Source organism: Amycolatopsis speibonae (genome assembly GCF_042647925.1).
Taxonomy (GTDB): Bacteria; Actinomycetota; Actinomycetes; order Mycobacteriales; family Pseudonocardiaceae; genus Amycolatopsis; species Amycolatopsis speibonae.
This window is the reverse complement of record NZ_JBHRWK010000046.1, coordinates 1-46,873: the sequence shown is the minus strand read 5'-3', so window position 1 is coordinate 46,873 and position 46,873 is coordinate 1. Positions and strand designations below refer to the sequence as shown.

General features: G+C 68.0%; 37 protein-coding genes and 1 tRNA gene. 12 read left to right on the top strand and 26 right to left on the bottom strand.

Translation table 11 applies throughout. The features are described 5' to 3' along the window. The 8 genes from ACFOSH_RS27710 to ACFOSH_RS27675 all read right to left on the bottom strand — a co-directional run. On the bottom strand, positions 1-1,346 hold a 1,346-nt coding region (locus ACFOSH_RS27710; RefSeq protein ID WP_378241998.1), incomplete at its 3' end, for a solute symporter family protein. After that, positions 1,343-1,687 (bottom strand): DUF485 domain-containing protein, encoded by a 345-nt coding sequence (locus ACFOSH_RS27705; RefSeq protein WP_378241997.1) that lies wholly within the window; start codon positions 1,685-1,687, stop codon positions 1,343-1,345. The genes ACFOSH_RS27710 and ACFOSH_RS27705, both read right to left, overlap by 4 nt. A gap of 140 nt (positions 1,688-1,827) precedes the next feature. Then, positions 1,828-3,618 carry a sodium/solute symporter gene (locus ACFOSH_RS27700; RefSeq protein ID WP_378241996.1) on the bottom strand — a complete coding sequence of 597 codons (1,791 nt, stop codon included), beginning with the start codon at positions 3,616-3,618 and terminating at the stop codon, positions 1,828-1,830. Positions 3,619-3,649: 31 nt separating this feature from the next. Continuing rightward, the gene (locus ACFOSH_RS27695) at positions 3,650-4,174 is read right to left on the bottom strand and encodes a hypothetical protein (RefSeq protein WP_378241995.1); all 525 of its coding nucleotides are present in this window, start codon (positions 4,172-4,174) and stop codon (positions 3,650-3,652) included. Between the two features lie 9 nt (positions 4,175-4,183). Further along, positions 4,184-5,020, bottom strand: coding sequence for a LytR/AlgR family response regulator transcription factor (locus ACFOSH_RS27690; RefSeq protein ID WP_378241999.1), 837 nt, complete (start codon positions 5,018-5,020; stop codon positions 4,184-4,186). Between the two features lie 151 nt (positions 5,021-5,171). Continuing rightward, the gene (locus tag ACFOSH_RS27685; RefSeq protein ID WP_378241994.1) at positions 5,172-6,119 is read right to left on the bottom strand and encodes a glycoside hydrolase family 16 protein; all 948 of its coding nucleotides are present in this window, start codon (positions 6,117-6,119) and stop codon (positions 5,172-5,174) included. Between the two features lie 185 nt (positions 6,120-6,304). Next, positions 6,305-7,150 (bottom strand): S49 family peptidase, encoded by an 846-nt coding sequence (locus ACFOSH_RS27680; protein WP_378241993.1) that lies wholly within the window; start codon positions 7,148-7,150, stop codon positions 6,305-6,307. Positions 7,151-7,169: 19 nt separating this feature from the next. Beyond that, positions 7,170-8,465: a histidine kinase gene (locus tag ACFOSH_RS27675; protein ID WP_076163972.1), complete on the bottom strand. Its 1,296-nt coding sequence runs from the start codon at positions 8,463-8,465 to the stop codon at positions 7,170-7,172. A gap of 169 nt (positions 8,466-8,634) precedes the next feature. Between ACFOSH_RS27675 and ACFOSH_RS27670 the strand changes: the two genes are divergently transcribed. Then, the gene (locus ACFOSH_RS27670) at positions 8,635-9,765 is read left to right on the top strand and encodes a serine hydrolase domain-containing protein (RefSeq protein ID WP_378241992.1); all 1,131 of its coding nucleotides are present in this window, start codon (positions 8,635-8,637) and stop codon (positions 9,763-9,765) included. Between the two features lie 15 nt (positions 9,766-9,780). Here ACFOSH_RS27670 and ACFOSH_RS27665 read toward each other — a convergent pair whose 3' ends face one another. The 3 genes from ACFOSH_RS27665 to ACFOSH_RS27655 all read right to left on the bottom strand — a co-directional run bounded on the left by ACFOSH_RS27665 (position 9,781) and on the right by ACFOSH_RS27655 (position 12,770). Further along, on the bottom strand, positions 9,781-10,644 hold the full coding sequence (locus ACFOSH_RS27665; protein WP_378241991.1) for an Fpg/Nei family DNA glycosylase: 864 nt from the start codon (positions 10,642-10,644) through the stop codon (positions 9,781-9,783). 32 nt (positions 10,645-10,676) lie between these two features. Further along, positions 10,677-11,117: a DUF983 domain-containing protein gene (locus tag ACFOSH_RS27660; protein WP_076163969.1), complete on the bottom strand. Its 441-nt coding sequence runs from the start codon at positions 11,115-11,117 to the stop codon at positions 10,677-10,679. Positions 11,118-11,222: 105 nt separating this feature from the next. Further along, on the bottom strand, positions 11,223-12,770 hold the full coding sequence (locus ACFOSH_RS27655) for a sigma-70 family RNA polymerase sigma factor (RefSeq protein ID WP_378241990.1): 1,548 nt from the start codon (positions 12,768-12,770) through the stop codon (positions 11,223-11,225). Between the two features lie 197 nt (positions 12,771-12,967). On the opposite strand from ACFOSH_RS27655, the gene ACFOSH_RS27650 reads away from it, so the two are divergent. Together ACFOSH_RS27650 and ACFOSH_RS27645 are read left to right on the top strand one after the other, a co-directional pair. After that, positions 12,968-13,040 (top strand) — tRNA-Gly (locus ACFOSH_RS27650). 314 nt (positions 13,041-13,354) lie between these two features. Beyond that, on the top strand, positions 13,355-15,109 hold the full coding sequence (locus ACFOSH_RS27645; RefSeq protein ID WP_378241989.1) for a hypothetical protein: 1,755 nt from the start codon (positions 13,355-13,357) through the stop codon (positions 15,107-15,109). On the opposite strand, the gene ACFOSH_RS27640 is transcribed toward ACFOSH_RS27645, so the two are convergent. The 9 genes from ACFOSH_RS27640 to ACFOSH_RS27600 all read right to left on the bottom strand — a co-directional run bounded on the left by ACFOSH_RS27640 (position 15,106) and on the right by ACFOSH_RS27600 (position 29,883). Further along, on the bottom strand, positions 15,106-15,399 hold the full coding sequence (locus ACFOSH_RS27640; RefSeq protein WP_378241988.1) for a YiaA/YiaB family inner membrane protein: 294 nt from the start codon (positions 15,397-15,399) through the stop codon (positions 15,106-15,108). The two genes, ACFOSH_RS27645 and ACFOSH_RS27640, sit on opposite strands and share 4 nt — an antisense overlap. A gap of 138 nt (positions 15,400-15,537) precedes the next feature. After that, positions 15,538-15,990, bottom strand: a complete 453-nt coding sequence (locus ACFOSH_RS27635; protein WP_378241987.1) for a DUF4240 domain-containing protein — start codon at positions 15,988-15,990, stop codon at positions 15,538-15,540. A gap of 17 nt (positions 15,991-16,007) precedes the next feature. Next, positions 16,008-22,850, bottom strand: coding sequence for an RHS repeat-associated core domain-containing protein (locus tag ACFOSH_RS27630; protein WP_378241986.1), 6,843 nt, complete (start codon positions 22,848-22,850; stop codon positions 16,008-16,010). 54 nt (positions 22,851-22,904) lie between these two features. Next, positions 22,905-26,981, bottom strand: a complete 4,077-nt coding sequence (locus tag ACFOSH_RS27625; protein WP_378241985.1) for a LamG domain-containing protein — start codon at positions 26,979-26,981, stop codon at positions 22,905-22,907. 252 nt (positions 26,982-27,233) lie between these two features. Continuing rightward, a complete protein-coding gene (locus tag ACFOSH_RS27620; RefSeq protein WP_378241984.1) occupies positions 27,234-27,635 on the bottom strand; it encodes an immunity 7 family protein in 402 nt (133 codons plus the stop codon). 38 nt (positions 27,636-27,673) lie between these two features. Further along, the gene (locus ACFOSH_RS27615; RefSeq protein ID WP_378241983.1) at positions 27,674-28,213 is read right to left on the bottom strand and encodes a DUF2716 domain-containing protein; all 540 of its coding nucleotides are present in this window, start codon (positions 28,211-28,213) and stop codon (positions 27,674-27,676) included. A 188-nt stretch (positions 28,214-28,401) separates the two neighbouring features. Then, positions 28,402-29,010, bottom strand: a complete 609-nt coding sequence (locus ACFOSH_RS27610; RefSeq protein WP_378241982.1) for a hypothetical protein — start codon at positions 29,008-29,010, stop codon at positions 28,402-28,404. Positions 29,011-29,085: 75 nt separating this feature from the next. Beyond that, on the bottom strand, positions 29,086-29,592 hold the full coding sequence (locus ACFOSH_RS27605) for a hypothetical protein (protein ID WP_378241981.1): 507 nt from the start codon (positions 29,590-29,592) through the stop codon (positions 29,086-29,088). 69 nt (positions 29,593-29,661) lie between these two features. Beyond that, positions 29,662-29,883, bottom strand: a complete 222-nt coding sequence (locus tag ACFOSH_RS27600) for a helix-turn-helix domain-containing protein (RefSeq protein WP_378241980.1) — start codon at positions 29,881-29,883, stop codon at positions 29,662-29,664. 222 nt (positions 29,884-30,105) lie between these two features. Between ACFOSH_RS27600 and ACFOSH_RS27595 the strand changes: the two genes are divergently transcribed. The 6 genes from ACFOSH_RS27595 (at position 30,106) to ACFOSH_RS27570 (ending at position 38,325) form a co-directional block, all read left to right on the top strand. After that, positions 30,106-31,299, top strand: a complete 1,194-nt coding sequence (locus ACFOSH_RS27595) for a hypothetical protein (RefSeq protein WP_378241979.1) — start codon at positions 30,106-30,108, stop codon at positions 31,297-31,299. 142 nt (positions 31,300-31,441) lie between these two features. Then, positions 31,442-32,782, top strand: a complete 1,341-nt coding sequence (locus ACFOSH_RS27590) for a flagellar basal body-associated FliL family protein (protein WP_378241978.1) — start codon at positions 31,442-31,444, stop codon at positions 32,780-32,782. Positions 32,783-32,785: 3 nt separating this feature from the next. Continuing rightward, positions 32,786-34,129 carry a methyltransferase gene (locus ACFOSH_RS27585; protein ID WP_378241977.1) on the top strand — a complete coding sequence of 448 codons (1,344 nt, stop codon included), beginning with the start codon at positions 32,786-32,788 and terminating at the stop codon, positions 34,127-34,129. Beyond that, a complete protein-coding gene (locus tag ACFOSH_RS27580; protein ID WP_378241976.1) occupies positions 34,126-36,027 on the top strand; it encodes a glycosyltransferase family 4 protein in 1,902 nt (633 codons plus the stop codon). The genes ACFOSH_RS27585 and ACFOSH_RS27580 overlap by 4 nt, the downstream gene beginning before the upstream one ends. Continuing rightward, positions 36,020-36,559 (top strand): hypothetical protein, encoded by a 540-nt coding sequence (locus ACFOSH_RS27575; RefSeq protein ID WP_378241975.1) that lies wholly within the window; start codon positions 36,020-36,022, stop codon positions 36,557-36,559. The genes ACFOSH_RS27580 and ACFOSH_RS27575 overlap by 8 nt, the downstream gene beginning before the upstream one ends. Continuing rightward, the gene (locus tag ACFOSH_RS27570) at positions 36,556-38,325 is read left to right on the top strand and encodes a glycosyltransferase family protein (protein WP_378241974.1); all 1,770 of its coding nucleotides are present in this window, start codon (positions 36,556-36,558) and stop codon (positions 38,323-38,325) included. Before ACFOSH_RS27575 ends, ACFOSH_RS27570 begins: the two co-directional genes overlap by 4 nt. 349 nt (positions 38,326-38,674) lie before the next feature. Here the strand turns inward: ACFOSH_RS27570 and ACFOSH_RS27565 are convergent, their stop codons facing one another. The 6 genes from ACFOSH_RS27565 to ACFOSH_RS27540 form a co-directional block, all read right to left on the bottom strand. Beyond that, positions 38,675-39,412 (bottom strand): Crp/Fnr family transcriptional regulator, encoded by a 738-nt coding sequence (locus ACFOSH_RS27565; RefSeq protein ID WP_378241973.1) that lies wholly within the window; start codon positions 39,410-39,412, stop codon positions 38,675-38,677. Further along, a complete protein-coding gene (locus tag ACFOSH_RS27560) occupies positions 39,412-39,582 on the bottom strand; it encodes a hypothetical protein (protein WP_378241972.1) in 171 nt (56 codons plus the stop codon). Before ACFOSH_RS27560 ends, ACFOSH_RS27565 begins: the two co-directional genes overlap by 1 nt. A gap of 586 nt (positions 39,583-40,168) precedes the next feature. Next, entirely contained in the window at positions 40,169-40,837 is a 669-nt protein-coding gene (locus tag ACFOSH_RS27555; RefSeq protein ID WP_378241971.1) for a response regulator, read from the bottom strand. Further along, positions 40,834-41,958 carry a sensor histidine kinase gene (locus ACFOSH_RS27550; protein ID WP_378241970.1) on the bottom strand — a complete coding sequence of 375 codons (1,125 nt, stop codon included), beginning with the start codon at positions 41,956-41,958 and terminating at the stop codon, positions 40,834-40,836. Before ACFOSH_RS27550 ends, ACFOSH_RS27555 begins: the two co-directional genes overlap by 4 nt. Positions 41,959-42,016: 58 nt before the next feature. Next, a complete protein-coding gene (locus ACFOSH_RS27545; protein ID WP_378241969.1) occupies positions 42,017-42,865 on the bottom strand; it encodes a hypothetical protein in 849 nt (282 codons plus the stop codon). A 63-nt stretch (positions 42,866-42,928) separates the two neighbouring features. Further along, positions 42,929-43,762: a helix-turn-helix transcriptional regulator gene (locus ACFOSH_RS27540; protein WP_378241968.1), complete on the bottom strand. Its 834-nt coding sequence runs from the start codon at positions 43,760-43,762 to the stop codon at positions 42,929-42,931. Positions 43,763-43,870: 108 nt separating this feature from the next. Here ACFOSH_RS27540 and ACFOSH_RS27535 point away from each other — a divergent pair, with 108 nt between their 5' ends. Genes ACFOSH_RS27535 through ACFOSH_RS27525 form a run of 3 tightly spaced genes read left to right on the top strand, consistent with a single transcriptional unit; the run spans position 43,871 to position 46,741 of the window. Next, on the top strand, positions 43,871-45,301 hold the full coding sequence (locus ACFOSH_RS27535; RefSeq protein ID WP_378241967.1) for an MFS transporter: 1,431 nt from the start codon (positions 43,871-43,873) through the stop codon (positions 45,299-45,301). A gap of 53 nt (positions 45,302-45,354) precedes the next feature. Beyond that, positions 45,355-45,873 (top strand): RNA polymerase sigma factor, encoded by a 519-nt coding sequence (locus ACFOSH_RS27530; RefSeq protein WP_378241966.1) that lies wholly within the window; start codon positions 45,355-45,357, stop codon positions 45,871-45,873. Next, entirely contained in the window at positions 45,866-46,741 is an 876-nt protein-coding gene (locus ACFOSH_RS27525) for a VOC family protein (protein WP_378241965.1), read from the top strand. Before ACFOSH_RS27530 ends, ACFOSH_RS27525 begins: the two co-directional genes overlap by 8 nt. Positions 46,742-46,873 lie beyond the last annotated feature (132 nt).

Below are 46,873 nucleotides of genomic sequence, written 5' to 3'. Positions count from 1 at the left end.
CACAACGCGCCCTGGGTGTTGAACCGCTTCCAGAACAGCGAGTACAGGATCGTCGGCAGGTTCGCCGACGCCGCCACCGCGAACGCCAGCGCCACCAGGAACGCCACGTTCTGGTTCTTCGCGAGGATGCCGCCGACGATCGCGACGGCCCCGATCACCAGCGCGGTGATCCGCGCGACGCGGACCTCGCTGTCGGGGTCGGTCTTGCCCTTCTTGATCACGTTGGCGTAGACGTCGTGCGCGAACGACGCCGACGCCGTGATCGTCAGTCCCGCGACCACCGCGAGGATCGTCGCGAACGCCACCGCCGCGATGAAGCCGAGCAGAACCGGGCCGCCCAGTTCGAGTGCCAGCAGTGGCGCCGCCGAGTTGGTCGTCCCCGGTGCCTTCGCGATCACGTCCGGGCCGACGAGCGCACCCGCGCCGTAGCCGAGCACCAGCGTGAACAGGTAGAAGATGCCGATCAGCGCGATCGCCCACACCACCGAACGGCGCGCGTCCTTCGCCGTCGGCACCGTGTAGAAGCGCATGAGCACGTGCGGCAGGCCCGCGGTCCCGAGGACCAGCGCGATGCCGAGCGACAGGAAGTCGAGTTTCGTCGTGCCGGTCTTGCCGTACTGCTTGCCCGGTCCGAGCAGCGCTTCCCCGGCCTTGCCGCCCTTGTCGACGGCGGCCTGGAACAGGTTGGAGAGGTTGAAGCCGTACTTCCCGAGCACCCACAGCGTCATCGCGAAAGCGCCCGCGATGAGCAGGACGGCCTTGATGATCTGGACCCAGGTGGTGCCCTTCATCCCGCCGATCAGCACGTACAGGATCATGATCACGCCGACGACGGCGATCACCAGGTCCTGGCCGAGGTTCCCCTCGATGCCGAGCAGCAGGTTCACCAGGCCGCCCGCCCCCGCCATCTGCGCGAGCAGGTAGAAGAACGAGACGGCCAGCGTGGAGATCGCGGCCGCGGCCCGCACCGGGCGCTGTTTCATCCGGAACGCCAGGACGTCGCCCATGGTGAACTTGCCGGTGTTGCGCAGCAGTTCCGCGACCAGCAGCAACGCCACCAGCCAGGCGACGAGGAACCCGATCGAATAGAGGAATCCGTCGTACCCGTTGATCGCGATCGCCCCGGCGATACCCAGGAACGACGCCGCGGAAAGGTAGTCGCCCGAGATCGCGATCCCGTTCTGCGGACCGGTGAAAGCGCGCCCCGCGGCGTAGTAGTCGGACGCGGTCTTCGTATTCCGGCTCGCCCGGAAAACGATCACCAGTGTGATCGCCACGAACACCGCGAAAATGGTGATGTTGAGCGCCGGATTGCTGCCCTGGACGCCCGCTGCCAGCGTTTTCACCGTTCGATCCCTTCGACCTCGTGCCGGATCTTGTCGGCGAGCGGATCTAGTTTCCGGTTCGCGTACCGGACATAAAGCCCGGTGATGACGAAGGTGGACACGAACTGCAGCAAGCCGAAGACCAGGCCGACGGTGATGTTGCCGAAGAGCTTGGTGCCCATGAACGCGGTCGCGTAGTCGGCGAGGAGCACGTAAAGCAGATACCAGAGCAGGAACAGGGCCGAGACCGGGAAAACGAATACCCGTAGCCGTCGTCGCAGCTCGGTGAATTCCGGGCTCGCCTGCACCTTTTCCCAGTCGGATTCCGGATCGGACCCGAGGCCTTGCTCGGTATCACTCACTTCGGACCTCCCATCTACCTCAACCATTCGGTGATTTCGATGTCACGGAAGATCATGCCCCTCTTGGGGCGCGAGAGGGGCAATCCATTTGAGTGAACGGTGCGACTCTGCGTAGAGCGTCACGACTCGAAAGAGTGAGTTTACTTGCGGTGGCGTCCCTTGCCGGCGGTCCGCGTCTTCTCTTCGGCCTGCCCGAACCGGGCGACCGCGCGATCGCGCATGAACCCGAGCGGATCGGGCGCGTGCAGCCGCAGCATCACGCCGTGGACGTCGTCCGGCCGCCCGTAGCCGGTCGCGCGGCTCACCACGTAGGTGGTCAGGAACGCCGCCGGCACGGTGATCAGCGCGGGCTGGTTCGAGAACCACGGCGCCCAGCCGCCGGTGTACTTGCTGACGATGTTGACCACCAGCGCGGTCAGCACCAGGCCGCCGCCGACGAGCATCCCGGCCAGCGCGCCGGGCCAGCTGAGCTTGCGCCACCAGACCCCGAGCAGCAGCAGCGGGCTGAACGTCGAAGCGGCCAGCGCGAACGACATCCCGACCGACAGCGAGAGGTCCTCCGACGGCAGCAGGATCGCCAGCGCGAACGGGATCAGCGCCACGATCGCCGTCGCCACCCGGAAATCGCGGACCCGGCCGGGCAGCACGTCGGTGGACACGACCCCGGCCACGCTCACCAGCAGCCCGGACGAACTCGACAGGAACGCCGCGAAGGCGCCGGCCGCGGTCACCGCGCCCAGGATCTGCCCCCAGAGACCGGGCAGGACCGCGGACGGCAGCAGCAGGACGGCGGCGTCGGTCTTCCCGGTCACCAGCAGTTCCGGGACGTACATCCGCGACAGCGCGCCCAGCAGCGTCGGGAACAGGTAGAACAGCCCGAGCAGCAGGAGAACGTGCACCGTCGTGCGGCGCGCGGCCTTGCCGTCGGGGTTGGTGTAGAAGCGGACCCGGACGTGCGGCAGCCCCATGGTGCCGAGAAAAGTCGCGAGGATCAGCGAATAGACCTGCAGCAGATCGGTGAGACTGCCCGAGCTCGGCCGCAGCCAGTCGCCGTTCGACGGGGGCGCGTCGCTGACCACCGGGACCGGGGTGCCCGCGGTGAACTTCAACGTCGTGCCCTTGGCGACCTTGTGCCCGGCCTCCGGCGTCCACACCGCGAAACCGTTGGCGCGCGCGCCTTCCACCTGCCCGTACGCCTCGAGCACGGTCACCGAGGTGACCTTCAGCGTGACGTCGGTCTGCACCGAGACCGTGGTGTTCTCGGGGAACGTCGGCGGGGCGGGCTGCCCGAGAGGGCGCGCGCTGCCCGGCGGGCCGGCGCCGAGGAACACGATGCACAGGATGAACGTCGGCACCGCGATGGCGAACAGTTTCAGCCAGTACTGGAAGGCCTGGACGACGGTGATGGCGCGCATCCCGCCCGCGATCACGTTGAACATGACCACACCGCTGACCAGGAGCGCGCCCGCCCAGGCGGGGACGGGCAGGATCGTCGCCAGCGTCAGGCCGGCGCCCTGGAGCTGCGGGACCATGTAGAGGATCCCGATGAACACCACGAACGCCGTCGAAACCCGGCGCAGCATCGTCGAACCCAGCCGCATCTCGACGAAGTCCGGCAGCGTGTACGCGCCGGACCGCCGCAGCGGCGCGGCGACGAAGAGCATCAGCGCGAGATAGCCCGCGGTGAAGCCGATCGGGAACCACAGCGCGTCGGCGCCGTCCTTGAGCACGATGCCGGCGACGCCCATGAACGACGCGGCGGACAGGTACTCACCGGAGATCGCGGCGGCGTTGCGGCGGGAGCGCACGGTGCGCCGGGCGACGAGGAAGTCGTGCGTGCTGACCGCCGACCTCGAGGAGCGATGCCCCAGGTAGAAGGTCAGGACCGCCACCAGCACTATGCCGGCCATGGCCCACGGATTCAGCTGCACAGCAGCGATCCTCGCACGTGCGGCTCCGCAATCAGTTCTCGATCATGTCAACGAAGTCGCGTTCATGACGTTCGGCCAGCCGGTTGTACCAGAGCCCGATGCCGAACAGGAAGGGAAAAGGTGCCACGCCGAGGATCAACCAGGGCAGCGGAATGCCCACGACGATCACCCGCCCGAATGACGGGATCAGGTAGAAGAGCACCGGAAGTGAACACAGCGTGACCATAACCAGCAACGCCAGCAGGGATGCCGTCCGCAGCTGGATCTTCACCAGGTCCCGGACCAGGAGTTTTCCCCAGCTGGTCTGTTCTTCGAGTTCGACCCGGGCCCGCAGGGTGCTCGTGGCCTGCCGCGGATCGGCGAGGATCACCCGCTGCCGCTTGGGTTTCGCGTGGTGCTCGGGTTTGCCCTGCTCGTGCTTCGGACCGGCGGGCGCGCCGGGCACCGGCTCGACGGCGGCCCCCTCGGGCGGCGCCGGTTTCCTGTTCCTGCCCTTGCCGAGGGTCGGGTCCGGTTCGCGAACCCCGTTGACCCTGCGGTAGAAGTCGTCGGTCATGTGCCGCCGCTACGTCGACCGGTTGGCGCCGACCAGCCGGTCCTTGAGCGCGCGCGTGTGGCGGCGGCTCACCGGCAGCACCTTCTCCTCGTTGCCGATGACGACCTGGTAGCCGCCCTGGCCCATGCGCAGCTCGGTGATCAGCGGCAGCGAGACCAGGAACGACCGGTGGATCCGGACGAAACCCGCCTTCTCCCAGCGTTCTTCGAGCTGCGCGAGCGGAATGCGGACCAGGTGGCTGCCGTCGGTGGTGAACAACCGGGCGTAGTCACCCTGCGCTTCGACCCAGCGGACCGAAGACCGCGGGATCAGCTTGGTGGTGCCCGCGAGCTCGACCGGGATGACCTCGTCGTCGTTCTTGACCAGCCCCGGACCGCCTTCCGGGCCGTACTGCGGGGCGGCGTTGGCGGCGAGTTTGTCGATCACGCGGGTGATCGCGCGGTCGAGCCGATCCTGCTGGTACGGCTTCAGCACGTAGTCGAGCGCGCCGAGGTCGAAGGCGTTGACCGCCTCTTCCGCGTGCCCGGTCACGAACACCAGGGCGGGCGACGGGCGCAGCGCGGCGAACACGCGCGACATCTCCATCCCGGACAGGCCGGGCATGTCGATGTCGGCGAACACCGCGTCCACGATGGGCAGGCCCCGTGCCTTGCGGTCGGCCAGCCTCGGATCGTCGGCGGACAGCAGGCGCAGCGCCTCCGAAGCGTCTATCGCCGGATAGACGAGGGCGACGTGCGGGCTGTTCCGGAGACAGTGGACAAGTTCGTCTAGCCCTTTGGGCTCATCGTCCACCGCCAGGACAATGAGCTTCCGGGTGTCATCGTGAGCACTCACAGTGAGACGCATCCTGCCCATTGCCGGGTTCCTTGTCCAGCCCGCTTCACGAAAGTCGAACGAAAAGGACGGCACCGGCACCCCCGCGCCCGGGGTGGCCGGTGCCGTCATCTTTTTCCGGTGACACGAACCGCCCAGCCGTGCCACATCTGGAGGTCGATGCTCAGGCGCCGCGGGTCAGGACCGTGACGTAGTCGACGAGCATCGGGTGTCCCGGCACGATCCCCGGTCCGGGGGTCGTGGTGCCGGAGTTGTTGTTCGGGAACGCGCCGCCGATCGCGAGGTTGAGCAGCACGAAGTAGCCCGCGTGGTTGGTCATGTTCGCCCAGGTGGTCGCGTCGACCTGGTTCTGCGCGACCGAATGGAACTGCTGACCGTCCACCAGCCAGCGGAACACGTTGGGGCTGACGCTCGTGTCCCATTCGAAGGCGTAGGTGTGGAACGCGCTCTGGCAGCTCGCGCCGGGGCAGGCCCGGCTGCCGACGAGGCCGGTGGTCTCGTCGCACGGGCCGCCGGGGTTGACGCCGCAGTGCAGGACGCCCCAGACCGAGTCGATCCCGTTGACGTTCTCCATGATGTCGAATTCGCCGACGGCGGGCCAGTTCCAGAAGTTGCCGCGATACGGCGAACCCAGCGCCCAGAAAGCGGGCCAGTAACCGAGCGCGGCGGCGCCGGTGACGTTCGGCATCTGGATGCGGCCTTCGATCCGCAGCGCGCCACCCTGCGGCGGCTTGAAGTTCGTGCGCTGTGTCTCGATCCGCGCCGACGTCCAGTTGCCCGCGCCGTCACGCAGCGGCGTGATCCGCAGGTTGCCGGAACCGTCCTGGGCGAGGTTGGCGGGGTCGGCCGTGTAGTTCTGGATCTCGCCGGTGCCCCAGTCCCCCGGGCCGCCGGGATACGCGTGGCCGGTGTCGACGATCCAGTTCTCGTTCGACGGGAGCGAACCCGCGGCGCCGGTGAAGTCGTCGGCGAACACGGTGGTCCAGCCGGACGGCGGGGGCGGGACGGCGGCGGACGCCGGGAAAGCCAGGGGGACGACCAGCAGAGCCGCGCCGAGCGCCGAACCGAGCGCGGTCTTCCAGCGACTCCGACGGGAAGAAATAACGGACATCGGGCCTCCTCGTCAACGTTGTCGAGGTTTGTTGCCGTTCACAACAAAGCGGTATGTCCGATATGAGACCTGGTCTGAACCACTTACGCCTACCACCGTTCGGGTGAATCGCGCTCGGCCCGGACGCAATGAAAGGTCCTTTCCTTGCGAAATTTGCAAGGAAAGGACCTTTCATCTCACGCGGGTCAGAGGCCGAAGCGGCTCCAGGCGGCCTTGTGCTGGACGGCGTCGAGCAGCGCGCTCGCCGCGGCGGGAGCTCCGATGCCGAGCCGGGCCAGCAGCGGCTTCTTCGGTTCGGCGATCGCGATCTCGGCGTCCGGGTAGCGCTCGGTGAGCACCTGGCGGAGGCTGCCGACGCCGTCGATGAGGCCGAGTTCGATCGCGCGGGCGCCCAACCAGACGTCACCGTTGAACAGGTCGTCGGAGCCGGACAGCCGGTCTCCGCGGCGCTCGGTGACCCAGTCGACGAACAGCTCGTGGAGCTGGCCGTGCATCTTCTTCAGCCACTCGACGTCTTCCGGCTTCTCCGGGCTGAACGGGTCGAGCCGGGACTTGTTCGTCCCCGCGGTGTGCAGCCGCCGCTCGATGCCGAACCGCTCCAGCAGGCCGGTGAACCCGAACCCGCCGCTGATCACGCCGATCGACCCGACCATCGACGTCCGGTGCGCGTAGATCTCGTCGGCCGCGCAGGCCAGCCAATACCCGCCGGACGCGGCGACGTCTTCGGCGAAGGCCAGGACGGGCACGTTCTTCTCGTCGGCGAGCTGGCGGATCCGTTCGGCGACCAGGCCCGACTGCGTCGGCGCGCCGCCCGGCGAGTTGATCTGCAGCGCGACGGCCTTCAACCGGTCGTGCGCGAACGCGCGGGTCAGCGCGGACTCGACGGCGGCCAGGTTGATCGACCCTCTGGCCAAGGGTGACGGGGTCGGCGTGATCACCCCGTGCAGCTTGACCACGGCGACGACGTCCTTGCGCTCACCCCGGTCGCCGATCATCGGGAGACGGGAGGCCAGCTTGTCCGCAACGCTCATACCGCCAGGTTACCGACGTTCAGGACGGCAGCACGCCGCTGCGCGAACCGGTCACCCCGCTGGCTTCGTTCGGACCACCCTGCGGCGGGACGGCGGCGCTGTCGGCGGAGAAGTCCGGCAGGTTCGGCCGCACGCCGGGCATGAACTTCGGGACCCGCAAGGTCACCTTCATGCCGGCGCCGGGCGCCGTCTCGACCATGAGCGCGTAGTCGCGGCCGAACACCTGCTGCATCCGCTGGTTGATGTTGCCGAGGCCGACGTGCGCGCCCGTGCGGTGCTGGCTGCGGAGGTCGGCGAGCTTGGCGGGCTCCATGCCGATGCCGTCGTCCTCGACGCTGATCAGCGCCTCGGCGCCGTAGTCCTCGGCGATCACCGTGACGCAGCCGCCCGAGGGCTTCGACGCGAGGCCGTGTTTGACGGCGTTCTCCACCAGCGGCTGGATGATCAGGAACGGGACGACCACCGAAAGCACCTCGGGCGCGATCTTCATCCGCACTTCGAGGCGTCCGCCGAAGCGGGCGTTCTCGATGGTCAGGTACCGGTCGATGTTGCGCAGTTCCTCGGCGAGCGAGGTGAACATGCCCGACGTCCGGAATGAGTAGCGCGTGAAGTCCGCGAAGTCCTGAAGCAGCTCTCGCGCTTCCTCCGGGTCCGTCCGGATCAGCGACGAGATAGTGTTGAGCGCGTTGTAGACGAAGTGCGGCGAGATCTGCGCGCGCAGCGCCTTGATCTCCGCCTGCTGGAGCTGGTTCTTCGATTCGTCCAGGCGCGCCAGCTCGAACTGGGTGCAGACGAACTGCGCGACCGCGTCGGCCATCTGCACCAGCCGCCCGCGCGTGCGCCCGACGACCAGCAGCGCCGCCTCGGTCTCGCCCTCGACGATCAGCGGCACGATCACCGCGGTCCGCATCCGGCAGGTGCCGCGGTGGTTGCACGGCATCTTGTCGTGCGCGACGACCTCGCGGCGGTGCTTGCGGATCGCGTTGCCGATGGCGTCGACGAGGTCGACATAGTGGTCGTTGGCCTCGCCGTCCCAGGACAGCAGCGTGCCTTCGCTGTCGGTGATGCCGACGGCGACGCAGTCGAGCATCTCCAGCAGCTGGCTGGTGATCTTGTCGGCGACCTGCTCGTCGAGCCCCTCGCGGAGGTCCGGTGTCGCCTTCGACATCCGGTGGACGGCCTGCAGCACCGCGTTCTCCACGATGCTCGCGGGGCGCCTCAGCTTGATCAGCAGGACGACGACGAGGATCGCGAGCAGCAGCGCCACACCCCAAGGGATGATCTGCGCGATCTCGAGCCCGGACACGGCGTCCATGCTCTGCGCTCGACCAACCGGGTGCAAGGCTTACTCCCCACTTTCCGTTGAGTTGTGACAACCGAGGGTGGGGTCGACCCTACCCAAGACGGGGGTGTTCCCCCCATGGTCACTCCCCGGGGCACGGGAAAGACTGTCCGCAGGCAATCGCTTCCGGGAGAGGAACACAATGCGCGGATCGGGGAAACTCGCGGCGGGTGTGCTGGCAGGGGTCCTGCTGGCGAGCGCGTCGGCGGGGACGGCGGCCGCGACCGGGGATCCGGTGCGCGCGGCCGTCGGGCACCTGGTCGCCGAAGGGGGTTTCCCGGGCGCGGTCGCCTGGATCCGGAACGGTGAGGCGGTCTCGCGCTTCGGCGCCGGGTACGCGAACCCGGTCACGCGGGAGCCCGCGGGGCCGCACCACCGTTTCCGGATCGCCAGCAACACCAAGGCGTTCGTCGCCACGGTGGTGCTGCGGCTGGCGGGCGAAGGCGCGCTTTCCCTCGACGATCCGGTGGAGCGGCGACTGCCCGGTGTCGTCCGCGGACCGGGCTACGAGCCGGAAAAGATCACCTTGCGCATGCTGCTGAACCACACGAGCGGCGTGCACGATCCGCTGGATCCGCACTTCTTCGACCCGTACCTCGTCGAGGGGAACCGGGCGCACGTCTATCCGCCGTCGGAGGTGATCCGGCGGTCGCTCGTCGACCCGCCGACGTTCACGCCCGGCGCGAAGACGGAGTACTCGAACACGGGATATCTGTTGCTGGGCAAGGTGATCGAGAAGGTCACCCGCCACGACGTCCGCGAGGAGATCCAGCGGCGGATCCTCGACCCGCTCGGCCTCGGGCAGACGTATTTCCCGCTCCGGTCGCCGTTCCTGCGCGGACCGCATCTGCGCGGATACGACCTGAGCGAACCGGCGAAGGACATGACCGTGTTCAGCCCGTCGTACGACTGGACCGCGGGCGCGATGGTCTCGACCGTCGACGATCTCGCGACGTTCCATCGCGCGCTGCTGGCGGGGCGGTTGCTGAAGCCCGCGCAACAGGCCGAACTCGAGAAGCTGGTGCCGTACGGCGAGTTCGGTGCGTACGGCGCCGGCGTCGAAACGCTCAACCTGCCCTGTCCTGGCGGGACGAAGACGGTCTGGGGCAACACGGGGGCCGGGCCGGGGTTCTACAGCGTCTCGATGAGCACCGAGGACGGCTCGAAGCAGATCGTGCTGGCGCTGAACGTGTACGACCTGGCCAAGGACGTGGCACACGAGGCTCCGCTGCCGAGCAGCCCTCTTCCGGCGGTCGCCGCAGCGCTGTGTTGATCAACTGCAGGCTGATCACTTCAGCAGACGCGACATCCGCCGGTCCGCGAGGGGCTTCCCGCCGGTCTGGCAGGTCGGGCAGTACTGGAACGACTTGTCCGCGAACGAGATCTCGCGGATCGTGTCGCCGCAGACCGGACACGGCAGCCCGGTCCGCGCGTGCACGCGCAACCCGGACCGCTTCTCGCCCTTGAGCCGGGCCGCGGACTGGCCGACAGAGCGCGTCACGGCGCTGGTCAGCACTTCGCGGATGGCCTCCGAAAGCCCGTCGAGCGCTCCTTCGGACAGCTTTCCGGTTGTGGCGTAAGGAGAAAGCTTCGCCCTGTGCATGATCTCGTCGGAGTAGGCGTTGCCGATCCCGGCGAGCAGCGACTGATCGGTCAGCGCCGTCTTCAACCGCTCGGTGCGCCCCGCGAACAGCTTCTCGAGCCCCGCGCGGTCCAGCGAAAGCGCGTCCGGCCCGAGCCGCGCGATACTGGCGACCTCCTTCTCCGGATCACGCACGATCCAGACGGCCAGCCCCTTCTTCGTGCCGGCCTCGGTGAGGTCGAAACCCGGCCCGGCGGCCGCGTCGAGGTGGACGCGCAGCGAGATCGGGCCCTTGCCGGGTTTGAGGGGCGTCGGCGACAACGCGTCGGACCAGCGCAGCCAGCCCGCCCTCGCCAGGTGGACGACCAGATGGAGATCCCCGGCGACGAGATCCAGGTGTTTGCCGAAGCGGCCGGCCCCGGTGACCTCCCGGCCGTGCAACTCGGTCCACGCCGGTGTCGCCGTCTTCAGCACGCTGAGGGACGACACGTCGACACGGAAGACCTTCTTGCCCACCGCGTGTTCACGCAGGTGGTGAGCGAGCGCTTCGACCTCGGGTAACTCGGGCATGGCCCCAGTCTCGCGCGTTCAGGCCGCCGCGACTACTCCACCGGATGCAACGGGCCGTCGAAATCCGGCAGCGAGTGCTTCTGGATGGTCTTGGTGATCTTCGAGACCTCGCCGCGCACGGTGAACATGCCGCGGATGGTGCCCACCCAGCGCTCGGACGGCCTGTCCCCCGCCAGATCGCCCTCGGTCTCGGCGACCACGGTCCACGGGCGGCGCAGGATCCACCGCAGCGGGAAGAACAACGCGATCAGCAAGAGCGCCAGCGGGACCCAGGACGGGATCATCACGTCGGCGGGTGTCCACATGATGAGCACGATCGCGAGCAGCGCCGTCACGACGATCATCGCGATACCCGGGCCGTAGCTGCCCGCCACATCGTGCTCGAAGTCGTCCGCTGTCGCGGGAGCACGCCATTCCATCTGGGCTCGGACCACCCAGTCACGGCCGTCCTCGCCGTGCACCAGCCGGTTCATTCAGTCGCCTCCCGCGCGGCCGCACGCTCGTCGTGAGCGAGTTCCACCGTACCGTGATGGCGGCCGGATTCGCGAGAGTTCGGAGGCGATATGCCCGCTCGGGCGTTATGGGCACGTCGGGTAGTCGACACCTGGTTCCGGATAGTGAGAAGTCGGCTTGACCGGGCTCGGTTCGTTTTCCGAAGGTTCACCGGACGGCGTTCCGGTCGTGCTTTCGGGAGTCCCTGTCACCGGCGAAGAAGACCCTTCCGGGTCAGTCGTCGACTTCGGCGTGTTCGACTCCGAAGGCTCTGTCGCGTCCCGTGACGTCGTCGTGGTCGGGCTCAGCGACTCCTCGGTGGGGCTGAGCGATTCCCCCGGCGGGATGTCGTCCCGCTTCGAGGTGGTCTGGTTCGTGCCGGTCTCCGGGACCTCGTTCCGTGGCGAGGTCTCCTGCAACGGCTTCCCCTCGGACGGTGGCAGCACGACGTCACCGCCGCCCAGCTCCTTCCGCGACGTGCCCGCCCCCGGCAGGCTCGGCACATCGGCCACGCCGAGCTCGGCGCTCGGCCCGCGGCCGGTCACGACCGGCTCGGAACCTTTGCCGTGCAGCCGGTCCTCGGCGATCCGCTGCGGCGGGATCTGCACCGGCTGGTCGTTGGCGGGCGGGGCGACCTGCGCCGGCAGCAGTGCCAGCTCCGGCAGCCCGCCCCCGGACAGCCCGACGGTGTGTGTGACGTCGGTACCGAACACGGCCGGACCGGCGACGATGCCGACAGCGCCCGCGGCGGCCGTCGATGCCACCGCCAAACCGACCTTCACCTTCGACCCGAGCAGAAGTCCCTTGACCGACGCGGCGAGCCCCGACAACGCCCCGCTCGCGTGGGCACCGGCGGCCGCCGGCACCAGCAGCGCCACCACACCGGCGTGCGCCCGCAGCGAGGAACAGACATCCCGCAGCTCGTCGTGCGTCGCCCGGCAGGACTGGCACCCGATCAGGTGGGTCTTGATCCGGCGCGCCTCGGCCCCGGTGACACTGCCCGCGGTGAACCCGCCCAGCTTCTCCACCACCGCCCGGCACGAATCCGGCCCGCGGTTCACCGACAGATGCGCCTGCAGATACGCCGCCCGCAGCCCCTGCCGCGCCCGTCGTGCCAACGCCGCCGTCGCGTTCGCGCTCAACCCGAAATGCGGCGCGACCATCGCGGGCTGCTCGCCCTCGACCTCGGTCTGCCACAGCACCGAACGCCAGCGCTCGGGCAAACTCGTGAAGGCGGTCGTGATCAGCGAATGCTCGGCCGTGCGGGCGTGCGTGTCCGCCCCCGCCCCGGCCCGGAAGGTCAGCTCGTCGTCGCTCACCGGCACGTCACGACGCGCCCCGTGCCACTCCCACGAGACCCGGCGAGCCACCGTCAGCAGATAGGCCCGCACGTAGTCCCGCGGCCCGGCACCCCGGCGCAACGCCTGAAGCACCCGGAAGAAGGTCTCGGCCGTGATGTCCTCCGCCTCCGACCGATCGGAGGCGAGACTGCGCGCCAGCCGCCGCACCGCCGCGGCGTGAAGTTCGAAAAGCTCCCCGAAGGCGGCGTCCTCCCCATGACGGAGCCGCTGGAGCAATGCCTGCTCGTCGGATTCCGAGGCCGCCTGAAGCGGCACCGTGCCCTGCTCGGTCATCCGGCCAGGCACCTCCTCCCCGAAGGACTCACCATTCGGTCGAATGGGGACACCATACGGAGGTATGCAGCCGTCGTCACCCCTTGTACGCCAGCTGTGACGCCGAAGCACCTGTAGGGGTGGGTCAAAATAGCTACAGACGGTCGGTGTATGGTTTCCCCACTGCTTCAAACGAGTGTTGAAGCAGTGGAACACATGCGGATGTAGCGCAGCTGGTAGCGCATCACCTTGCCAAGGTGAGGGTCGCGGGTTCGAATCCCGTCATCCGCTCGCAAGTGGGCATGTCATGTCCAGGGAACGCCTGGACCATGGCTTGCTCACCATAATTCCCGGGGCCCGAGCCCCGGACCCCCACGTCGCTTGTCGCTCGCGTTGGCGAGTCGGCTATAGGGCACGTCGATCTTCTTGGTTCTCCTTTCGGTTTGTTCTCTGATCTTGATGGTTACTACGTGCTACAGGTTCGGTGAGCGGAGTCACACGACCGTAGTAATTCGGATTTGTGCATATGTCGCCCCTGCTGGCGGCAGCCGCCACCTGGGCGTTCGGTACTTTGTGGACCGGATCTTCGAGGTGGGGAAAGACGGATGAGCGAGAGCGCGCGCGACGGCAGACCCGTCGCGACCATGGAAGCCGAGCAGGCACCTGAGCCCGGCAAGCCCGCGAAGCGAGCCCTGCTCGACAGGCTCCCCCTCTGGGCCCTCTGGGCACTGACAGCGGTACCGATCGTTCTGTCGATCACCGAGGTCCTCCGCGCCCCCAAGATCAACCACGCGGATTACTGGGTCGTCCTCGGCCTGACCGCCGACACGAACGGCAACCTGGACGTCGCCCAGCTGTTCCACCTCTATCACGAACACCCGATCGTGCTGGTCGGCCTCGTCTTCTGGCTCGACGCGAAACTGTTCGCCGGCACCCAGCCCCCGCTCGGCTTCCTCAGCGTCATCCTCGCGGGGGGCATGTTCGCCGCGATGTGGAGCATGCTGCCCCGAACCCTCACCGGCCTGCGCCGCGCCGGCGTCGTCGCCGGGCTCTCCGGCCTGGTGTTCTCCGCGGGCACGGTCGAATACTTCGGCGACGGCATGATGGGCGTCCAGTGGCTCCTCGGCCTCGCCCCCGCCGTCATCGCGATCGCCTTCGCGCACCACGGCAAGCTCGTCCCCGCGTTCCTCTTCGCCTTCATGGGCAGCCTGGGGCACGGAGTGGCGTTCCCGGTCTGGATCGTCCTCGCACTCGTCCTCTGGCTTCGCGGCGAGAGCCGGATCAAGACCGCCCTGCCGCTCGGCCTCGGTCTAGTCGTCTTCGTCCTCTGGCGCATCGCGCCGTGGCCGCCGAGCTACCAGAAGCCGAACGTCGTCGGCGTCGACACCTACCTCGGTGCGATGACCAGCACCATCGGTCAGTCCTGGTCCACCAAATCAGCCGATCTCGCGTTCCTCGCGGGCGCGCTGACCGTCGGTCTCTTCGGCATCTTCATCGCGACAGCCGTGAAGCAGCGGCTCACGGCCAAGACCGAGGACTTCATCGGCGGCCCCGACGGCCCGGCGCCGGTCGCGGCCGTCGCGGGCTGGTTCGGGCTGGCCGCCCAGGTGATCCTGAACGGCGCGATGATCGGTATCAGCCGAGGCGGCTACAACGCCACCGAAGGCCTGTCACCCCGCTACGTCGGGATCGGGCTCCTCGGTGTCTGCGCGGTGCTCGTGCTGTTGGTGACCCGCGGCCCGCGGGCGGTTCGGCTCAAGGCGATCCCGCTGGCGCTGGTCATGGCGCTGTGCGTCTACGCGATCGGGAACACCGCCGCGGGCGCGACCCGCTACCGGTACGCGTATCAGCCCGTTCTCGCGGTGGCGATGCACGTCAACGCGGGCGGGGTGATGGCCAAGATGTTCGCCTACAGCGACTTCCTCGACCAGGAACGGGCCATGGGCATCTACCCGTTCACGCCTGATTTCACCCTGGGCTGCGGCGCGGGCGGGCCGGAACTCGGAACGACCGTCGACCTCGCCAAGGCCGTCGAACTCAAGGGCCCCGGCTACGGCACCAAGGACACCGCCGGCGCCGTCGACACCGCACCCGTCACCGGTGACAAGCAGATCAACGGCTGGGCGCTCATCGGCGGACAGCAGGCCCAATGCATCCTCATCACGAACGGCGGGGGCAAGGTAGTCGGCGGCGGCACGGTCGGGCTTCCTCGCGACGACATCTCGCAGTTCATGAACGGAACCGGCCGCTCGGGCTGGCAGGCTGTCGCGGCGCCGGAGGTCAAGGACGTGGTCGTCCTCGCCTATCGCGACGGCGTCTACCACCGCATCACCACGATCAAGGACGCGGGGAAGGGCTAGAGCGCGGGCGCTTTGTACGGGTCGTGCTCGGCGAGAAGCTTGTCGACGCGGGCCTGGTCGACTCTGCTGACGACGGAGTTCTCGTCCTGCCGATCACGGATGCACTTGGCGAGCGTGAACGCCGACGTCGTCAGGAAGAGCATGCCGAGGGCGAGGAAGCCGCGGACCCAGCCGTCGACCGGCAGGTACCAGATGCCGACGACGACCGCGATCAGCGCCAAGCCGAACGAGAGGGCGGCCTGGACGAAGAACGCGACGGTGGTGGGAGGCGCTGCGGAAGTTTTCGTCATGCTTACCAAGGTCGCGCTGAGGACCGCGCAGTGTCTTGAGTACAGCTACTCAAGAAGTGTTGCGATTCAGATCCCGAAGCCCGTCCGTCCAGCACGATCGTCACGACTGGCCTGCCTCGTCTCCAACCCGGCTGACGATCAGTCGGACCACCCTTGCACGTTCGACATCGAATCGACCGGGAAGAAGCTCTGAGAATTCAAGCGCTCACCGGTCTTTCTCTCATATGTTTCCGACGCAAGGTAGAGCAGGCCTTCGGCCCCCTGCGTAGCCGGTGCGATGAACAGTCCGAATCCAACCCCGGACTCGAGAACCTCGCCATAGACCTTCTCACCTGCCAGTATGCACGCACAGCGCGCATACTGGAAATGGTCGCTTGTCTGCTCGAATTCCAAACCGGATAAATATACCGGAATTTCCGCGAGCTCTCTCCGGTCAATCCGAAAAAGAGCTTCGTGCAGAAACTCGGCGAACCGCTCCAAAGTGTTGGGCGTCATCACATCGAGTCGCGAGGAGATCCGCTCCAGGGCAGCATCAACGTCGTCGGCGTCGCGTACCGGATTCGATCCGATAACGCTCCAGAAATCAGACACAGACAACACCTTTACCACTACCAGAGCTTGAGTTGCTCAAACTTACGTCCTTCCGTCAAGATTTTCTTACCCGGTGAAGCGTTTTTATTTGACAAGGCAACTCCCTTGTCGCCCAATTCCTTCATCCGAAGATGCTCAGCAACAAAGAGGTCATTGTCCGAGCCGCAGACGTGGGTGCATGTCGCGTCACCTCGACTCTTCAAACGTCCGCTATCGATGTGGTCCTGCAGGCGGTTGTTGAAGTTCTTGGTCTTTCCGACATACGTCTTCCCAGGGTTGAGCTGATCCTTGAACTCGTAGATTCCTTGATTTTTGTTGCAGTTGTGGACGAGGACCGGACTGAGCCCCGCAAGCACAGAGTACGTGTGGTCGGTGTCGATGGTGAGGTTGTGGACGCGGGCGGACGTGTCCCAGGTCCGAGTAGCGGTTACCTGTACCCAGGTGCCACTGCTGGTCTGCAGCCAGCTTCCGACCGTCAGCGCGTCGGCCGGGACCCACTTCCGCAGGTCGGGTGCCCAGAACGGATGACCATCAGTGGCCACGATCGGCGCCCCGCCGTCGATGCCGATCTCGACCAGCTGCTTCTGCCCTTCGCCGATGATCGTGGCGACGACCTTCCGAGCCGTGATCTCACCGGTCTCGGGGTCTGTGGCCTGCACCTGATCGTCAAGCTTCACTTCCTCGATCGGCTTCGTCGTGCCGTCCGCCATCAGGACCTGCGTACCGGGAACGAAGCTGTTGCAGCCCGAGTTGCTCGCTGCTGCACCGCCCATGGCCGCGGCGGCCGCACCGACGACGCCCTCTCCCTCGCTGACGGCGACCACCACTTGCACCGCGTTCGCCGCCATCTCGGCGTCGGCCAGGATCCGCTCGGTGTCGGCGATGACCTTCTGGGCCTTCTCCACCTCACGGCCGAAGGTTGCCAGTGCCCGCGCGCCCTTCCAGAAGCTGGCGACGATCTCGCCGACCTTCAGGATCTTGCCCCAGGGAATGAAGTTGAGGAGGGTGCTGATACACGAGCCGACCGAGCCCTCGATGCAGCCCATGATGTCGTCCCAGCCGATGAGGCTCTTGATCAGCTCACCGGCCGCGTCTATGAAGACGTCCCATTTGGATTTCTTCACGACGGCTTGCGCTTCTTTGTAGGACTTCTCGTTGTAGCCCCGCTTGGCCTTCTCCCGCTGCTCGGCCGCGTATTTCTTGCCCTGCGGCGACGACGGGGAGCTGGCCATCACCGTGCAACTACCCGTGCACTTGGCCGCCTGTTCGGTGCCTTCGTGGCAGAACAGGCCGTCCTCGCCCATGTGGAAGCAGGCCGACATGCCAGACGGATCCGTCATGGTCGCCGGCGAGTTGTTCGCGTAGGAGTACGGGTTCCACAGCTGCGGGACTCCCGGATCCAGCACCGGGTCGGTCTTGGTGAACCTGCCCAGCGAAGGGTCGTACTCGCGTGCGCCGAGGTGGGTCAGGCCGGTCGTGTCCTGGTAGCCACCGACGAAACCGTGCTTGTCCGGCCAGGTGGACGGAGCAGGGCCGCGCGGGTTGCCGAAGGGATCCATGTAGCGCTGGGTGGGCGTGAGCGTCCCCGCGGAGATCGCCAGGCCGTTCGTGCCGTGAAGATCGCCGAGCATCCACTTGAGGCCGGATCCGCCGACTCGGACCGCGACCTGGGCTCCGCCGTGCTGGTAGAAACGGGTCGCCGAAACACCGGTCGTGCCGGTGGTGATGACCAGCTCGAGGTCGCCGATCGTCAGCGTGGCGCCTGTCGGTGCGCGGGTGACGAGCCGGTTGCCGCTGGCGTCGTAGATGTACTTGCTCTCACCGGTCGGCGATGTGACGCCTTCGGTTCTTCCTTCATGGTCGTAGGTGAACGTCTGGGTGTCGCCGCCGACGTTCCGCGTCAGCATCGAGCCGGCTTGGTCGTAGGTGTAGCCGCTCGTCGAGGTCCCGTTCGGGCCGCTCGTGTCCACCTTCTGCAGGGCATGCGGCTTGACGGCGGTCGGCCCGGCCGCCGGGTAGGTCGACGTGCTCGTGACATCACCGGTCGACTTGTGGTCGACCTCCTTCGTGCGGTTCCCGGTCTTGTCGAAGGAGTACGACTTCCAGTACGGCGCGGCCCCGCCGAGTGCGGAAGCCGACTTGGCCGTCGCGCAGTCACTCGAAGACGGAGTCCACGCTTCGGTCATCCGCCGCTGGTAGTCGTATTCGAAACACTGGGTGTCGGCCGGCGCACCCGACGGGGTGTCCGAGATCTTCGTGACGTTGCCGGCCGGGTCGTAGCCGTAGGTCCGGTTGGTCAGCTGCGAACCGACCTGGGTCGCGCGGTTGACGGTGGTCGTCTGCGGACGCCGGGTGATCTCGTCGTAGGTCTGGGTCACGCCGACGTTCACGGTGGACTTCTCACCGTCGAACTGCATGCGGGACATCTCGTTGAACGAGGTGTAATCGGTCTTCGAGACCAGATTCGTGGTCGTGCCCGAAGAGTCGATCGCATACGACGTAGACGGCAGCCCGAGCTCGTTGTACGTGTGCCGTACGTGTTCGAGCGGCAGGTTTCCGGCCTTCGGGCTCACCGTGGACGCGACAGCGCCCGTCGCCGTGTAGGTGGTGCCGAACTCATAGGTCCCGGCCAAGCCCTTTTCGACGGCCGGCACATCGACGGCGTTCTTGGTCGGCCTGCCGTACTTGTCGTAGGCCACGACACGGGTGACATACGCGTCCGTGCCCACCCAGCGTGTCGACGAGGCGGGAAGGCCGATCCCGTTGGGGAGGGTGTCGTAGGTCCAGCCCGCCAGCTTGGTGCCAGTGGTCGAGTCCGCGTTGGTCTGCGTCTTCCGTCCGAGTTTGTCGTAGGTATAGAAAGTGGCCTTGCCGCGGGAATCGGTGGACGACGTCACCTGCCCGCCGTCGTCGTAGGCAAAGGTCGACTCTCCCGCGTCCGGGTCGGTCTGCCGAATCTTGCGGCCGCGCAGGTCGTAGCCGGTCGACCAGACGTTGCCTGCCGCGTCGGACATCGACGTCATGGCGCCCGCGGCGTTGTACGTGTAGTTCGTGACGTCGGCCGGATTGGCCGCTCCCGGCGTGTACCCGTCCGTGTAGAGCAGCCGCTGGACGGTCTGCCCGTGCACGTCGGTCACCACGGTTTGCGGCGACGCTCCCCGCGGCGGAATGGTCGTGACCCGGTCGCCGCCGTAGATGGTCGACGTCTGCCACTGCTTGACGCCCTTCGACATCAAGATCGATGCTGTCGCGCGGGCGCGACTGTCGTACTCCGTCACGGTCTGGTTGAACACCGTGTTGTCCGCGACGGTCACCAGCTTCGCGGCCGGCCCGGAAGCGTCATTGAAGTAACCGTTGTTGGACTTGAACGGAAGCCCACGAGAGTCGTAGACAGTGTCGCTGATGATCCGTCCGCCACCGGACGCCACGGACTGTGCTTGTCTCGTCCGCCCGAGGCCGTCGTAGATCGCGTACGACGTCGTGTACTCGCCGTTGTCCTGCAACGCTTTCGTCGCCACCGTCGTGGGGACGGCTGTCGGTGAAGTCGCCGCATCGGTGTAGGCGAAGGTCGCTGTCGCCTTGTCACCGTCGAGCTTGCTGCGCCCCGGATTCCAGACCGCTGTCTTACGCCCCAGCGCGTCGTAAGTGATGTCCGTGCGGACCTTGTTCACGTCGACCGAGAACACCGGGTTTCCCCGAGCGGGTTCCTTGGTGGTCGTCGAGACCCAGCCGAGGGGGTTCGTCACGGTGACTTCGGTGACCTGTCCGCCGGCACTGTGCACATACCCGGTCTTCGTCACCGCACCGGCCACATCGGTCGACAACACTTCACGGCCGTAGGCGTCGTATTCGTTCGTCGCGGTCGTCAGGAATTTCTTGCCTGTGCCATCCCAACCGCTGAGCGTGTCGGTACGCGTGATGTTGCCCGTCGTCGGCGGAACACCGAAGGCCTGCTTGTCATAGGAGACCTGAGCGTTGGTGATGACCGTGGACGCCGTCGCCGTACCCGAACAAGTCCCGGCGAACATCACGACTTCGCTCGACTTGTCGAACATTCCCGTGGTGTTCGGGACGTAGGTCGTCTTGGTGCAGGTGTCGTCCGTGGCGACGCCGGTGTCGCCGAGGTCTTCCTGCTCGATGACGAGGCCGTTGTCGTTGAACTTCTTGTTCACCTGGTTACGGCGATAGGTCTTGCCGTCGGACAGCAGGGTGCGGCCCCGCACGGTGGCGATGTCCACCGAATGCGCCTTGAGCAGGCCGTCCGCGCTCGTCGCCGTCGGACCACGGAGCCAGGGGTCGTTGATGGTCGCGTTGTCGACCGTCGTCGTACCGGGGAGGTACGTCCTGGACTCTCGGAGGAAGCCCTGCAAGGGATCCTGGTCGACGATCGTTCCCTTTTCGGAGTCCTCGACGGAGGCCGGGCGTTTGCCGCCGTTCGGCAAGTGGTCGCCGTCCATCCCGCGCAGGTACACGGATTCCGTCACCGTCTGGGTGGCGGACGGATGGCCGATGGACGTCCGCACCACGCCGTAGCCACGCCATTGGCTCCAGGTCTTCCGCGCCTTCGGCGTGAACTGGCCTTCGTCGTAGTGCCACGCGGCGTCGCCGAGGTACTCGTAGTGCGTCTTGACCGCGACCCCGCCCGCGGTCAGGTCTTCTTCGGAAATGTCCGTGACGACGTACTTGTGGAACCAGTCGAGGACCGGGTCCTTCGCCGCCGGCGGGCTCCAGAACGACGCGTAGCAGCGCATCGTGTCGGTCTCGGGTGACGCGGGCATGCGGGACCCCGCCACGCAATCAGGGCCGGAGTAGGCGACACCGATCCGCCCGCCGGTCTCGGTCCTGATCTCGTTGACCCGGTAGCGGGTGATCGGGTTGTACTTGTCGCCGACCGTGTCGACCCGGTTCGCGAACATGAATCCGCCGAACGTGGTGGCAGGCAGGGTGATGCTCCCGCCACCGCCCTTCCCGGTGTGGGTGACCGAGGACAGCCACAGCGCGGACGGGGAGGCATCACCTGTGCCGGGGAACGTGTGGGCCAGGTTCCAGACGTCGACATCGGTCTGCGTGCCCGCGTTGTTGTACTGCGTCCGGACCGTGGTCAGCCGTTTGCGGGTGAAGAACGCCGGCGAACCGTAGTCGCAGGGTTTGTCCTTCGCGCAGATCTGTTCGGACGGGACGTCCGGCCAGGACGAGGCGGTCGTGGAGTTCAGTTGCGAGGGGTCGCAGGTGATCGCCCCGGACGGGAGGCAGCGCTCCGCGGTTTCGAAGACGACCTGGTTCGTGGGCGCGGAACCGTAGACGCTGCCGTCCTTCAGCCGCAGGCCGTACTCGATCCGCAGGGGATATCCACCGGCGGTGTACTCGGTTCCGGCGGTCGTGACGTTCTGGTTCAGCCCGTAGTAGTTGATCTCCGGCTGGTAGTAGTACGTGCTGGCGTTCCCGTGCGGGTCCACCACGTAGTCCAGGTTCCAGCGCCAGGGTTGGCGGCACGACGAGCCTGCGAAGTTGTTCGGCTTGTAGCAGGCTTCGCCGTCGTTGTTGCCGAACACCGGGACCGTCCAGGTGGACTGGGTCTCGGCTTTGCCGGACGACCAGCCGGGCGGGCGGTTGAGTCCCAGGAAATACTGGGTTCCGTCGCCGGTGGTGACTTTCCAGTGTTGCCCGTCCTGGGCGTTGTTCGCGGCGCCGCCGAGCAGTTCGATCTTGGAACCGTCGTCGTTCTTTGGTCGCCATTGGTTCGTCCCGGCGAGTTTGATCAGCTCCGTCGACTTGCCGCCGAGGACGAGGGTCGCGTTGTCGATCCCCCAGCACTGGTCACCGGTCTTGGTCTGCCCGTTGTTGCCGCCGAGGTCCTCGCTGCACGGCAGGTAGTTGCGGACCACGTAACCGCCCGGCGTGAAGTCCCATCCGTCGCCGACCCAGGACGCCTGGTTGTTGGTCGCGGAGGTCAGCCCATCGACGCCGCTGGAGGAGTACGAAAGCGCGAGGCTCGGCGTCGCTCCACTCGGCGCGGAAGGAGCCGCGAACGGGTAGCTGTAGGAGAAACTCCCGGAAGACCCGCCGCTGGACCACGATCCGGCCGCGGACAACGGCTGGGCGGACACGTTTCCGGCGGAGCCGCTCGCCGCGGCCGTCACGGCGAAGACCCGAGGCGCGGCGCTCCCGAGCGCTACGTCCGCTGAGACTTGCCGTGTCTTGCCGTTGTTCACCGTCCCGGGAACCGGGGTTTTCGTCCGGCACTCGGCCTTCGACGGCGTCACCAACGCGCAGCCCGGCAATTCCACCAGTTGCAGCCGATCCGCCCAGCCACCGCCGTAGGCGCTCCCGAACGCCCGATAGTCGACCGCGACATTCACCGGTTCCGCACCGGCGCCCGTATCGGTCACGGCGAGCACCACGCCGCGGAGTCCGAGCGCGTCGCTGGCTTTCTGGTCGGCGACACGAACGCGAACCTTCGGCGCGGGCCCCGCCTTCTTGGCGGCGGCCGTGTCCTTCGCCCGTGCCCAGCCGACCTTCACCGGGGTGCCGTTCGCGGCGTTCTGAACGCCGAGCCCCTGCGGCTGACGACCATCGCGCGCTCCGGCGAGCACTTCGACCTCGGTTTCCGCCACTCCTGGCCAAACCGGCGGAGTCACCTTCGCATCGGGTAACACCGGCGGCGGCGAGGGCGGAGCGACGAGTGACGTGACCGGGACGCTCTTGTCCTTCTGGCCCGGCCCGAGCGACCAGCCCGGCGCACTCCCCCTGCTTTCGAGTGCGATCGCCGCGCCACCGGACGCGAGCATGATCGCGGTCACGGCCAACGCGGTGACGCGGGAAAACCGGCCGATGCGGGTCCAGCGGGTGTCTCTACGCATGACGAAGCCTGCCCAAGGTTCAGATGGAGCGTCTGCCGAGCCGGAGAAGAAGGATCAGGGGTGGTCGAGGATCATGTCCGCGGCGACACGTTGCGCGTCCAGCACACCGGTGTAGACGCGAACTCCACGGATGTCGCCGTACCAGAAATCGGATTTGTAGCCGGTCCACGCACCCCTGCCGATAAGCAGGCCTTCGAGCGGGCTGGCACCGTTCCACCCGGTCACATTGGTCAGGCAAACCGGGGAGTACTGCAGTTCGTCCGTGGAGGCGGACAGGCACGAGGTACCGGTTGTCGCGTCGTACGTGCCGGTCAAATGGGTCCACACGCCGTCAGACGCGTTGCTGTCGGAAACCGCGAACCACGCGAACGGATTCGTCGAGGTGGCGGTCGACGAACCCATCATCCAGCTCCACCGGCCTTGCCACTTGCCGTCCTGGTCCTTGATGCCTCGATATCCGAGCATGAAAGGCGGGAACTGCGGGGAGTCCACTCCGACCGCGGCCCTGCCCACCTCGTCGACGCCGGCCGTGTTGGCGGGGTTCGCCTGTTTGGCCGCGGCGACGTCCTCGGCGGTCCAGCGATGCTTCACCCACGCCTCGACGGTGAAGCTGCGATCGCCACGGAAATTCTCCGGTCGCTGCGACGCGATCTGCCCTGTCCCGGACTTGTCGAACTTCGCGACGTTGACGCCGTTGTCGTCGACCATGGCCGCGCCGCCCGAGACGGTCCCGGTGGTGCCGGTGACGCCGTCGGCGGTATTGCCGTCGAGCTGGTAGTTCGCCCGGAGAACAGCGGTGTTGGCGAGACCCGCGGTCTCGGCGGCGGGCAGGGCACGGTCCCAGACCTGCACCTGGTCGATACTGCCCTTGAAGAAGGTCGACGGGTGACTGTTCCACCGCACCTGACCGACCGCGAAGCCGCCTGTCGCGGTCCAGGTGGTCCCCGCGGGAATGTCGGTTTGCCCTTCCAGGACGCCGTTCACGTAAATCAGCACTTTGGCGGTGGACGCGTCGTAAACCCCGGTCAAATGAGTCCAGACGCCCACCTGCGGGATACCGGTGGAAGTCGCCCACCGGTACCCGTCTCCATCGATGTCCGCGGACGGAAGACCCATTATCCAGCGGTTCATGTCTTTGGAGTAGCGCAACTGGAATCCGCTGGAACGGACACCGTCCTGCCCGGCCACAGCGTAGTAACCGTTGGCGTCGGACAGCTTCACCCAAGCCGAAACGGTGAAGCTCTGCGCGGTGTCGATCACCGGCGTCTTCGTTTGACCGTAACCGTTTCCGTTGCTCACGAAAGCCTGGCCGGACGACTGCCCGACTTTGCTCTCCGTGGCGGACTGTCCGGCGGAGTCGCTGTAGCCGGTTTCGAACCCCGAACCTGGAGCGAAGGTGAGAGCGCCGTCGTTTCCGGTCGCGTCCGCCGTGCTGCTCTCGAACGCGTACTCGCGGGTGGCCGACAAACCGGTCGGCACACCGTTGTTCCCGTGCAGTGAACCGACTTCCGCCGTGGTCAGAGCGCGGTCGAAGATCACGGCCTCGTCGAGTTTCCCGGAGTACAGGTTGGTCCGGACACCGCCGGACTTCCCACCGCCGACGACCAACGGTCCCGCGCCACCGGAGCCGGTGGCGCTGACCGTGGCCTGCGCTTGTCCGTTGACATAGAGCGTCGCCGTTTTCGCGGTGGCGTCGTAAACGCCCGTGAGATGTGTCCACGCTCCCTCGGTCGGAGCGGCGGTGGAGAAGGCGGAACTTTGCGCCGGGTTGGCCTGGGCCGAGTCGGCGATGCTGAAGGCCCACTTCCCGGATTCGTGATACTGCAAGGCGAAACCGCTGCTCTGACTACCGTCCTGGGACAGCACGACCCGCCTGCTGTTCAATCCGGTGGGGTTCACCCAGGCGGAAGCCGAGAAGGACTTCGTCGTGTCCACCACCCGCGCACCGCTCGCGAAGTAGTCGCCTGCCTGGCCTGACAGGGACACGCCTTCACCGATCTTGCCGTCGGTGAACGCTCCCCGGCCTTCACCGACGTAACGCAGGCCCGTCGCCTGCGACTTGCCGTCACCTTCGAACTGCCAAGACGCGAGAGGAGCCGTGACGTCGCGGACGCTGAAGTTGTAGTCGACCCTCGTCGACGGGGTCTTCGCCCGGTTGCACGACCAAGCACTCAGGACGTGCGTGCCCTTCGTCTGAGGCGCGATGGCTACAGTCGCGGGCCCGCTGTACGCGGCGGGTTTCACGGTTCCCGGCTCGGTCCCGTTGCAGGTGGGCGGCGCGGTGTTGTCGAGCTTCCACACGTAGCTTCCGACCGAGGTCGGAGTGTTGGCCACCGTGAAGGTGAAGTCACCCGCCCGTCCGGGACCACCGCCGAAGGTGCCGCTGGGATACGTCTGGGACGACACGGACGGAGCGGACGGCTCGGAGAGCTGGACTTCGACTTCGCAAGCGCCGACCCAACTGGTTTCCCGGCCGTCGGTGACGTGCGCGTCGAAGGAGTAGAGCCCGTCCACGGGCATCGAGTCCTTGAACAGAGTCGCCTGAGCATTGCGATTGGCGACGTTCGAGTCGCTCAAGACGTTGTCGACACCTGCTTCACGCTGGTCCCAGGCGTAGTTTCCGGAGCTGACCCAGCCCTTGTAGACGCGGAAACCGGTGTAGAGCATGCCGCCGTCCGGATCCTGGACGTTCGCCTTGACCACGTAACCGGTGCTGGTGCGACCGAGCACCGGACGGACCCACGGCTGGCCAGGGGCGGGCGGGCCACAGGGATACGTCGAGGTCCCGTTGACGATGGCGAGATTGGCCGGCGAGTTCGGAAGCGAGTTGTAGGTGACCGAGAACCCGACCTGGGGAGAGTAGCGCTTCCACGTTTTCTGGTCGTTCTCGTTGGGCGAGACTATGCCGAAGGTGAAGTTCGGCGCGTTGGCTTTCGCCAGGCTCTCGATGACCCAGGTGACGTCGAAGCCGACGTTGGTCGGGCAGCCGTCCACACTTCCGAGCCAGTTGCCCAGTACCGGACCGCTCCCGAACTTCAGTCCCGGGACGATCGGATTGGTCAGCACCACGGTGTTCGAGCCACCGCAGTCCTTCGAATTGGTCACCGCCAGGTTCAGTTGCGCGGTGTAGATCTCTTTCCCGGCCAGGCCCCCGAGATTCATCTCCACGAAGGACCGCGCGGTGACCAGCTTTCCGGCGCAACTCGAGGCAGTGTCATAGATGTATCCGGCCTTGAGCTGATCACCCGAGTCCCACGCCGCGTCGCCTGGCACCTTCGAAGCGCCACAGGCGTGCTGGACCAGATAGTGGTTGCGGCCGCAGTTGGCGCAGTAGTTCGTCTGCCAAGTGGGGTCGACGTAAACCGGGTAAGCGGCGTTCGCCAGCAGGTCGGCGTCGGGCGTGAGGAGCAGCGACTTGCCCGAGATCTCGGTCGACACCTTGGCCTGACGACCGCCTGTCGCCGGACCGCGTACGAAATCCGTCGCGCCGGGTTCGACCCCCGACGAGTCCCACATCAAGGGCGCCTTGGCCAGGAAGACGTCGGCTCCCTTGGCGTCCTTGACCCGGAGAGCGCCGTCGTCGTCCTTGCTGAGCTTGCCGTTCTTCACCGGCAGGCCCAGCTTGATCTTCGCGATGGCCGGGTTCTTCGCCGCCTCCGGCGTCTTGATCACGACGACCTCGTGAACCTTGTCCACGTCCACCTCGACCTTGAGGTCGACACCGGGAAGCACGTCGGGATAGGTGGCGGTGGCACCCGACACGATCGGCTGGGGAAGCACCCCAGGCCAGTCGAGCCCCACCGAGGTGCCGTTGGCACTCAACTGCAGCAGAGGCGCCGCTCCTGCGGTCTGGACATCCCCGCGGCGACCTGCGGAAAGCGAGATATCGGCCATCGCGGCCTTCGGCGACAGTGCCCCGTTCGGGCCAGGGCTCAGCGTCGAGTCCGCGGGAACCCAGTCGCCGTCACGAGGGACTCGAACCGGCCGGGTGTTCTGCGTCAGCGTCAGGGAGCCGTCCGGGTTCGCGAAGGTTTCCGAACGCTCGGAGGTCAGGTCGTCGACCCGGACCTTCTTCTGGCCCTGTTTGGCGAATTTCGTCGCGGCCGCGGTGTCGGGGGCGGAATTCGGCACCGCCGACGGCGGCGGGGAAGCGCTTTCCCTTGGAGATGCGAAAGCCGTGGCCGGGAGTACCCCGAAAGCCACGGCCAACACGACGCTGACGACACCGAGACGCGATCTCAGACGCGACGATCTCACGGCGATTCCCCCTCGTTCTGCGGGGATGTGCCGCCCGCGCCCAGTTGAACTCTGTCCTATTCGGACGCGCGGGGAAAGCAGCCGAACAGCGTAATTCGATCATCCACGAAACAGCAGGCAGATGGTCTAGATCTCGTAGCCGTCCAGCACTGTCGGGGCGACCGGGGACAGATGCTCGTCGCGGTGTTCGGTGACCAGGCCGCGGGCCATCCGGTACACCTTGAACTCGTTGTCGTGCTCGGGGTCCTGGTCGTCCCAGACGTGCAGGAGACCGTAGGAGCCGGGCGCGAGGTCGCCGACGCGGGTGAACAGGTCCACCAGCTCGGGCGCGATCGTCGTGCCGTGCTTGTCCATGCCGCCCAGATGCAGCACCGGTGCCCCGGCGGCCCAGCGCAGGTCCACCAGATCGCCGTCGTCGAAGTCGCGGACGGCGCGGTGCACCCGCTCGACGATGCGCTCGAGCAGCGCCGCGTCATCGTCGCCGGAAGGGCTCGCTTGGATGGTCACCCACCCGTGATATTCGAACACCCGCCTCAGTTTAGGCAGGTCCGCCCGCCGGACGGCGGTCAGCCCGCCATCGCGGCCGGTGCCCCGTCGCGACGCAGCGCGTTCTTGAAGACCCGTTCGCCGTGCTTCTCGAAGGCCGGCGCCAGCTTCTCGCCGTAGACGCACAACGTCCGCTCCCAGGGGTGGCCGAGCGTGCCGAAGCGGAAGTCGTTGGCCAGGAACATGTGGTAGTCCGTGCGCGGGAACACCGGGACCGGCCACGGGTCGAGCGCGGCGTGCCGATGCGGGTAGAAGCGATACGACTGGTGCTGCCAGTGCAGCACCCAGACCCACTCGTCCTCGGCGACGCACTCCTTCAGCGCCGAGAGCGCGACACGGGCGACGTCGTTCTGCTCGACGGCGTACGGGCCGAGCCGGAATTCGGCCGACGCGCGGTCGAGTCCTCCGGGCGCGAGATCCCAGGCGATGGACGGCGCGGGTTCACGAAAACCGGGCCAGGCGTGCGCATACGTGCTCGGCCAGAACGCGAGCTTGTCGTAGACCCAGTACCAAGCGGGCTCATCTGCGACCCTGGAGATGGCTTCCCAAGCGTTGTTCACGAGCGACCCTCGGTGGTTCGGCCGATTAAGACTGGGAAAGCTTCGTGTTCAGGGCCTGACTTTGTCCAGCTCGTGGGCATACTCCGCGAAACTGTCACCTGATCAGGTGTCTTGCGCCGCCGCCGGAACCGTGAGAATGACGGTGCGTGAACGGCGAGCCCGCGGAAAGCGGGCTCGCCGTCGTTCGATCATGCGGCCGCCTCCCAAAGGCTCATGAAGGCCGATGCCTCACTCCGCACCCATGGCTTCACCTTGTCGCGGTCTCGCGGCGACAAGGCGAACTCCTTCGACCGGCGGACGTCGATCACCAGCGGGCGCCCGCCCGGCCGCAGGTCGTCCATGGTCTGTTCGAGCAGCCACAGCACCATCTGCGCCGCGTCCCGGCTCAACGGCTCCTCCTTGAAGTAGAGCCAGGTCGCGTAGACCGGGCCGTCGCCCTTGCGCAGGCCGAGGTGCGGGTTGATGCCCACCTCGAGCGCGCCGAGCCGCCATCGTGACCGGCCGACCTCGGCGAGCCGCAGGTCACGCCGCCCCACGTAGCGCAGCCAGCCGTTGGCGATCTCGGTGTAGTGCGGCCGCGTGCGCTCGTCCGCGTTCTCGACCAGCGCCCGCAGTACCTCGCGATCCCGCCCGGAGATCCGCCCGGCACGGATCGCGTTCGCGGCGCGGAGATAGAAGTTGAACCCGCCCCTGGCCGGGTCCTCGTACTGGCGGCGCCAGCGCCGGACGAACGAGGAACGCGAGGGACCCGAGCTCGTGCTGTACCCCACGAACGTGGGCAGGGTGATGTAGGCCATCCGTGTCTGCCTTTCGCCGCTGTTCTTGCTGTACAACGACTATTTTAGAACACATGTACGACAGAAAACGGGGCTTTACGGGTGACGTGGCGAAGGAGGCCAAGGTCCTTCGAGCAGCTCGGCCGATTCCTCGAGGATCGGCACCTCGCAGACGTCCCTCGGGGTGAGGTCGGTCGGGATCCAGCTGTCGAGCATCGCCGACCAGCGCGTGATCCCCCGCAACGCCTGGGGCGACCCGAGCAGCTCGCCGACCTCGCTGACCAGCGCGCCACCGGCCGCGGGCGAGAGGCGGCCTTCGACCATCGCGGTGAGCCAGCCGTGGATCAGCAGCCAGCGGGCGGCCGTCGGATCGGCGGGCAGGTCGAGCCCGAGCTCGTCGACGACCTGGCCGAACGCCTTGTCGACGGCGTCTTCGGCGGCGGACCCGAGCCCGGCGAGCAGGGCGAGGGAAGGGGTGTCGAGTCCGGCGACGATCGCGTCCAGACCGGCCTCGACCAGATGGGAGGTGCGGACGTCACGTCCGGCGAGCCTGCCGATGGCCAGCTCGCGCAGCGCGCCGCGACACGCGTCGATTTCCGTCACCCGGCACTTCCCACGTCCGTCACCGTACCGGCGGAACCGGCCCGCCACGCCTGACCAGCCGAAAGAGCATCACACCGTGGACAGGCGCGGGGTGATGCGAACGTCGAGGACGGCTTCAAGGGCGTGAGCCAGCCGCTCCAGCACCGGAATGGTCGGGACTGTCCCTCCCGCCTCGAACCGTGCGACGGCGGACTGCGTCATCCCCGCCTCGGTGGCGAGCTTCGTCTGGGACCAGCCGCGCGCCTCTCGCATTTCCGCACCGTCTTTCCTCCAGTCGGTCCGCTCGGCCATCGTTCTCACTCCCCGCCGTGCTCATCTGTCGTATGTCCCGCAAACGAGAATCCCGGTGCCGGGGGCAGCTGGTCGAGTTCGACGTCACCGACGCCGCCGAAAAGCGGCGAGATCAGTGCTGGACCAGGTCGTGAGTGGACACAAGAATGTGGAAAGACCACATCAACCACCCATAAGGGTGCATGCAACACTGGCTGCCCACACCCGGCGGCAGGGGGCTAAATGAGCTGGCAAGACGAGCTTCGACAGCTGGACGTCGAGCTGGCCGCGGGTCGCGTCGGGCACGCCGAACACCGCCGGAAGCGCGACGAGCTCCTGGCGGAGGCCTCCGGCGGGACGATGCCGTCGCCGGTCCCCTCACCGCTGCGGCGCCCGGGCGGGGAGTGGCACAGCGCCAATCCCGCCGCGCGGCCGGTCGAGCAGCCGGCAGTCACGGTCCAGGAGTCCCAGCCCTACCAGCAGCCGACCCAGCCGTACCGGCAACCCCAGTCGTACCAACAAACTCAGCCGGTCTACCCGCCCCCGCCGGCGACCGTCGAGCAGCCCAAGCCGCGCGAAGCGAAGAAAAGCGCCATCCCCCACATCGCGGACCACAAGACCACCGCGCCCTCGCCCGCCGACATCAATCCGACGGTCTACCTGCGTGCCGAGCCGCCGCCGGTCCGGGACAGGCCGTCGACCCGCGAGCTGAACCGGCCGCTTCCGCCGCTGGCCCCCGAACCCGGCCCGCGCCACCAGGCTCCCGCCGAGGACTACGCGGTCGTCGGCGAGCGCAAGCCGACCTGGCTGTTCATCGCCGCCGGTGTGCTGGTCGTGCTGACGCTGATCATCGGCGGGACGCTCTGGCTGGGCTCGTCGCCGTCCTCGAACGTCGCGGACCGGCCGCCCTCGCCGAGCGTGGCCCTGCCGCCGGACGGTCTCGCGCCGTCCGGCCAGCCCAACAGTGGCCAGACGCCGTTGGAAGATCGGCTGCCCGCGCTGCCCGGGACACCGTCGAAGGACAACTCGACGATGTCGGTCGCGAAGGGTGTCGAGCTCAACTTCTACTCGAAGGCCGCGGCCGACTACCTCGCGTCGAAGAACGTCGCGTCGATCACCTACAAGGGTTCGAACGAGGGCACGAACGGGTACCTCGTCCTGGTGATCCCGGCGAATGACGCGAAGGACGCGACAGCGATCGTCAAGTACTTCCGGGAGAACTCGATCAACGCCGGACTGCGCGAGCAGCGCGTCGGCGACCGGCTCGCCCTCGTCGGCGCGAACCAGAACGGCCAGCTCAGTGGCTTCGGTTACGTCTCCGGGACGATGGCGGTGACGACCTGGGTCTCGCAGCCGCTCGGCGGCGACGCGCAGGCGCTCGACACCCGGCTGGGGCAGACGCTGACCTCCTTGGACACTGTTCTCCCGGCGAGCTGAGAGACCCAGGTCGCGGGGAGATCACGATTCGACCCGCGAGGGCGCGTCGAGTCCGGGCAGTGCAGAATGTGCGAGGTCACCGCAGTGGTGGTATCGCGACGGCAGGGAGCGTTCTCCCGCCGGAAATCGGATAAGGGGGCCGGTGGTGTCCTGGCAGGAAGAGCTGCGCAATCTGGACGAAGAGCTCGCATCTGGGCGGCTCTCCGCGGACGATTACCGGCTCCGCCGTGACCAGGTGTTGTCATCGGCGGTCGCCTACGGGGACCCTGCCCAGCAGCAGGTCCAGCAGCCCGGCCAGCAGCCGCAGCAGCCCTTCCAGCAGCAGCCCCCTCCGCCGCCGCAGGCGCCGCAACAGCAGGCGCCGCAGCAGCCCGGCCAGCCCAACAGCGCCGACTCGACCCAGATCATCGCGCCGGTGAACCAGCCGCCGCAGAACGGTGAGGGCGAGCGCACCCAGGTGGTCCCGAGCTGGCAGCAACAGCAGGCCGATCCGAACCGGACCCAGGTCGTGCCGCCGGTGGCGTCGCCGCCGGGCGGTTTCCCGCAGCAGGGCCAGGCGTCCCCGGCCGGTGGCTTCCCCCAGCAGGGCCACGCCTCGCCCGCGGGCAGCTTCCCGCAGCAGCAACAGCAGCAGGGTTACCAGCAGCAACAGCCGCAGCAGCAGGGCTGGACCGACACCGACGCCAGCCCGCCGTGGGATGGTTCGGAGTTCCCGCCGATCTCGCCGGTCGGCAGCACGGAGTGGGTCAAGCAGGGCCCTGAGCTGTTCGAAGACAAGCCCAAGGGCAAGGGCGGCAAGATCGCCGTCATCGCGATCGTGGCCGTCCTGGTCCTCGCCGGTCTCGGCGTCGGCGGTTACTTCGCCTTCTCCGGCGGCGGTGACACCCCGCCGGACCCGACGGCCTCGCCGCAGCCGAGCCAGTCGCAGGCTCCCCCGACGTCGTCGGCCAAGCCGAAGACGCCCGAAGAGCTGCTGTTCGAGAAGATCCCGGAGCAGTCCGGCGACGAGGACTCGAAGAGCGGCGCGATCCCCGCGGCCCAGCTCGCCGCGATCACCGGCATGGAGAAGGCCGAGGCGGACCTGGTCATCGCCGCCGGGGTCAAGCAGGTCGCGTACCGGGGCTCGCAGAAGCAGCCGGACGAGACCGGGCCGCAGCCGGCGAAGATCTCGGTCATGGTCATCCCGCTGACCAGCCCCGGCGCCGCCGGTGACCTGGTCAAGCAGCTGCGCCAGTACCAGACGAGCAACGGTTTCGTGCAGATCACCGAGCCGCTGCCGGGTATGCCGCCGAAGCTGAACTTCCAGAAGAAGATCGACGGCGACAAGGGCTACTACCGCGGCACCTGGATCAACGGCAACAACATCGTCCGGGTCGACATCCTGCAGAACCCGCTCGGCGGGGAAGACGGCGAGAAGGCGTTGAGCGGCACGTACCAGCGTGCGGTGAAGAAGACGCTGGAAAACTACGCCGTCACCAGCTGATCGATGACCGCCGCGAACGCCCGGCTGCTCACGACCCTGCTCTCCCTGGCCGAGGACACCGGTTCGTTGTCCGACGAACTGCACTTCGCCGGCCGGGACGCCACCGAGCGTGATCCGCTCGATCACGGCGCCGCGAACGTCCTCCGGGCGCTCGTGCTGCCGAAGGCGCCGCGGGTCCTGGAGGTCGGTGCCGGTTTCGGTGGGCTGACGCGGTACCTGGGCGAGGTCGCGGCGACGGTGCACGCCGTCGAGGCCGACCCGGTCCGCGCCGCCGCGGTGCGGTTCCGCACCCGCGGCCTCGGCACCGTGACGGTGCACGACAAGCTGGTCGTCGAGACCTACGACCTCGTCGTCGTCCAGCAGCCGTACGCGACGCGGAACCTACTGGACTGGGTTCGCGAGCGGCTGTCGCCGACGGGTGCCGTCGTGGTGCTGACGGCTTCGCGCGGTGTCGCCGGGACGCTCGCCGCAGCGGGTCTCGAAGTGCAGCGTGAGCTGCTCTGTTCCCCCGGTCACGAGGTCGCCCGCGCGGTGCGCGGCGCGCGGATCGACACCGAACTGCCCCGGCTGTCCGCCGCGATCGCGGGCGGTCCCGCGAACGGCCTCGCCCTGCTCTGCGGTCCCGGCGCCGCCGCGCTCTGGCCCCCGTACCGGCTCGCGACCTACTTCAACACCGCCGAGCGCGCCGCGTTCGCCTGTACGCGCGCCGACGTCGTCCGCACCGGGGAGGGTGCCGAGGTCCGCCGCGTGCCGCTGGTCCCGTCGCCGCCGGTCGCCGGGATCTCGGTCGGACCGTGCGCGGACAAGGTGTACGACGCCCCGACGATGGTCGAAGTCCTGCTCGACGAGCCGGAGCGGGTCGCGGAACTGCTCACCGGATGGCGGGATCTCGTCCGCGAGGAGGCCGCGCGCGGGGTCGAGGCGCTGTGGGATCTGGTGCCGCACAACGTCCTCGTCGACGGCGCGACGCTGCGCCCGATCGACCTGGAGTGGCGGAACGCGGGCGCCGGAGTGTCCGAAGTGGTCGAGCGCGGGGTGCTCGTGCTGGCCGACAAACTCGCCGACGCGGGCTGGCCCGCGGCGGCGGACGGTGGCTCGATGCGCGACCTGGCGGGCTGGCTCGGCGTGCTGATCGGCCTCCATCCTTCCTTTGTGGACGGTGCACTGGAGCGTGAAGTCGCCTTCTCGACGATCGGTTCGTGCGGCACCGAGCACGGCACGGACGAGGTACGCGGGTCGATCGCCGAAATCTGGCGAAAACGCCTGGCGAGAACCGTCCACGAGTACCGTTCAACGAAGGCCGGCGCCGGTGTGGCGGCGAACGAAGACGAGGTAGCGAAGCGATGACGAGCCTGCATACCGCCGGCATCCTGACCCCGGACCGGCCGGTCGGGCACCTGTTCGAGCTCCGGGGCTGGACGACCGGGATCAGCCGGATCGACGAGATGTCCGTGACCGTCGCGGACGTCGAGGCGAACCTGTTCCCCGAGCCGTGCCCGGGCGCTCCCGAAGGCACTTTCGGCTGGCGTGCGGTCCCGGCCACCTGGGTTCCCGCGGGCGTCCAGGACATCGTCGTCACCGGCCCGGACGAGCGCGTGCTGAACCAGGCGACCGTCCACGTCGGAACACTTCCGGGTGAAGAACCGCTGTGGCTGGGCGAACTCGAAGCGCCGAAGCAGGGCAAGGTCTCCGAAGGGCACGTCGTCTACGTGACGGGTTGGGCGATGCTTCAGGGCCGCGCGCCGAGCCTGATCGAGGTCATGGTCGAGGGCGGCGGCACGGTCAGCGCACGCACCCGCTTGCCTCGTAAGGACGTGCCGCAGGAATTCCCCGGATTCGACGACGCCGCGGTGAGCGGCTTCGAGGCCTGGGTGCCTGTCGACCTCCCGTACGGCGAAGAGCGGACGCTGTCGCTTCGCGTCCGGTACCGCACCGAAGGCGTCGGCGAGGTCGTGTCGGCGAAGCGCACTTTCACGCTTCGCAACCCTGTCGCGGACCTGGACGACGCCGAACTCGCCGACGAACTGGCCGGTGACACCGCCCGCGCGATGGCGCGCGTCGACATCCCGACCGATCCGAAGCACGTGCTGGTGTTCACGCACAGCCTCGGCGTCGGCGGCGGGCAGCTGTGGCTGCAGGAACTGCTGAGCCGGATGGTGACCGACCACGGCTGGCAGGTCAGCCTGGTCAGCGAAACCGACGGCCCGCTGCGCGCGGACTGCCACGAACTCGGCATCCCCGTGCACGTCACGACGCACTACCGGAACCAGACAGTGCCCGCTTATGAGGGCCACGTCGCCGAGCTGGCGCGCTTCGCGAAGTGCTCCGGAGCGGGCGTCGCGCTCGTCAACACTCTCGGCGGCTTCGTCGGCGCGGACGCGGCGAAGCGGGCCGGGATGCCGACGGCGTGGGTCATCCATGAGAGCTTCTCGCTGCCCGCGTTCGCCTACCAGAACTGGGGCCCGGTGAAACCGCCCGCCGCGGTGTGGAAGCGCTGGGAGAGCACGCTCGGCGAGGTCGACAGGCTGCTGTTCGTCGCGGACGCGACGCGCGAGATGTTCCTCCCGTACAGCAAGCCGGAGCGCTGCCGGACGGTCCGCTACGGCACGCCGATGCACAAGTTCGGCGGCCGGACGCGGTCGGAGACCCGGCGGCAGGCGCGGAACATGCTCGGCTACTCGCCGGACGACATCGTGCTGGTCAACATCGGCATCGCGGAAGCCCGCAAGGGGCAGGCGCCGCTGATCTCGGCGATGGAGCGGATCCACAAGATCCACCCCGAGGCGAAACTGTCCGTCGTCGGCCTGCACCCGTCGCCGTACGGGCTGGCGATGGAGGAGTCCGTCGAGCGCGCCGGGCTGGAGGAGTCGGTCAGCCTGGTGCCGATCCAGCCGGATCCGCTGCGCTGGCTGCAGGCCGCGGACATCTTCGTGAACAGCTCCGACATCGAGTCGCTGCCGCGGTCGATCCTCGAAGCCGTCTGCTGTGGTGTCCCTGTCGCGGCGACAGACGTGTTCGGCGCGCGGGAGATGATCGTCGACGGCGAGACGGGCTGGCTGTTCGAGACCAACGACGTCGACGCGCTGACGGCGGCGTTGCTGCGCGCGCTGGGCACGTCGGCCACACGCCGCCGTGAGATGGCGAAGGCCGCGCACGAGAAGCTGCTGCCGTGGCTCGACCCGGCGGGCTACGCGCGTGAGTACTCCGAAATCCTGACCGAACTGAGTGGGGGCGTTCATGTCTGACACCGACATTCCCGGCCGTGTCCAGGCCGAGCTGACCCGGCTCCGGGCCGAGCGGCAGGTTTTCACCGCCGAACAGGACCGGCTGAAGGCCAAGCTGGCCGACACCGAGCACGAACTGCGCGAGGCCGCCGCGGCCGCGCCGAACGAAGGCGAGTCCGCCGCCGTGAACCAGAAGCTCACTTCGCAGCAGGAAGAACTCGATGTCGCGAAGGCGCGTCTGCAGGCGCTGGAGACCGAGGTCCTGCTCGCCCACCAGCAGCGTGACTCGCTGCGCGCGGAGCTGAAGACCTGCCGCGAGGAGCGGGACAAGCTGCGGCTCGCGCTGCTCGACGCCGAACTCGTGGTGTCGGCGGGTGTCGTCGACGCGGACGTCCTGCCCGGCGGCGAACCGTCGGCCGATCGGCAGCGCCTGCTCAACGCCGAACGTCTCGCCGCCGAGATGGCCAGGGAACTCGACGCCACGCGCCGCACCGTCAGCTGGCGGGTCACCGCGCCGCTGCGGGTCGTGCGGAAGAAGATGGACAGGCCGTGACCGAACTCTGCTTCGTCTCCGCCGAGGGCGGTTCCGCCTTCATGGAGGAGCTCCTGGAGGTGGTCGCCGACGCCGTGCGCACGGCGGGCGGCAAGGCAAGGACCGCGATCGGCAAGTACCCGGACGCCGGACGCGACACGGTGTACGTCGTCGTCCCCCACGAATACTTCGTGACCGCCCCGGACGGTGACTTCCCGACCGCCGAACAGTGCCGCCGCACCATCGGGTTCTGTGTGGAGCATCCCGGGACGGCGACCTTCGAACGCAACGCCGAACTGCTTTCCATCCTGGGCGGCGCCGTCGACCTCAACGCCGATTCGACCGCCGAACTGCGGCGGCGCGGGATCGCCGTCGAGCAGTTCCAGCTCGGCTACAGCCCGCTGTGGGACCTGTGGGGCGGCGACCTCGACAGTCCGCGCGACCTCGACGTCACCTACCTCGGCACGGCCGAGCGGCGGCGTTCGGTGCTGCTCGGTTCATACGCGCGGGACCTCGCCGGGCTGCGGACGCGGCTGCTGACCCCGCCGCACGAGCCGATGACCGCCGCCCGCGCCGACTTCCTGCCGGGCAAGGCGAAGTTCGAGCACCTCGCGCGGTCGCGGTTCCTGCTGAACCTGCACCGCGAGCGGAAGCAGACCCTGGAGTGGGTGCGCACGCTCGAAGCGATGACCAACGGCTGTGTGGTGGTCAGTGAGACGTCCATCGACGTCGAACCGCTGATCCCCGGCGAGCATCTGGTCCTCGCGCGGCCGGAGGCGCTGGGTTCGGTCGTCGCCGCGCTGGCCGACGAGCCCGAACGCGAACGGCACCTGCGTTCGGCCGCCTACGGTTTCGTGAAGTCGCTGGACATGACGGCGTCCGCGCGGCGGCTGATCGACCTGGCGGCTTCGCTGGGTTCGGCACCGGCGGCGGACATCGCCCCGGCGCGGGCGCTGGCGACGAGCCTGCGCAACCCCGAGAACGCGCTGGCCGTCGACACCCCGTCGTTCGACGCGCGGTTCGCGGGCGACAGGTCCGCGGGCGGTCCGGCTTCGGCACGCGGGACGGCGTTGTCGGCGCGGATCGCGCAGCGCGCGGCCGGTGCGCGACGGGTCGCCACGCGGCGCTGGGAACCGGCTGCGGCTTCGCCGGTGGGCTCTGCCGACGTCGACGTGCTGATCGTGCGCCGGACCGGCGAGGTCGACCCGGACGATCTCGCGAACGACCTGCTCACCGGCAGTGTGACGCCGCGGAAGGTGCTCGTCGGTGAGGACGGCGTGCACCCGTGGCCGCGTCCTCGGCCGTACGACGTCCTGCTGCACGACACCCCGCTCGGCCGCGGGCTCACCCGGAACTCGCTGCTGGAGCGCTCGACGGCGCCCTGGCTGCTGGTGCTCGACGGCGGGATGCGCGCTTCGGAGTTCCTGCTGGAGCGCCTGCTGGCCGCTGCGGAGGGCGCCGACGTCGTGCACTGCCCCGTCGCGGATCCGGTGGACGGCCTGGTCGGCGCGCTGCCGCCGGAGGAGCGGCGCCTGCGGAAGCTGCCGTACCTGGGCAGCGGCTATCTGGTGCGGCGGTCACTGGTCGACGAGTTCGGCGGGTGGAACTCCGAGGTGCTGTTCGAGGGCCTGGAGGATCACCTGTTCTGGCTGCGGGTGGCCTCGGCGGACCGGCCGACGACGCTGGTGCAGCAGGTGCTGCTGCGGCGGCTGCGGCCGGATCCGGACTCGCGGCCGATGGACCTCGACCCGCATCGGGTGTGGGCGGCGGTCGGCAGCGCTCTGTAGCTCCCTCAAGCGCGATGAAAGGTCCTTTCCTTGCAAATTTGGCAAGGAAAGGACCTTTCATCGCATGGGGAGTGGGCGTGGCGTTAGTCCGAAAGTGTGAGTTGGGCCGTGTCGGTGAACGACCTCCCCCGGTGATGCGCCTTAGGAGCAGAGCATCGGAACGTCCCGATGCCGGACGAGGAGGAACAGCATGGCCTGGGAAATCGTCCTGGTCGCCGCGCTGGCCGTCGTGTTCGTCATACGGCTCGCCCTTCAGCTGAAGCGCGGCTGACCCCGTTTTGCGCACCCCGCGGCGCAGTGAATGAGGGGAACGGGGCTTTCCTCGCGGATTTCGCGGGGAAAGCCCCGTTCACCCCATCGCGATACGCCGTCCGATCCGCATCTGCGGAATCCGCCGCGGCCGGGCCGCGGGGGCCGGGGAAAGCGGAGGGCCGTCCTCGCGCAAACGCTTCTTCACGTGAATCGTCTTGTAGCCGGTGGTCAAATAGCCCTCGTTCTTCAGTTTCGACATCTCCGCGTTGACCGACGCGGCCGAAGCGCCGATCGCCGAGGCGATGTCCGTGTGGTTCAGCCCCACGTCGATGACGACACCGCCGACGCCGCCGTCACCGGGAACCCCGTAGAGCGCCTGCAACCTGGTCAGGTACGCGGTCAGCCTGCTCCGGACCTTGGCCGTCGCGAAACCCAGCGCGACGTTCCGCAGCCGCACCCGGCTGGCCAGGTCCACGGCGATCAAGGCCATCGCCTGCTTGTCTTCGTCGAGGAAACCACGGAAGGCGTTCTGCGGGATCTCCAACGCGCGAACCGGTTTCGTGGCGAGGTACGAGAGGTGGCTCGACCGCCTGGCCAGGCAGTCTTCGACGCCGAGGAGGTCACCGGCGCCGAACAGGTCCACGATCGTCGGCGGTGTGCCGCCCTGGGCCGCGCGCTGTGCTTTCACGAAGCCGGACCGCAGGATCAGCACCGGTGGCGACGGATCGCCCTGGTTGAGCAGTGTCGTGCCCGCCGCGTGGTCCACGTGTTTGCCCAGGTCGAGCAGCCGCTGGCGCTGCCGTTCGGTGACCGCGGCCAGGAAGTCCCCGCCCATCAGCCGACCACCTCCGCGAACGCGTAGAGGATCGCCGGGAGCCCTGCCACGAGCGCCGCGACCGACCCGATGACCTTCGCCGGCTGGGCGACCTTTCCGGCGAGCATGAGCCGGGTGAGGATCGCGGCGAAAACGATGTAGGCGAGAACGACGACGCCCGCGGTGATCACCAGAAGAGGATCAGATGTCTTTGCCGTCAATAGTGACTCCCAGTGAGAGAAGAAAAGCGCGCCGATTCTTGCCCAGCCGGGTGAGAATCACGTCAGGTAGGTGACGCCACCACTCGCCGTTCAGCCGAAGACTAGTGCTCAGTGGCATTGCTAGAAAGCAAGTCGGCCTTCGCCACCCCTGTCCGGGGATCCATTTCGCGACGGAAAGTGACGACTATTCCGCGCGGTCGACGAGCGGATAATCACGCACCGTGTACGAAGGCGAGACAAGATTCGATGCGACACTCCTGGAGTCGTCAGGAAATCAGAGTTAGCAGTACGCGCGTATGATTTCGAATCGCCTCCCGGAATCCGGCGAGCACTCAGCCAGAGTCCTGGTGGAGACGAAGATGAGACGGCGACGGCAGTCCGGTCGGCCGTCCGCTCGACCCCGCCCGGGACGTGCATCTGCACGTGCACTTAACTGGATTAACGGAGCGTCAACGTTGTGTCAGGCTTGACGACTCCCCGTGACCAGCAAGGTTTTTTCGGAAATCTCAGCTTTTTGGGGGAACCTCACGGCCGATTCGCGCGGTAAAGGGGCCGGTCAACCCCGGCGAGGGCTGACCAGGCCGGATTCGTAGGCCAGCACCACCAGCTGCGCCCGGTCGCGCGCCCCGATCTTGGTCATGATGCGGCTGACGTGGGTGCGCGCGGTGGCCGTCGAGATCACCAGATGCGCGGCGATCTCGTCGTTCGACATCCCGCCGGCGACCAGGCCGAGGACCTCGCGTTCGCGGTCGGTGATCTCGCGGACGGCACTGACGTCGATGCGACGGTTCTCCGGCCTGTCGACGAATTCCGCGATCAGCCGCCGGGTCACGGTCGGCGCCAGCAGCGCCTCGCCCGCGGCGACCACCTTCAGCGCCCGCAGCAGCTCGACCGGCTCGGTGTCCTTCAGCAGGAATCCGCTCGCGCCGGCCCTCAACGCCTCGTAGACGTACTCGTCGACGTCGAAGGTGGTCAGGACGAGGACCTTCACCCCGGCCAGCTCCGGGTTCGCGGTGATCCGCCGCGTCGCTTCGAGCCCGTCGACCCCGGGCATCCGGATGTCCATCACGACGATGTCCGGCTTGTGCTCGGCGGCGGCCGCGACGGCCTGGTCACCGTCGCCCGCCTCGGCGCAGACCTCGAAGCCGTCCTCGGTCTCCAGCAACACCCGGAACCCGGCGCGCACGAGCGCCTGGTCGTCGGCGAGAACCACCCGGATCGTCACAGTTCCCCCTCGATCGGCAAGTCCACGCGGACCTGGAAGCCGCCGTCCACCACGGACGTCGTGAGCGCGCCGCCCAGCGCGGCGGCCCGTTCGGACATCCCGCGCAGCCCGTGGCCGGGCGCGGGCTCGACGGCGCCACGGCCATCGTCGCGGACGAGCAGGGTCAGCGCACCGGTTTTCCGTTCGAACCTGACGTCGACGCCGCGTGCCTGGTGCGCGTGGCGGACCACGTTCGTCAGCGATTCCTGCAGGATCCGGTACGCGGCGCCGTCGACCGGGGCGGGCAGCTCCCCCGGTTCGCCATCCACGCGGACCTCCAGCCCGGCGGCCCGCGCGTGCTCGAACAGCTCGTCGGCCTGGGCGAGGCTCGGCGCGGGCGCCTTGTCCTCCCCGGAGCGCAACACGGCCAACGTCGCGCGAAGGTCCTTCAGCGCCGAAGCGCTCGCCTCCTTGATGTTCAGCAACGCCTCTTTCGCCTGCTCCGGACGCCTGTCCGCGACGTGTGCGGCGACCCCGGCCTGGACGTTGATCATCGCGAGACTGTGCGCGACGACGTCGTGGACCTCGCGGGCGATGGTGAGCCGCTCCTGTTCGGCCATCCGGTGCCGGTGCTCTTCGGCCTGCTCGCGGCGGGCCCGCGCGGCGGCCATCCCGTTGCGCACCGCCGTCCCGATCCCGACGACCGCGATCACCCAGACGACACCCAGCCCGGCGCGGACGTCGAAGGTGCCGAACCCGTGCCGGACGAACAGCACGATGCCGGCGGCCAGGAGCAGCGCTCCGCCGGTGATACTCGCGACGATCGGCCCGCGGATCTTGGTGAGCATGAACAACGCGATGGTCGGCAGCACGATCGCCGGCCCGGCCGGATTGCCGGACGCGTAGTAGCCCACCGTCAGCACGGAGGTGAGCAGGAAGATCGGCATCGGGAAGCGGTGGACCACCAGCAGCGGCAGCGCGGTCGCGACCAGCCAGAGGGCGCCGAACGTGGTCAGCGGCGGCACGTCCGGCTGCCAGCGGGAAGCGCTGCTCGTGGTCCCGAGGACGAACCCCAGCGGCAGCACCACGCGCAGCACGCGGCCCACCCAGGGGCTCCACGGATACCGTTCTTTCAGCAGCACAGGACGAAAGCTACCCGGGGTGGAGGCGTCCCGCGTCCGTTGAAAAGCGGCTTCCCGGCTACGCCGCGTGCGGTAGCCGCCGCAGGATCGACGTCATCATCAGGACCCCACCGATCACCTGCACGGCCAGCACCGGGGCACGATCGGCGTATCCCATGGTGAACGCGCTGAACAGGGCCCAAGCTCCCGAGCCCGCCATCGCTCCGGCGCCGGTCCACACCAGCACCAGCCGCGGCCAGAACCTCCCCCGTGACACAGTGGCGAGCGCGCCCGCGGCGAGCAGGCTGAGCAGGGCGATCACGACGTCTTGGCCGCGGGCGGACATGCCGCCGGAACCGAAGGCCCAGATCGAGTGGCCGATCGCGGAAACGAGCGCGGCGGCGATGCCGAGCTTGCCCGCGAGGCCGATCGTCCCCGGTCGCACGGTGCCGGTGACGACGAACCACCAGCGGTCGCGGGCGTAGAGCACGAAAGCGGTCAGCAGCAGGACACCCTGCCAGGCGAAGCCGCCGTAGACGACGGCCCAGACCCAGTTCTCCAGCGGCATCTCGGCCAGCTGCGGTTTCGCCAGGTCGGCGACGATCACCGGGAGGTTCAGCACGATCGGCGCGAGCAGTCCGGTGCCGATCCAGATCGGGAAGAGCACGAGCGGCGCGGGGATCCGGCGGCCCCAGGAGTAGGTGAACGCCAGCGCGAGCACCACCGCGACGACGTCCATCCCGCCGGTGAGCAGGTTCGCGAAGAGCATCAGCTTGGAGTCCACAAAGGACGGATCGCGGAGGCCGAGGTCGCCACCCGTGACCCAGGAGGCCTTGAGGGTCAGGTACGGGAGCGTGCCCAGTATCGCGGTGTAGCAGACGATCAGCCGGGAGCTGGAGATCTTGGGGGTGGAAAGTGCTGCGGTCATGCTCCCAGCGTCGGCGTTCACACGACGGAAAGACTCCCTCGCGAGCCTGGTCCGCCTCCCCCGTCAGAAGGAGCTGGGCAGTTTCGCCGCGGTTTCCTCGTCCGCCGGGGTCAGCGTCGCCAGGGAGATCTCGGAACGCCGCCCGAGGTACAGGTACGAGAACTCGAATCGCAGCAGGCCGACGTCCGGGTGCAGGTACCGCTTGAGCACGATCCGTTCGGTGGAGACGTCGTGTTCCTTCCACATCCGCTCGAAGACGTCGGATTCCTGCAGCAGCCGCTTGACCAGGTTCTTCCACGCCGGTTCGGCGAGGTGTTCGGCCATGGCCGCGCGGAAGCCGGCGACCACGCGGGGCAGGTTGAGTTCCCAGTCCGGGAGCCTTCGCCGCCACTCGGGGTTGGTCAGGCACTGGATCATGGTGTTGCGGTCTTCGAACGGGATCGCGTCGAGGCCGCCCATCAGCCAGTCGTAGGCCCGGTTGTAGGCGAGGATGTCGCAGCGCGCGTTACGCACGCAGACCGGGAACGGCTCCAGTTTCGCCATCATCCGGTGGACGTTGTCGCTGAGGAGCTTGCAGTCCTTCTCCAGCGGCGGCTCGGGGGCGCCGGCGAGAGTGAACAGGTGCGTGTGCTCGTACGGGTCGAGCCGCAGCGTGCGGGAGATCGCGTCCAGCACCTGCTCGGACGCGTTGATGTCGCGGCCCTGTTCGAGCCACGTGTACCAGGTGACCCCGACCCCGGCCAGCTGCGCGACCTCCTCGCGGCGCAAGCCGGGGGTGCGGCGCCTGCCGCTGATCGGCAGGCCGACCTGGTCCGGGGTGATGCGTTCACGGCGGCTGCGCAGGAAGACGGCCAGTTCGTGCCGTCGCACGTCGGCCACTCGCGAATCGACGGTCATGGTCACCTCATCAGGTTCGCAAAGCTCGAAGCCGGTTACCAGGTACTGGTGGTACCAGGATAAACACACTCCTGGTACCAGGGTGGAAATCGGTCGATCGTGGTATCCATGACTTCGACGCAAGTTCCGGTGACGCCTGCCCGCGTCACCGCCGGACCGGCCCTGACTTCCGCGGGCCTGTTCACCGTGCTGCTGGGGACGGCACTCCCCCTGATCGATTTCTTCATCGTCAACATCGCCTTGCCCGCGATCAGTTCCGACCTTCGGACCTCTTCGGCCACCTTGGAACTGGTGGTCGCCGCCTACGGGATCGCCTACGCCGTGCTGCTCGTCGTCGGGGGACGGCTCGGCGACGCCTTCGGCCGCCGCAAGCTGTTCTTGATCGGGCTGGCCTCGTTCACCGTCACCTCCCTGCTCTGCGGGATCGCGCCGACGGCGTTGACGCTGGTACTGGCGAGGGCCGCACAGGGGGCGGCGGCCGCGCTGATGCTGCCGCAGGTGCTGTCGATCATCCAGGCGACCACGACCGGTGAACGCAGGGCCAAGGCGCTGGGGTTCTACGGCGCGACAGCCGGGCTCTCGATGGTGCTCGGCCAATTCCTCGGCGGGGCACTGGTCGCCGCCGATCTGTGGGGTACGGGCTGGCGGCCGATCTTCCTGATCAACGTTCCCGTCGGGATCGTGGGCCTGGTTGTCGCCAGGAAGCTGGTCCCGGAGAGCCGTTCGCGGAACCCGATCGGCGTCGACCGTCCGGGCACGGTCCTCCTGGCGATCGCCCTGGTGTCGCTGCTGCTCCCGCTCGCGGAGGGCCCGGTGCTGGGCTGGCCACTGTGGACGATCGCGCTGCTCGTGGTGTTCCCGTTCGCCGCCGCCGGGTTCGTCCACGTCGAACGCCGGATGGAACGCCAAGGCGGGGTTCCGCTGCTGCCGCCGTCGGTGATGCGGATGCCGAGTGTGCGGCAGGGGCTGCTGGTCGGGGTGCCGTTCTTCGTCGGGTTCAGCGCGTTCATGTTCGTGTTCGCGGTGACGTTGCAGGACGGTCTGCACCTCGGTCCGCTGGACTCCGGCCTGGTGACGGCGCCGCTTTCGCTCGCGTTCTTCGTGATGTGCCTGGTCAGCAGCCGTCTGGTGACGCGGTTCGGGCAGCGGGTGGTGGCCGCCGGGCTGTCGATCCAGCTGCTCGGACTGCTGGTGCTGGTCGGCACCGTGCTGCTGGAGTGGCCGGAGATCGGGGTGCTCGACTTCGCGCCGGGGATGCTGCTGTGCGGTCTCGGTCAGGGACTCGCGATGACGACGGTGTTCCGGATCGTGCTGTCGAAGGTGCCGCCGGAGATCGCCGGGGTCGGCAGCGGGATGCTGACGACGTCGCAGCAGGCCGCGATGGCGCTGGGAGTGGCGACGCTCGGGACTTTGTTCGCTTCCGTCGGGGCGGGTTCGCTCGGGATGAAGGGCGCGTTCGTGCTGGTCATCGGGATCCAGGCGGTGCTGACGATCGGCGTCATCACGGTGGCGCGGCGGCTGCCGGATCCGCGGGTCTGAGAAAGTTCGTTTTCACCCGTCGGAGTTGTGGCGCCCCGAGCGACGATGGGGATGTGACGGAACCACGGGTGCACCGGGACCCGGCCTTCGCGCTGCTGTCGCTGTACGAGACGGCGTTGCCGGAGGTCTACGGGTACCTGCTGTCCCGGTGCGGGGATCGCACCCTCGCCGAGGAACTGACTTCGGAGACGTTCCTCGGCGCGGTGAGGGCCTGCCGTAAGGAGTTCGCCCCTCCGGTGAGTACCGGGTGGCTGATCGGCGTCGCCCGGCACAAGCTCGCCGATCACTGGCGGCGCAAGGAACGGGAGGAACGCGGGCTGCGGCTCGTCCACGAGGAGGAGTACACCGATCCGTGGGACGAGCGGCTGGACGCCCTGCTGGCCCGCGAGGTGCTCGCGTCGCTGGGGGCGCATCATCAAGCCGCGTTGACGCTTCGCTACGTCGATGGCCTTCCGGTGCCGGAGGTCGCCGCCCATCTCGAGCGCACGGTGCACGCCACGGAGGCGCTTCTCGTGCGGGCCCGTGCCGCGTTCCGGCGTGCTTACCAGGAGAAGGAGGGTCGCGATGTCTGATCCATTCGACGCGCTTCGCGGGCCCTCGCAGCCTGTCGAGCCTGACCTGCTCTTCGCCGCCGAACTGCGCGACAACCTGCGTCGCGCCGTCCTGAACGGAGTTTCCGCTATGCCACTCGACGCCGAAGTACGTTCCTTGACGCCGTATCTCGTGGTGACGGATGCCCGCGCCGCGCTCGATTTCTATGTCGAGGTGTTCGGGGCCCGGCGGCGGTCCGATCCGATCGTGATGGAGGACGGCCGGGTCGGACACGCGGAACTGGCCATCGGGGACAGCGTGCTGATGCTCGCGGAGGAATTCCCGGAACTCGGGAACGTCGTGGCGCCGGCCGGTGGTCCGCTGATCCGGATCGAGGTCGCGGACGCGCACGCGTCGGCGCGGCGGGCGGTGGAACTGGGCGGGGAACTGGAACGTCCCGTCTCGGACACGGGATATGGGCTGAGCGGGGCGATCAAGGACCCCTACGGCCAGCGGTGGCTTGTCGCGCAGGCGGCGCCTTCTGCTGTTCCGGAAGCAACGCCTGTCCGGCACGGCGAAGCGGGCTACTTCACCTTCCAGGTCCCGGACGACGCGCGCGCGAAGGCGTTCTACGGCGCCGTTCTGGGCTGGCAGTTCTCGCCGGGGCGGGTCGAAGGCGGTTGGGGTGTCGAAGGTTCCGGCCTGCAGGGCGGGCTCTGGGGTGGCCCGGGGCGGCAGGTGGGCTGGAAGGTCATGTACGCCGTCGACGATCTCGCCGCCGCCCTCGACCGCGTCCGCGCCCAGGGCGGCCAGACCGGCGAAACCGAACAACAGCCCTACGGCCTGAGCGCCGACTGCGTGGACGACCAGGGCATCGAATTCTGGCTTTGGGAACAGCCGCGCTCTTGAGTCACTGTCCCCACCCCCCACCCGTCCCGGGGCAATGCCACTTACTTAGCGGGTTGCGGGTCTGGCCGTGGTGGTGTTGTTGCTGATTGTAACGGGGCGTGAGGTAGCGTTCCATTGTGGGCGTGACGCGTG

Coding starts and splice junctions, on each gene's coding strand:
- ACFOSH_RS27695 (WP_378241995.1), bottom strand. CDS start 4,174: ATGACCGACGACTTCTACCGCAGGGTCAACGGGGTTCGCGAACCGGAC.
- ACFOSH_RS27690 (WP_378241999.1), bottom strand. CDS start 5,020: ATGCGTCTCACTGTGAGTGCTCACGATGACACCCGGAAGCTCATTGTC.
- ACFOSH_RS27685 (WP_378241994.1), bottom strand. CDS start 6,119: ATGTCCGTTATTTCTTCCCGTCGGAGTCGCTGGAAGACCGCGCTCGGT.
- ACFOSH_RS27680 (WP_378241993.1), bottom strand. CDS start 7,150: ATGAGCGTTGCGGACAAGCTGGCCTCCCGTCTCCCGATGATCGGCGAC.
- ACFOSH_RS27675 (WP_076163972.1), bottom strand. CDS start 8,465: ATGGACGCCGTGTCCGGGCTCGAGATCGCGCAGATCATCCCTTGGGGT.
- ACFOSH_RS27670 (WP_378241992.1), top strand. CDS start 8,635: ATGCGCGGATCGGGGAAACTCGCGGCGGGTGTGCTGGCAGGGGTCCTG.
- ACFOSH_RS27665 (WP_378241991.1), bottom strand. CDS start 10,644: ATGCCCGAGTTACCCGAGGTCGAAGCGCTCGCTCACCACCTGCGTGAA.
- ACFOSH_RS27660 (WP_076163969.1), bottom strand. CDS start 11,117: ATGAACCGGCTGGTGCACGGCGAGGACGGCCGTGACTGGGTGGTCCGA.
- ACFOSH_RS27655 (WP_378241990.1), bottom strand. CDS start 12,770: ATGACCGAGCAGGGCACGGTGCCGCTTCAGGCGGCCTCGGAATCCGAC.
- ACFOSH_RS27645 (WP_378241989.1), top strand. CDS start 13,355: ATGAGCGAGAGCGCGCGCGACGGCAGACCCGTCGCGACCATGGAAGCC.
- ACFOSH_RS27640 (WP_378241988.1), bottom strand. CDS start 15,399: ATGACGAAAACTTCCGCAGCGCCTCCCACCACCGTCGCGTTCTTCGTC.
- ACFOSH_RS27630 (WP_378241986.1), bottom strand. CDS start 22,850: ATGCGTAGAGACACCCGCTGGACCCGCATCGGCCGGTTTTCCCGCGTC.
- ACFOSH_RS27610 (WP_378241982.1), bottom strand. CDS start 29,010: ATGGCCTACATCACCCTGCCCACGTTCGTGGGGTACAGCACGAGCTCG.
- ACFOSH_RS27600 (WP_378241980.1), bottom strand. CDS start 29,883: ATGGCCGAGCGGACCGACTGGAGGAAAGACGGTGCGGAAATGCGAGAG.
- ACFOSH_RS27595 (WP_378241979.1), top strand. CDS start 30,106: ATGAGCTGGCAAGACGAGCTTCGACAGCTGGACGTCGAGCTGGCCGCG.
- ACFOSH_RS27585 (WP_378241977.1), top strand. CDS start 32,786: ATGACCGCCGCGAACGCCCGGCTGCTCACGACCCTGCTCTCCCTGGCC.
- ACFOSH_RS27580 (WP_378241976.1), top strand. CDS start 34,126: ATGACGAGCCTGCATACCGCCGGCATCCTGACCCCGGACCGGCCGGTC.
- ACFOSH_RS27575 (WP_378241975.1), top strand. CDS start 36,020: ATGTCTGACACCGACATTCCCGGCCGTGTCCAGGCCGAGCTGACCCGG.
- ACFOSH_RS27565 (WP_378241973.1), bottom strand. CDS start 39,412: ATGGGCGGGGACTTCCTGGCCGCGGTCACCGAACGGCAGCGCCAGCGG.
- ACFOSH_RS27545 (WP_378241969.1), bottom strand. CDS start 42,865: ATGACCGCAGCACTTTCCACCCCCAAGATCTCCAGCTCCCGGCTGATC.
- ACFOSH_RS27540 (WP_378241968.1), bottom strand. CDS start 43,762: ATGACCGTCGATTCGCGAGTGGCCGACGTGCGACGGCACGAACTGGCC.
- ACFOSH_RS27535 (WP_378241967.1), top strand. CDS start 43,871: ATGACTTCGACGCAAGTTCCGGTGACGCCTGCCCGCGTCACCGCCGGA.
- ACFOSH_RS27525 (WP_378241965.1), top strand. CDS start 45,866: ATGTCTGATCCATTCGACGCGCTTCGCGGGCCCTCGCAGCCTGTCGAG.